The 40,657-nt window shown below is 39.8% G+C and carries 39 protein-coding genes; 32 read left to right on the top strand and 7 right to left on the bottom strand.

The annotated features are described in order from the left end of the window. From BMW38_RS18120 to BMW38_RS18050, 15 genes are all read left to right on the top strand, one after another. The coding region (locus BMW38_RS18120; protein WP_139193552.1) for an acetyl-CoA C-acyltransferase at positions 1-684 on the top strand (684 nt) is incomplete at its 5' end. Between the two features lie 2 nt (positions 685-686). After that, positions 687-2,042, top strand: a complete 1,356-nt coding sequence (locus BMW38_RS18115) for a 3-carboxy-cis,cis-muconate cycloisomerase (protein WP_092710686.1) — start codon at positions 687-689, stop codon at positions 2,040-2,042. Then, positions 2,039-2,824, top strand: coding sequence for a 3-oxoadipate enol-lactonase (pcaD, locus tag BMW38_RS18110; protein WP_092710683.1), 786 nt, complete (start codon positions 2,039-2,041; stop codon positions 2,822-2,824). Before BMW38_RS18115 ends, pcaD (BMW38_RS18110) begins: the two co-directional genes overlap by 4 nt. Before the next feature lie 42 nt (positions 2,825-2,866). After that, the gene (locus BMW38_RS18105) at positions 2,867-4,222 is read left to right on the top strand and encodes an MFS transporter (protein WP_005040146.1); all 1,356 of its coding nucleotides are present in this window, start codon (positions 2,867-2,869) and stop codon (positions 4,220-4,222) included. A 15-nt stretch (positions 4,223-4,237) separates the two neighbouring features. Continuing rightward, complete coding sequence (pcaC, locus tag BMW38_RS18100) at positions 4,238-4,651, top strand: 4-carboxymuconolactone decarboxylase (protein WP_003652028.1); 414 nt, start codon at positions 4,238-4,240, stop codon at positions 4,649-4,651. Between the two features lie 10 nt (positions 4,652-4,661). Beyond that, positions 4,662-5,387, top strand: a complete 726-nt coding sequence (gene pcaH, locus BMW38_RS18095) for a protocatechuate 3,4-dioxygenase subunit beta (RefSeq protein ID WP_003652026.1) — start codon at positions 4,662-4,664, stop codon at positions 5,385-5,387. A 14-nt stretch (positions 5,388-5,401) separates the two neighbouring features. Continuing rightward, positions 5,402-6,031: a protocatechuate 3,4-dioxygenase subunit alpha gene (pcaG, locus tag BMW38_RS18090; protein ID WP_092710680.1), complete on the top strand. Its 630-nt coding sequence runs from the start codon at positions 5,402-5,404 to the stop codon at positions 6,029-6,031. 70 nt (positions 6,032-6,101) lie between these two features. Further along, positions 6,102-6,929: a type I 3-dehydroquinate dehydratase gene (gene aroD, locus BMW38_RS18085; RefSeq protein ID WP_092710696.1), complete on the top strand. Its 828-nt coding sequence runs from the start codon at positions 6,102-6,104 to the stop codon at positions 6,927-6,929. Positions 6,930-6,948: 19 nt separating this feature from the next. Continuing rightward, positions 6,949-8,400: a right-handed parallel beta-helix repeat-containing protein gene (locus tag BMW38_RS18080; RefSeq protein ID WP_092710677.1), complete on the top strand. Its 1,452-nt coding sequence runs from the start codon at positions 6,949-6,951 to the stop codon at positions 8,398-8,400. 66 nt (positions 8,401-8,466) lie between these two features. After that, the gene (locus BMW38_RS18075; RefSeq protein WP_092710674.1) at positions 8,467-9,786 is read left to right on the top strand and encodes a carbohydrate porin; all 1,320 of its coding nucleotides are present in this window, start codon (positions 8,467-8,469) and stop codon (positions 9,784-9,786) included. 81 nt (positions 9,787-9,867) lie between these two features. Then, on the top strand, positions 9,868-12,297 hold the full coding sequence (locus tag BMW38_RS18070) for a glucose/quinate/shikimate family membrane-bound PQQ-dependent dehydrogenase (RefSeq protein WP_092710671.1): 2,430 nt from the start codon (positions 9,868-9,870) through the stop codon (positions 12,295-12,297). Positions 12,298-12,946: 649 nt separating this feature from the next. After that, the gene (locus BMW38_RS18065) at positions 12,947-13,405 is read left to right on the top strand and encodes a DUF6438 domain-containing protein (RefSeq protein ID WP_092710693.1); all 459 of its coding nucleotides are present in this window, start codon (positions 12,947-12,949) and stop codon (positions 13,403-13,405) included. Between the two features lie 135 nt (positions 13,406-13,540). Continuing rightward, positions 13,541-13,954, top strand: a complete 414-nt coding sequence (locus BMW38_RS18060; protein WP_049836834.1) for a YeeE/YedE family protein — start codon at positions 13,541-13,543, stop codon at positions 13,952-13,954. Between the two features lie 4 nt (positions 13,955-13,958). Then, positions 13,959-14,372 (top strand): DUF6691 family protein, encoded by a 414-nt coding sequence (locus BMW38_RS18055; RefSeq protein ID WP_092710667.1) that lies wholly within the window; start codon positions 13,959-13,961, stop codon positions 14,370-14,372. Positions 14,373-14,376: 4 nt separating this feature from the next. Then, complete coding sequence (locus BMW38_RS18050) at positions 14,377-15,243, top strand: MBL fold metallo-hydrolase (RefSeq protein WP_092710664.1); 867 nt, start codon at positions 14,377-14,379, stop codon at positions 15,241-15,243. Between the two features lie 95 nt (positions 15,244-15,338). On the opposite strand, the gene pcaU is transcribed toward BMW38_RS18050, so the two are convergent. Together pcaU and BMW38_RS18040 are read right to left on the bottom strand one after the other, a co-directional pair. After that, positions 15,339-16,151, bottom strand: coding sequence for an IclR family transcriptional regulator PcaU (gene pcaU, locus BMW38_RS18045; protein ID WP_003652006.1), 813 nt, complete (start codon positions 16,149-16,151; stop codon positions 15,339-15,341). Between the two features lie 43 nt (positions 16,152-16,194). Next, positions 16,195-17,115, bottom strand: a complete 921-nt coding sequence (locus tag BMW38_RS18040) for a LysR family transcriptional regulator (RefSeq protein ID WP_092710661.1) — start codon at positions 17,113-17,115, stop codon at positions 16,195-16,197. A gap of 88 nt (positions 17,116-17,203) precedes the next feature. Between BMW38_RS18040 and BMW38_RS18035 the strand changes: the two genes are divergently transcribed. From BMW38_RS18035 to BMW38_RS18020, 4 genes are read left to right on the top strand one after another with little or no spacing between them, the layout of a single operon-like run. After that, on the top strand, positions 17,204-18,445 hold the full coding sequence (locus BMW38_RS18035) for an acyl-CoA dehydrogenase family protein (RefSeq protein ID WP_092710658.1): 1,242 nt from the start codon (positions 17,204-17,206) through the stop codon (positions 18,443-18,445). A gap of 17 nt (positions 18,446-18,462) precedes the next feature. Next, a complete protein-coding gene (locus BMW38_RS18030; RefSeq protein WP_092710655.1) occupies positions 18,463-19,584 on the top strand; it encodes a phosphotransferase family protein in 1,122 nt (373 codons plus the stop codon). Beyond that, complete coding sequence (locus tag BMW38_RS18025) at positions 19,581-20,279, top strand: histidine phosphatase family protein (RefSeq protein ID WP_092710652.1); 699 nt, start codon at positions 19,581-19,583, stop codon at positions 20,277-20,279. The genes BMW38_RS18030 and BMW38_RS18025 overlap by 4 nt, the downstream gene beginning before the upstream one ends. Positions 20,280-20,295: 16 nt before the next feature. After that, complete coding sequence (locus BMW38_RS18020) at positions 20,296-21,039, top strand: SDR family oxidoreductase (protein WP_005040180.1); 744 nt, start codon at positions 20,296-20,298, stop codon at positions 21,037-21,039. Positions 21,040-21,078: 39 nt separating this feature from the next. On the opposite strand, the gene BMW38_RS18015 is transcribed toward BMW38_RS18020, so the two are convergent. The 3 genes from BMW38_RS18015 to BMW38_RS18005 all read right to left on the bottom strand — a co-directional run bounded on the left by BMW38_RS18015 (position 21,079) and on the right by BMW38_RS18005 (position 24,696). Then, a complete protein-coding gene (locus BMW38_RS18015) occupies positions 21,079-22,335 on the bottom strand; it encodes an OprD family outer membrane porin (RefSeq protein ID WP_092710649.1) in 1,257 nt (418 codons plus the stop codon). Positions 22,336-22,450: 115 nt separating this feature from the next. Next, a complete protein-coding gene (locus BMW38_RS18010; RefSeq protein WP_092710646.1) occupies positions 22,451-23,800 on the bottom strand; it encodes a spinster family MFS transporter in 1,350 nt (449 codons plus the stop codon). A 428-nt stretch (positions 23,801-24,228) separates the two neighbouring features. After that, positions 24,229-24,696, bottom strand: coding sequence for a MarR family winged helix-turn-helix transcriptional regulator (locus BMW38_RS18005; RefSeq protein ID WP_004642999.1), 468 nt, complete (start codon positions 24,694-24,696; stop codon positions 24,229-24,231). A 149-nt stretch (positions 24,697-24,845) separates the two neighbouring features. Here BMW38_RS18005 and BMW38_RS18000 point away from each other — a divergent pair, with 149 nt between their 5' ends. The 13 genes from BMW38_RS18000 (at position 24,846) to BMW38_RS17940 (ending at position 39,112) form a co-directional block, all read left to right on the top strand. Further along, positions 24,846-25,955 carry an amidase gene (locus tag BMW38_RS18000; RefSeq protein ID WP_092710643.1) on the top strand — a complete coding sequence of 370 codons (1,110 nt, stop codon included), beginning with the start codon at positions 24,846-24,848 and terminating at the stop codon, positions 25,953-25,955. A gap of 36 nt (positions 25,956-25,991) precedes the next feature. Then, entirely contained in the window at positions 25,992-27,140 is a 1,149-nt protein-coding gene (locus BMW38_RS17995; protein WP_092710689.1) for an acyl-CoA dehydrogenase family protein, read from the top strand. 27 nt (positions 27,141-27,167) lie between these two features. After that, the gene (locus BMW38_RS17990; protein WP_000387554.1) at positions 27,168-27,527 is read left to right on the top strand and encodes a hypothetical protein; all 360 of its coding nucleotides are present in this window, start codon (positions 27,168-27,170) and stop codon (positions 27,525-27,527) included. 10 nt (positions 27,528-27,537) lie between these two features. Beyond that, entirely contained in the window at positions 27,538-28,065 is a 528-nt protein-coding gene (locus BMW38_RS17985; protein ID WP_092710640.1) for a nuclear transport factor 2 family protein, read from the top strand. Positions 28,066-28,094: 29 nt separating this feature from the next. Continuing rightward, a complete protein-coding gene (locus BMW38_RS17980) occupies positions 28,095-29,372 on the top strand; it encodes an aromatic ring-hydroxylating oxygenase subunit alpha (RefSeq protein ID WP_092710637.1) in 1,278 nt (425 codons plus the stop codon). Positions 29,373-29,382: 10 nt separating this feature from the next. Next, a complete protein-coding gene (locus BMW38_RS17975) occupies positions 29,383-29,868 on the top strand; it encodes an aromatic-ring-hydroxylating dioxygenase subunit beta (RefSeq protein ID WP_092710634.1) in 486 nt (161 codons plus the stop codon). A 10-nt stretch (positions 29,869-29,878) separates the two neighbouring features. Next, positions 29,879-30,616: an SDR family NAD(P)-dependent oxidoreductase gene (locus tag BMW38_RS17970; RefSeq protein ID WP_092710631.1), complete on the top strand. Its 738-nt coding sequence runs from the start codon at positions 29,879-29,881 to the stop codon at positions 30,614-30,616. Positions 30,617-30,650: 34 nt separating this feature from the next. Next, the gene (locus tag BMW38_RS17965) at positions 30,651-31,604 is read left to right on the top strand and encodes a PDR/VanB family oxidoreductase (protein ID WP_092710628.1); all 954 of its coding nucleotides are present in this window, start codon (positions 30,651-30,653) and stop codon (positions 31,602-31,604) included. 33 nt (positions 31,605-31,637) lie between these two features. Further along, complete coding sequence (locus tag BMW38_RS17960) at positions 31,638-32,594, top strand: p-hydroxyphenylacetate 3-hydroxylase reductase component (protein WP_092710625.1); 957 nt, start codon at positions 31,638-31,640, stop codon at positions 32,592-32,594. Positions 32,595-32,791: 197 nt separating this feature from the next. Further along, the gene (gene feaR / locus BMW38_RS17955; protein WP_092710623.1) at positions 32,792-33,706 is read left to right on the top strand and encodes a transcriptional regulator FeaR; all 915 of its coding nucleotides are present in this window, start codon (positions 32,792-32,794) and stop codon (positions 33,704-33,706) included. 209 nt (positions 33,707-33,915) lie between these two features. Next, entirely contained in the window at positions 33,916-36,231 is a 2,316-nt protein-coding gene (gene tynA, locus BMW38_RS17950) for a primary-amine oxidase (protein ID WP_092710620.1), read from the top strand. 82 nt (positions 36,232-36,313) lie between these two features. Continuing rightward, positions 36,314-37,591 carry a hypothetical protein gene (locus tag BMW38_RS17945; protein ID WP_092710617.1) on the top strand — a complete coding sequence of 426 codons (1,278 nt, stop codon included), beginning with the start codon at positions 36,314-36,316 and terminating at the stop codon, positions 37,589-37,591. A 33-nt stretch (positions 37,592-37,624) separates the two neighbouring features. Continuing rightward, the gene (locus tag BMW38_RS17940) at positions 37,625-39,112 is read left to right on the top strand and encodes an NAD-dependent phenylacetaldehyde dehydrogenase (RefSeq protein ID WP_092710614.1); all 1,488 of its coding nucleotides are present in this window, start codon (positions 37,625-37,627) and stop codon (positions 39,110-39,112) included. A 62-nt stretch (positions 39,113-39,174) separates the two neighbouring features. Here the strand turns inward: BMW38_RS17940 and pcaD (BMW38_RS17935) are convergent, their stop codons facing one another. After that, entirely contained in the window at positions 39,175-39,954 is a 780-nt protein-coding gene (gene pcaD / locus BMW38_RS17935) for a 3-oxoadipate enol-lactonase (RefSeq protein WP_092710611.1), read from the bottom strand. A gap of 10 nt (positions 39,955-39,964) precedes the next feature. After that, positions 39,965-40,657 (bottom strand): acetyl-CoA C-acyltransferase (locus BMW38_RS17930; RefSeq protein ID WP_139193551.1); only part of this gene is annotated, 693 nt, incomplete at its 5' end.

Here is a 40,657-nt window from a genome sequence, read left to right as displayed (position 1 = left end):
AACGTCAATCGTGCAGATCAGGACCAGTTTGCCTTGGTGAGCCAACAACGCACCGCAAGCGCGCAAGCCAAAGGCTTTTTTTCTAAAGAAATCGTGGCAGTTGAAATCCCTCAGCGTAAAGGGGATGCTGTTGTGATTGACACCGATGAACATCCACGTGCATCAACTACACTTGAAGCTTTAAGCAAACTTAAACCCGTTGTAAAAGCAGATGGTAGTGTAACTGCGGGTAATGCTTCAGGTATTAACGATGGTGCTGCGGCTCTACTCATTGCTTCTGATGATGCAGTCCAAGCTTACAACCTAAAACCACGTGCCAAGATCATTGCTTCAACAGCGGTGGGTGTAGAACCACGCATTATGGGTTTTGCTCCGGCGCCAGCAATCAAAAAGCTTCTTAAACAAGCCAACCTGACTTTAGATCAGATGGATGTAATTGAGCTCAATGAAGCTTTTGCGGCACAGGCTTTGGCAGTGACCCGTGATTTAGGCTTGCCAGATGATAGCAACAAGGTCAATCCGAACGGTGGTGCAATTGCTTTGGGTCATCCACTTGGTGCGTCAGGTGCACGCTTAGTCACTACAGCCTTAAACCAGCTTGAACAAACAGGCGGTCGTTATGCCTTATGTTCAATGTGTATTGGTGTGGGACAAGGTATTGCACTCATTATTGAGAGAGTCTAATCATGAGCCAGTTATATGCCAGCTTGTTTTATCAAAAAGACGTCACTGACATCTTTAGTGATTCATCTTTAATCACATACATGATTCAGGTTGAAGCTGCGTTAGCTCAAGCACAGGCACAAGTTGGTGTGATTCCTCAAAATGCGGCTAATACAATTGCACAAGTGGCTGAACAAGCACTAGAAAAGTTTGACTTTCCAGCTTTAGCAGTTGCAACTGGCTTAGCAGGAAATATCGCAATTCCATTTGTAAAACAACTTACAGCAATTGTTAAAGATGTCGATGAAGATGCTTCACGCTATGTGCATTGGGGCGCAACCAGTCAGGATATTTTAGATACAGCATGTGTTTTGCAATGCCGTGATGCGTTGAACATTGTGGAAGCACAACTTCAACAGTGTTACACCACTGCATTACAACAAGCGAAACAATATCGCCATCAGGTCATGATTGGGCGTACATGGTTACAGCAAGCTTTGCCAATTACTTTAGGACATAAGCTTGCACGTTGGGCTTCTGCATTTAAACGTGATTTGGACCGTATACAAGCAATGAAACCACGTGTACTCACTGCTCAGTTAGGTGGTGCTGTGGGTTCATTAGCTTCTTTGCAAGATCAAGGTTCACTTGTGGTCAGTGCATTTGCTAAACAGCTGAATTTGAGTGTTCCAACAAGTACGTGGCATGGTGAGCGTGACCGTATTGTAGAAATCGCAAGTGTACTCGGCATGATTGTTGGGAACACAGGCAAGATGGCGCGTGACTGGTCACTCATGATGCAAACAGAAATTGCTGAATTGTTTGAGCCAACTGCAAAAGGTCGTGGTGGTTCATCAACCATGCCACACAAACGTAATCCAGTGGCAGCAGCTTCAGTATTGGCAGCAGCAAATCGTGTACCAGCACTTATGTCTAGTATCTATCAAAGCATGGTGCAGGAACACGAACGTAGCTTAGGTGCATGGCATGCAGAATGGCTGGCAATCCCTGAAATTTTTCAGCTTTGTGCTGGAGCGTTAAGTCGTACTGGTGAAGTTTTACAAGGTTTTGAAGTTAATGCTGAGCATATGCAACAGAACCTTGAATGTACCAATGGGTTGATTATGGCAGAAGCTGTGATGATGGCACTTGCTCCAAAAATTGGTCGTTTAAATGCTCATCATTTGGTTGAAGCTGCGTGTAAAACAGCAGTGGCACAAAACCAGCATTTATGCGATGTCGTTAGCGAGTTAGATGAAGTAAAAGAACATTTTAGTCAAACAGAAATTTTGGAAATATTTAAAGCAGAAAACTATTTGGGCAACATTCAGGCTCAAATTGATGCTGTTTTGCAAGAAGCACAAGGAGAGTCAAAGTGAAACAGACTATTAGCAATCGCCAAGGTAAACAGTTAGCTGTTTACACTGAAGGGTTAAAAGATGCTCCTGTGCTTGTGTTTTCTAATTCGTTAGGAACAGACCATGGGATGTGGCAGCCACAGTTAAATGAATTAAAAAGTCATTTTAATGTCATTACATATGACGCACGTGGCCATGGTGAAAGTGATGTAATTAGCGACACCACATTGCAAAACTTAGCAGAAGATATTGTTGATATTTTAGATGCCTTAAATGTTGAAAAAGCTCATTTTTGTGGCATTTCAATGGGTGGAATTACAGGGCTTTGGTTAGGTATTCATTACTCAGAGCGCTTTCACAGCATTACTGTAGCGAACTCGGCAGCTAAAATTGGTCAAGCTGATGCTTGGTTAAGCCGCGCCGAGTCTGTAGAACAAAATGGTTTAGCTGAATTGGTTAAAACCACGCATACCCGCTGGTTCAGTGAAAAATTTGACTATCAACATAATGTGGTTGCACAAACGACGATTCAAAGTCTCGCAAACACACCAGCACAAGGTTATGCCAATGCATGTCGTGCTTTAGCACATGCCGATTTAAGAGATGAAATTGCACAAATCCAGATTCCGGTACTGCTGGTTGCAGGGACATATGATCCGGTGACTACAGTAGCAGATGCTGAGTTTATGCAGCGTGCTATCAACAATAGCCAACTTGCAAAATTGGAAGCATCTCATCTTTCTAATATTGAACAACCACAAAGATTTACTCAGGAATTGACTAGGTTTATTCAGCAAATCTAATAGCTTAGTGATTTAAAAGGAATTGGCCTTAAGGAGGCAAATATGGCGTCTCAGGATTACGCTGCACCAAACAAAAGTATCGATGCTCAAGCACTGATTAATGATGCTCCACTCAGTAAGTATCAATGGATGATCGCAATCATCTGTTTCTTAATTATTTTTACTGATGGGATCGATACTGCTGCAATGGGCTTTATCGCTCCAGCTTTGGCTCAGGACTGGGGCGTTGATCGTTCTCAGTTAGGCCCAGTCATGAGTGCTGCACTTGGTGGAATGATTATTGGAGCTTTGGTTTCTGGCCCGACAGCTGACCGTTTTGGTCGCAAAATTGTTTTGGCCGTTTCAATGCTTATTTTTGGTGGTTTTACCTTGGCATCTGCCTATGCAACAAATCTGGATAGCCTTGTTGTATTGCGCTTTTTGACAGGTATTGGGCTGGGTGCAGCTATGCCAAATGCCACAACATTATTCTCTGAATATTGTCCAACACGCATTCGTTCACTATTGGTGACATGTATGTTCTGTGGCTACAACTTAGGTATGGCAACAGGTGGCTTTATTAGTAGCTGGCTCATTCCGACTTACGGTTGGCACAGTCTATTTTTGCTGGGTGGCTGGTCACCTCTGATCTTAATGATTTTAGTGATTTTCGTTTTACCAGAGTCTTATCGCTTTTTAATTGTTAAAGGTAAAGACCCAGAGAAAGTACGCAAAATTTTAAATCATATTGCGCCAACTCAAGTTAAAGACGTTAGCACTTTTTATGTTCCAGAAGAGAAAACTGAAACAGCTCAAAAGAAAAATGTTTTTGGAATTATGTTTTCTAAACCATATGCGAAAGGAACACTTTTGCTTTGGTTGACCTATTTCATGGGATTGGTTGTTGTTTACTTGCTTACAAGCTGGTTACCAACACTCATGCGTGAAACAGGTGCCTCAATGGAGCGTGCTGCATTTATTGGTGGATTGTTCCAGTTTGGTGGTGTGGTGAGTGCATTGTTTATTGGTTGGGCGATGGACAAATTCAACCCGAACCGAGTGATTGCTATTTTCTACTTCGCTGCAGGTCTATTTGCGATTGCTGTCGGTCAAAGCTTAGGAAATTCAACTTTACTTGCTGTATTGGTGCTTTGTGCAGGTATCGCAATTAATGGTGCGCAATCTTCAATGCCAGCTTTAAGTGCACGTTTCTATCCAACCCAATGCCGTGCAACGGGTGTGTCTTGGATGACAGGTATTGGACGTTTTGGTGCAGTATTTGGTGCTTGGATTGGTGCCGTATTACTCGGTAATGATTGGTCGTTTACTGCCATTCTCAGTTTATTACTGATTCCAGCGACTGCTGCGGCTGTTGCTGTATTTGTTAAATCACTTGTTGCGCATACCGATGCAACTTAATGGAGGTCTATCACAATGAATGATGAACAACGCTATAAACAAGGCATTGAAGTGCGGACTGAAGTTTTAGGTGAAAAGCATGTTGGTCGGTCTTTGCAGAACTTAAATGACTTTAACCAAGATTTTCAAAATTTTATTAGCCGTTACGCATGGGGTGAGGTGTGGTCTCGTCCAGGCTTGCCACGTCACACACGTAGTTTAGTGACTATCGCAATTTTATTGGCGCTTGGTCGCGAAGATGAACTACGCATGCATTTACGTGCTTGCTTCAACAACGGTGTAACTAAAGAAGATTTAAAAGAGTTGATCTTACATAGCTCACTCTATGCAGGTTTACCTGCTGCAAACGCTGCAATGCATATGGCTGAAGAAGTCTTTAAAGAATTGGGGATAGAAGTAAGCCCAGTTGCAGCGAAAGAACAGGATTAAGGAGATAAAGATGTCACAACATAGCTGGGGTGCTTACGCCCAACGTAATACAGATGATCATCCACCAGCGTATACGCCAGGTTATAAAACAAGTGTATTACGTTCGCCAAAAAATGCATTGATCTCTATTAACGAGACTTTAACTGAAGTCACTGCACCGCATTTTTCTTCAAATCTGTTCGGTCCAAAAGATAACGATTTGATTCTGAACTATGCCAAAGATGGTTTGCCAATTGGTGAGCGTGTCATTGTTCATGGCTATGTTCGTGATCAATTTGGTCGTCCTGTAAAAAATGCGCTTTTAGAAGTATGGCAAGCCAATGCTTCAGGTCGTTACCGTCATCCAAACGATAAATTTATTGGCGCCATGGACCCTAACTTCGGTGGTTGTGGTCGTACATTAACGGATGAAAATGGTTTTTATATTTTCCGTACCATTAAACCGGGTCCATATCCGTGGCGTAACCGTATTAATGAATGGCGTCCGGCACATATTCATTTCTCTTTAATTGCTGATGGTTGGGCTCAGCGTCTGATTTCACAGTTTTATTTTGAAGGTGATACTTTAATCGACTCTTGTCCGATTTTAAAAACCATTCCTTCTGAAGATCAACGTCGTGCACTCATTGCACTAGAAGATAAAAACAACTTTATCGAAGCTGATAGCCGTTGTTACCGCTTTGACATCACTTTACGTGGACGTCGAGCGACTTACTTCGAAAACGAATTGACTTAATCAGGAGCCTTAGCATGAATAACTGGAATTTTCAGGAATTAAAAGAAACTGCATCTCAAACGGGTGGTCCTTACGTTCACATTGGTTTGTTACCACAACAAGCAAATATCGAAGTTTTTGAAAACAACTTTAATAACCAGCTTGTACAAGACCAGACCCAGGGCCAGCGTATCCGTCTTGAAGGGCAAGTATTTGACGGGTTGGGTTTACCTCTACGCGATGTGCTTATCGAAATTTGGCAGGCCGATGCAAATGGTATTTACCCAAGTCAGGCTGATACACGTGAGCAAAAAGCTGACCCAGCTTTTCAAGGTTGGGGCCGTACTGGTGCAGACTTTGAAACGGGTATTTGGAGTTTCAATACCATTAAACCGGGTGCAACTGCGGGGCGTAAAGGTTCAACTCAGGCGCCTCATATTGCTTTAGTGATTTTTGCTCGTGGTATTAACTTAGGTCTTAATACGCGTGTTTATTTTGAAGATGAAGCTGAAGCAAATGCTAATGACCCGATTTTAAATAGCATTGAATGGGCACCACGTCGTCAAACACTTATTGCGAAACGTTCAGAGGAAAATGGTGAAGTTGTTTACCGCTTTGATATTCGTATTCAAGGCGATGACGAAACTGTATTTTTTGATATTTAAGAAACACCTAAGGCTACACATGATCGCCCATGGATGCGTGTAGCCTTTTTCAAGGATGAATGATATGAACATGAAAACATTATTAAGCTTAAGTTTGCTTGCACTTCCATGTTTTACAGCGCAGGTGAATGCTGAACCTGTCGTTTTAGCTGCTCAAACTCAGGCTGCTACTACAGCTGTTAAAACGATTGTTCCGATTACTGCAAAAACTAAAGAACAAGCTTTGGCACAAGCTCAAGTCATTGCAAATACGGCAGATGCTGATTTGGCAGAATTCCGTATCGATTTATTGAGTTTTGCTAGTGATACAAAACAAGTGATTGCGTTAGGTCACGAATTAAAAAAGATCTTAGGCAATAAGCCAATGATTGCCACAATTCGTACTAAAAACGAAGGTGGTCAACTTGAAATTAGTGATGTGGATTATGGTAAGACCTATCAGGCTTACTTAAAAAATCCTTTCATGGACTGGTTAGACGTTGAAATGTTCCGTGATCAAAAAGTAGTTTCAGAAATTGTTCAAAAAGCACATCAAAAGAAAGTATTGGTTGTGATGTCTAATCACGACTTTCAGAAAACACCAAGCCAAGATGAAATTGAAAAGCGCTTGTTAAAGCAAGATCAGATGGGGGCAGATGTTCTCAAAATTGCAGTAATGCCAAAATCTAAACAAGACGTTTTCGCTCTAATGAACGCGACTTTAAAAGTAAGTCAGCAAACCACTAAACCTTTATTGACCATGTCAATGGGGCAGTTAGGGACGATCTCTCGTGTTGCGACAGCCAATATGGGCGGAAGTTATAGCTTTGGCATGATTGGTGAAGCGTCTGCACCGGGGCAAATTGATGTGACTAAGCTCAAACATATTTTAAAAACCGTTCAACCAACAAATCCATAAATCATAAGGACATGATGAAATGAATACATTACGTTTAACTACTCTTGCATTAGGTTTGATGGTTTCAGGTGTAGCTGCTGCGCAGACTTATGTTGTTGACCGTTATCAGGACGACAGCAACAAAGGTTCTTTACGTTGGGCAATTGAGCAAGCCAATGCTAACCCAGCCGATGCGAGTGAAATCTTGATTCAGGCAGTGGGCAAAGCACCTTATGCGATCAAATTAAACAGCGCGCTTCCTGAGATTAAAGCACCGGTCAAAATCATTGGTACGCAGTGGGATAAAACTGGTGAATATATCGCGATCGATGGTTCAAACTATATTAAAGGCGAAGGTGCGAAAGCTTGCCCAGGCGCAAACCCTGAACAGTATGGGACCAATGTGCGTACGATGACTTTACCGGGCTTAGTACTACGCGATGTAAATAACGTTACGTTAAAAGGTCTAGATATTCATCGTTTCTGTATTGGTGTATTGATCAACCGTTCAAGCAATAATCTCATTCAGCACAACCGTATTAGCAATAACTACGGTGGTGCTGGTGTCATGCTTACTGGTGATGATGGTCAAGGTAATCCAACTGCGACAACCACCAATAACAACAAAGTTTTAGACAACATCTTCCAAGACAATGGCGATGGTTTAGAACTAACCCGCGGTGCTGCTTTTAACCTGATTGCAAATAACCATTTTGTTTCAACTAAAGCAAACCCAGAACCATCACAAGGTATTGAAATTTTGTGGGGTAATGACAATGCCGTAGTTGGTAATAAATTCGAAAACTATTCGGATGGCTTACAGATTAACTGGGGTAAGCGTAACTATATTGCCTACAACGAAATGACCAATAACTCGATTGGTTTTAACATGACAGGCGATGGCAACATTCTCGATAGCAACAGAGTTCATGGTAACCGTATTGGGGTCGCGATTCGTTCGGAAAAAGATGCAAATGCAAAAATTACATTGACTAAAAACCTGATTTGGGACAATGGTAAAGATATTAAACGTTGTGAAGCTGGTGGTTCATGTGTACCGAATCAGCGTTTAGGAGCAATTGTATTTGGTGTACCTGCACTTGAGCACGAAGGATTTGTAGGTTCTCGTGGTGGTGGTGTAGTTGTTGATCCATCTAAACAACAAAAAACATGTACTCAACCAAATGAACAAGGCTGTAATGCTCAACCTAATCAGGGTATTAAAGCTCCTAAATTAACTGCTAATAAAGGTTCAGTTGCGGTAGAAGTTAATGGTTTACCAAATCAACGTTACCAAGTTGAATTTTTTGGTAATCAAAATGCGGCATCAAAAGAAGCTGAGCAATATTTAGGGGCAATAACAGTTGCTACAGATGCACAAGGAATCGCAAAAGCAAATTGGAAGCCAACTGTAAAAGTTGCCTCAATTACAGCGAATATCACTGATCGTTTTGGTACGACTTCTGAGCTTGGTTTTACAAGTGTTAAATAACAATAAGGAAAGCGCTTCAAACTGAGGCGCAGCATAGAAATATAGAAATGATAAAAGGGACTTAAAATGCCGAATTTAATGAAACTGAGTGTATTAACAATCGCTGTATTGGGTAGCCAATTTGCGCTTGCGAATGAGCCGTGGTCACAAGACCGTCAATGGTTGCTTGGCGAATGGAATGGTGAGCGTCAGCAACTAGAGCAACAGGGTTATAAATTTACAGCTTCTATTATGAGCCAAGCTGCCACAAATTTAGATGGTGGTTACAACGACAGCAATACTTTTGAAAATGCTGCACAACTTTCTTTAGGTGCAAACTTCGACTTAGAAAAAATTGCTGGATGGAAAGATACAACAGCGAGCCTAGTCGTGACTAAACGTGACGGGAATGCATTAACTCTCGAGCGTATTAAAGACCCGCGTTCTAGCCAATTGGGCAATGCTCAAGAGATTTATGGTCGCGGTAAAATCTGGCGTTTATCTCAGGCATGGGTGAAAAAGGGTTTTGCTGATAATACAGTACAGGTCAAATTCGGTCGTATGGGTATGTCAGAGGATTTTAATAGTTCTCAATGTGAGTTTCAGAACTTATTGCTTTGCGGTGGACAGCTAGGAAAATCAATTGGTTCAATTTGGTATAACTCGCCAGTCGGTATTTGGGCTACAAACGTTAAATATCAGTTTGCGCCTGAGTGGACTTTGGGTGTCGGTGTTTATGAAGTCAATCCGGACAATATTAAAACCGAATCAAATAGTGATGGCTTTAATCTGGATATGAACAACGTGAAGGGTGCGACCATACCAGTTGAACTTGCTTGGAAACCAAAACTTTCTACTTTCAATGGCTTACCGGGTGAATATAAAGTAGGGGCGTTGTATTCAACCGCAGAAGCGAATGACATTAAAACTGCGGGCAAAGTTCATGACGGAAAACAAAGTTTCTGGATTAATGCTCAGCAACAACTTACCCATAAAGGTGAAGACCCTAAACGTGGTTTATACGTAAGCTTGAACGGTGTTGTAAATGATAAAGCAACCACCTTTGTTCAAAGTACACAACAAATTGCACTTTGGTATAAAGGACCGTTTGATAGCCGTCCAAACGATTCGATTGGTTTTGGTATTGCCAATTATGTGGTCAATGATCGTGCTAAAGATAAGCAGATCGCGACAAACGAAAGCCGTGGATACTATAGCTATGATGCGATTGCATCTGACTATATTCCAATTCAAGACGACGAACTAAATGTCGAGTTGAACTATACCTATCAATGGTCTCCGGCCGTTATGTTACGTCCAAACATTCAATATATCCATCAACCTGCTGGTGTAAAAGCGGTCGATGATGCTTGGGTGGCTGGTCTTAGCGTAAAAGTCAATTTTTAACAATGTTGATGGCTGGTTAGACATAGTTTAACTGGCCCAAATGCTTGAACTATTGTGTTCAGTATATGTGGAGTAGGATCTATGTCTGAGTCAGATTCTAAGTTTCATATCTTATTCAAAATATGGTGTTTTCTATTAGGCCTAGTTTTATTGGCTACTGGTGTTTTTTACATCGTAGGCGGTGGAAAGCTAGTGTCATTAGGTGGATCTTGGTATTTCCTCGTCGCAGGGCTGTTTATTACCATTTCTGCATTTAGTATTTTTCGTAAAAAGGCACTTGGTGTCTGGATATTTGCGGCTGTTTTTGTTGGCACCGTAATTTGGTCGCTGATTGATGCAGGTTGGGAATTCTGGCCGTTATTCTCACGGTTAATGTTTCCTGCTGGTCTTTTTGCTGCATTGTTATTTACCTTACCTGCAATTCGACGTTACCAATTCCAAAGCGGTTTGGCATCTTCATCTTACGCAGTTGGTGGGTTAGTTGTTGTCGGTATGTTGATTGCGCTCTATCAAATGTTCCAACCGCATCCAACAGTAGCAAGTTCAGGTGAAAAATTACCTTTAGTACCAGTTGACCCTGCTAAAAAACAGGTGAATTGGGAAAACTATGGGAATGATGCAGGTGGTAGTCGTTTCGTTGCTCTCGATCAAATTAACCGAGATAACGTTCATAAACTAAAAGAAGCTTGGCGTTTTAGAACGGGTGATTTTACAACAGGTAGTGGTAATGGTGCTGAAGACCAAATGACCCCGCTACAAGTTGGAAATAAAGTTTTTTTATGTACACCACATAACAACATTTTTGCAATCGATGCTGATTCAGGCAAACAGCTCTGGAAAGCTGAAGTGAATTCTAAAGCTGATGCTTGGGAGCGCTGCCGTGGCGTTGCATACTTTGATTCGACTAAGCCACTTGTACAACCAACGTTGGCTGGTGCAAATGCAATAACTCCAGTTGCAAACAATACCGCATGTCCTCGTCGTTTATATACCAATACACCTGATGGTCGTTTAATTGCAGTCAATGCAGATAACGGTCAGCGCTGTGCTGATTTTGGTGTAAATGGAACAGTTGACTTGTTAGAAGGTCTAGGAGCTGGAACTAAAGCTCCACGTTTTGAAGTGACTTCTGCACCGACTATTGCTGGAACAACCATTGTAGTAGGTAGCCGTATTGCCGATAACGTAGCAGCAGATATGCCAGGTGGTGTTATCCGTGGTTATGACGTGATTACCGGTAAACTTCGCTGGGCATTTGACGCACGTAATCCAGATCCTAACTATGTTCTTAAACCGGGTGAAACTTATAAACGTAGTTCGGCAAACTCTTGGGCTGCAATGTCTTATGATCCGCAAATGAATACGGTGTTTTTACCTATGGGTAGCTCATCTGTCGACATTTGGGGTGGTAACCGTAATCCCTTAGATCATAAATATAACACTTCTGTTTTAGCACTTGATGCGACAACGGGTAAAGAAAAGTGGGTATATCAAACTGTTCATAATGATTTATGGGACTTTGACTTGCCAATGCAACCGAGCCTAGTCGACTTCCCATTAAAAGATGGTACGACGAAACCAGCTGTTGTTATTGGAACCAAATCAGGTCAATTCTTTGTGCTTGACCGTGTAACTGGTAAACCATTAACTAAGGTGATTGAACAGCCAGTTAAGCCTGCAAATATTCCGGGTGAGCAATACAGCGCAACTCAACCACGTTCAGTTGAAATGCCTCAAATTGGTAATCAGACTTTAACTGAATCAGATATGTGGGGTGCAACGCCGTTTGATCAGCTCATGTGCCGTATTAACTTCAAGTCAATGCGTTACGAAGGTTTATTTACTGCACCAGGTACTGACGTTTCATTAAGCTTCCCAGGTTCTTTGGGTGGTATGAACTGGGGTAGCATTGCATTTGATCCGACACATCGCTATATGTTCGTAAACGATATGCGTCTTGGGTTATGGATTCAGTTAATAGAACAAACCCCTGAAGATATTAAGATTCAGGCGAGTGGTGGAGAGAAAGTAAATACGGGTATGGGTGCTGTGCCAATGAAAGGTACACCATATAAAGTGAATAAAAACCGCTTTATGTCAGCTCTTAGCATTCCGTGTCAAAAACCACCATTTGGTACCATGACCGCAATTGACTTAAAAACACGTCAAGTCGCATGGCAAGTACCGCTTGGTACAGTACAGGATACTGGACCTATGGGTATCAAAATGGGCTTAAAAGCACCAATTGGTATGCCAACTATTGGTGGACCAATGGCAACACAAGGTGGTCTGGTATTCTTCGCTGCAACGCAAGATTACTACTTACGTGCTTTTGATTCATCTACAGGTAAAGAACTGTGGAAATCACGCATGCCAGTGGGTAGCCAAGGAACCCCAATCAGCTATGTTTCACCAAAAACAGGTAAACAATATGTAGTTGTTACGGCAGGCGGAGCTCGTCAGTCTCCTGATCATGGTGATTATGTAGTCGCTTATAGCTTAGAACAATAATTCAATAAGGCAAAAGAGAGCATTTCTCTTTTGCCTTTAACTTTAATATATTTTTTGTATTAAAGCCTGGGAGTAAGTTGTATTGTTTTAAATAGATAGGTTTACCAAATAGTAAAAAAGTGCTTTAACTTATTGCAAAACCTAAAATATTCCAAAGATTGATAATGCTTGAACACTAGATATAGTCGAACTGTTAGATATTTTTTCACAATGTTTTACCTATAAATAAATCTCATTTGTTTATTAAGTTTTGTTTAACTTAAGATGGTGAATTTTAATTAGAAATAAACATTATTAACTTATTACACTTAAAAATCAGGTTTTTTTTGTTGAAAAAACAAGCGTAAATATATATTTATATTATATTTATATAATTTATAGCATTACGTTAGAATGGTCGTCGCAGGTTATTACTACCCAGTAATAATTTGTATTTCAGGATTTTAAGCTTTTATTGGCTTAAGGCCCATCGCAAGATGGGCCTTTTTTTATGCGATTTTGATCATAATATTTCATTATTATAAAAATAGCCTAAGCAAGAATATATCAATTAAAGAAAACTATCACAAAAAATAGTCTTTAATGACAAGAAGTGTATGATTTGATAAATTAAAGCTACTTGATAATAATAGGTGATACGATGAGATTTTTGGTTCTTGCAACTTTATCTGGTTTAGCTTTGATGGGTTGTGCATCTGTTCAGCAAGCACCGAATACACTAGAAACTATTCGTTATGCTTCTAGCCCATGCTTTGGTGCATGCCCAATCTATTCAGTAGAAGTAGCACCTACGGGTTTAATTCGCTTTGAGGGCAAACAATATACTAAAGCTATAGGCGTTAAAGAAATTCAAGGTAGTGTAAAAGACTATCAAAAACTTGCAGATGATTTAAAAACTTATCGCCCAGAAACAGGCACACAAGCGAAAACTGGCGGATGTCAGCAAACCGCTACCGATATGTCTAGCTATTACATTTCTTGGGTTCAACCAAATGGCACGGAAACAAAATTAAGCCATTACACAGGTTGCATGTCTCCTGCGAATAATAGATTGAATAAAGTCATGGAAAAGTTGCCTGAACAATTAGGCATTAAAGATCTAATTTAATAATAAAAGCCCCAAAATCTTGGGGCTTTTTCTTGTTAAGAAGAATTATATAGTTGGGAGTCTTATTTTAAGTATTTCTAAAAGAATCAGCGTATAATACAGATTATAAAAACATATATTGTTAAGGGTGGTTATATGTCAAATATTGTCTATGCCTTTTTTGGTGGTTTGTTACTCGGCATCGCGACAGTTGGATATTTATATATAAATGGTCGTATAGCTGGAATTAGTGGATTGCTTGCTCAAATCATAAATCCCACTAAGGACACCTTTAAAAGTTCTGCATTCTGGTTCATTGCAGGACTAGTGATCACACCTTTCATATATGGCTATTTTTATCAGCCTGAAATTGAAATTAAAGCCAATACATTTGCACTTATTTTAGCAGGCGTACTTGTTGGCTTTGGAACAAGGCTAGGATCTGGTTGTACAAGTGGCCATGGTATTTGTGGCATGAGCAGGTTATCAAAACGCTCGATGATAGCGACAGCAGTTTTTATGTTTGCTGGCATGTTAACTGTTTATATCATTCGTCATGTGTTGGGGTAATCCTATGAAGAATATCTTTGCTTTTATATTTGGTAGCTTGTTTTCATTGGGTTTAATGATCTCGGGCATGTCTAATCCTGAAAAAGTTTTAGGTTTTCTAGATATATTTGGACAGTGGGATATCAGCTTAATGTTTGTAATGTTAGGTGCTATTGCTGTGGCATTTATTCCATTTCAAAAAGCGATTAAAAATCCAAAAACACTTTTTAATGAACAAATTCAATTACCAATGACTACACAGATTGACCAAAGGTTAATTGTTGGTGCTTTTATTTTTGGTATAGGCTGGGGAATAGCAGGAATATGTCCGGCTCCTGCTTTAACGCTTATTGGTTTAGGACATTTTGAAGCTCTTTATTTTATTGTCGCAATGTTATTGGGAATGTTGATTTACCGAGTCTTAAATAAAGGAAATTAAAGCTATGCAACAACCTCTAGTAAAAGATTTTTTTGATGAAAATACCAATACTTTTAGCTATGTTGTTGCGGATTCGGTTACGCGTCAATGCGCTATTATTGATAGTGTACTTGACTACGATGCAGCTTCAGCGACTACGAAAACAACCAATGCTGATCTGATTATCGATTATGTTTTAACTCAAAACTTCAAAGTACAGTGGATTTTAGAAACTCATGTACATGCAGACCATATGACTGCTGCCCAATATTTAAAATCTAAATTGGGTGGCACAATTGCCATTAGTCAAAAAATCTCAGTAGTACAAGAAACTTTTTCTGCTATCTATAATTTTGATTTTAAAAAATTTAATGAAAATCAGCCTTTTGATTATTTATTGGAAGACCATGAGCATTTTAAAATAGGGGATATAGAAGCCTATAACATTCCTACACCAGGGCATACACCTGCTTGCTTAAGCTATGTGATTGGTGATGCTGTTTTTGTAGGTGATACTTTATTTATGCCTGATTATGGTTCGGCTAGATGTGATTTTCCCAAGGGGAGTGCCGCCGCGCTCTATGACTCGGTACAACAGCTTTATACACTTCCTGATAACATGCGCATGTTCTTGTGCCATGACTATAAGCCAGAAGGTCGTGATGAATATATCTGTCAAACAGACATAAAAACTCAAAAGCAAAGCAATATTCATCTAAACCGACAAGTTTCTAAAGAGTCATTCATAAAAATGCGTCAAGAAAGAGATGCAACTTTACCAATGCCAAAATTAATCTTGCCTTCAATACAAATTAATATGAATGCAGGAAATTTTCCGGAACCTGAAGCGAATGACGTCCGTTATTTAAAAATTCCATTTAATTATTTTTAGAAATAGCCTAAGCATATCCATCCAGTCATTACCACTTAAGAAAATAGCCTAAGCAAGTAATAAAATTTACCCCATAGAAATAGCCTAAGTAAGATTTAAAGAACTTGTCTCAAATCCCGCGAAGTCTCTTGCAATAAAGGCAAAATGTGTTGAATTAAATATTCTTCAGTTGTTTTCATGGTTGGAGAAACAATGTTTAAAGCAGCAACGACTTTAAAGTCTTGCCCATAAATAGGTACGGCGAGTGCGTGAACGCCTAATTCATGTTCTTCACGTGAATAACACCAATCTTGTTCTCGAATCTCTTGTAGTAACTCTAAAAATTTATCGTTTTCAATATGCGTATATTTGGTTAAACGCTGTAGTGGGTATTTTTGAAGCCAGTCCAATTGTTCTTCTTGGCTTAAATGTGCCAGTAAAATTTTACCCGCCGAGGTCGCATGAGCAGGCAAGCGGTTACCTAAGTGTAAGCCGTATGGATTTACACGGTCAGTTTGTTGGTGCGCCGCACTACGTGCAATGGTAATGGCTTCATAACCGTCAAGTACCATCACTGAATAAATCAGAGATGTTTGATTGGTTAAAAGATTTAATAAAGGCTGCGATACTTTTGGAAGTTGAGCGGCACCTAAATAAGCCCCCGAAAATTTAAGAACTTTAGGAGTTAAATAGTAATAGTGGCCATCTGACTCAAGATAACCTAGATATTCTAAAGTTAATAAATGGCGTCTTGCAGCTGCTCGGGTAAGCCCAGTTTTTTCAGCGGCCATAGAAATATTTAAACGATGTTGATTGCTGCTAAAGCTATCTAAAATCGCCATACCTTTACCGATGCCAGCAATGTAATCTTCATGACGAATAGTTTTCTTGTTGTCCTGATTCTGGATTATTCGTTCATCTTTACTCATGACAGGTCCTTGTACGATGTAGGCGTTAGTAGATCAATTTGCTTTACAGAAAAAGTTTAATAATTTCATGTCGCAAAAATTGATGCCTTAAATTATCCCTTAAATCTTCATGCCAAAACATCCCCATTTTGATATTGGTCATCTCAAATGGGAGTGAATGCAAACGAATTTCCGAACTATAGGATAAATGCTGCAAAATCATTCGAGGCATGGTCAATATTGCGTCAGCTTGAGCCTCCAAAACTTGTAATGCTGTTGAGTAGTTTTGACAGCGCATGAATACATTTCTTGAAATTCTTTGATGTTGGTTTAAATAAATATCTTCAAGTAAGGCACCTGTACGGCGTGATGAAACACCAATATGTCGACCACTAATATAGCTCGATAAATCGACTTCTTTAAGTTGACTGCAAATGACGAACTCATCTGTTACAAGGTGGTCAAATGTAATTTTTGGAGATAAGTATTGTTCTAGGTCAATCACAAAATCGAGCTGCTGTGTCGCCAAGTCCGCCGTAATATGTTTTCTATCTAACTTCATACTGACAAACTGCAAATCTAAATTAAGATTTTGAAAATGTTGAACAAGTCTTGGAAGAATAATAGGCTCAATTTCATCATGCACGGCGATTTTTAAGTTTTTTAAACTGGTTGGATCAAAAACATGTTTCTGCTGGCTAATATTTTGAATGGTTAAAAGCGCTTGCTTAACAGTCGGGTAAATCTGTTCTGCAAAAGGAGTTGCAGACATTTTATTGCCTACGCGTATGAACACATCATCTTCGAGTTGTTGGCGTAACCGTTGCAGAGCATGGCTTGCTGCCGATTGTGTAATGTTGAGGCTACTTGCAGCATTTGAAATACTTTTTTGTTCATAAATCGCGATAAAAAGAGGATATAAATTGATATCTATTCGATGGAAAAAGCTTAAATCGAGCCCATGCAGGTTATGAATATTATTCATGAGGTGTTATTTAATAAAATCATTTCATTCATATTAAGTTTCAAGTTATGTTGATGTAAAGACAAGATAGCGATGTAAGGGAAAAAGAATGTTTGAACTTTCAAAAACAGCTCAAGATTTTGTCGAGCGAACAAGAAAATTTATTCAAGAAGAAATAGAACCTGTTGAAGCAAAATTTTGGGAAGAAGTTCATGAGCTAAATCCAGATGGAAACTGGAAAAAGTGGCAGTGGCCCGAGCTTTTAGAAACTCTGAAATCTAAAGCTAAACAAGCTGGTCTTTGGAATATGTTTTTACCCGATGAAAAGTTGGGTGCTGGGTTATCAGTTCAAGAATATGCTCACATTGCCGAATTAACCGGTCGTAGTTTATTGGCACCCACCGTTTTTAACTGTAACGCACCTGACACAGGGAATATGGAATTGTTATGGCGCTATGGCAGTGAACAGCAAAAACAACAATGGTTACAGCCTTTACTGGACGGAAAAATTCGCTCGGTTTTTTGTATGACCGAACCAGATGTTGCTTCAAGCGATGCAACGAATATGCAAGCGACTGCGCTCATCGACGGTAATGAAATTGTTTTAAATGGCAAAAAGTGGTGGTCGTCTGGTTTAGGCGATCCTAATGCCAAAGTCATTATTTTTATGGCTCATACCCCAGATGAGAGCAAAGACCGTCATCATCAACACTCTATGGTTTTAGTGCCTATTGATACGGCGGGTGTTGAAATTCAGCGTATGTTACCTGTGTTTGGAGACTACGATGCACCGCATGGACATGGTGAAGTCCATTTTAATAATGTTCGAGTGCCTTTTGATAGCTTTATTGGTGGTGCAGGTCAAGGTTTTGAAATTGCTCAAGGCCGCTTAGGACCTGGGCGTATTCACCATTGCATGCGCTGTATTGGTGCTGCTGAAAAAGCACTAGAACTCATGATTGATAGAGGCATGTCTAGAACTGCGTTTGGCAAAGAAATTTTGAAACTCGGTGGGAACCTCGAACGGGTAGCTGATGCGCGAGTAGCGATAGACCAAGCTAGGCTTTTAACCTTGTATGCAGCCTATAAAATGGATACTTTAGGTAATATGGCCGCTTTAACAGAAATATCTGCAATTAAAGTGGTCGCTCCAAGTGTTTTAGAAAAAGTAGTCGACATGGCGATTCAGCTACATGGTGGTGCGGGCGTTTCAAGAGATACACCATTAACAGGTTTCTTTGCTCAAGCGCGTAGTTTACGTTTAGCAGATGGACCAGATGAAGTACATAAAGGCATGATTGCCAAATTAGAGTTAGCCAAACGTGGTTATGGTCGTCATAAGAAAGTATAAGTTTAAAGGAAATTAGAATGTCGGTAATTGATATAGGCGGTGAAGTACGTGAAGGTGAAGAACTTGATATTGGGGCAGTTGAAAGCTGGTTAAAAAACCAAGGCGTTGAGTTGGTTGGCCCAGCAATCGTGACACAATACACAGGTGGTGCTTCAAATTGGACTTATCGTTTAAAGTATGAAAATACCGATTTAATTTTACGACGTCCTCCAAAAGGAACAAAAGCGAAGTCAGCCCACGATATGGCCCGTGAATATATGGTGCAAAAAAATCTTGCGCCTTATTATCCAGTACTTCCTAAAATGGTGGCACTTTGTCAGGATGAAAAGGTTATTGGCTGTGATTTTTATGTCATGGAGCGCATTGCGGGAATTATTCCTCGTGCAAAATTGCCGCCCGAGCTTGGTTTTAATGAAGAGGATGTTCACGAACTTTGTGTAAATGTACTTGATAAGCTAATCGAGTTACATCAAGTTCCTTATGAAAACACGCCTTTAGCTGAACTAGGCAAAGGGGGAGGATATTGCCGTAGACAAGTAGAAGGTTGGGATAAGCGATATGAAAAAGTTAAAACGCTCAATGTTCCTTCATTTAAATATGTCCGGAAATGGTTGAAAGATAATGTCCCTCAAGATTCCACGACTTGCATTATTCATAATGATTGGCGATTTGATAATGTGATTTTAGATCCAGAGCATCCAACTGAAGTGATTGGTGTGCTGGATTGGGAAATGGCGACCTTGGGTGATCCATTAATGGATTTAGGCAGTGCTTTGGCCTATTGGGTTGAGCCTACGGATAATATGATTTTCAGATCGACACGCCGTCAGCCTACCCATTTAAAGGGAATGTTTTCTCGCAAAGAAGTTGTTGACTATTACCTGAAAAAAACAGGTCTGAACGCTCAAAATTGGGCTTTTTATGAAGTCTTTGGCATATTTCGTTTAGCAGTGATTGCTCAGCAAATCTATTACCGCTATTACCATAAACAAACCCGAAACCCTGCTTTTAAAGATTTCTGGATCGTCATTCATGCGCTACATATCAGAGCTTTAAAACTTATTGGCCAGCAAAAAATTCAAGAATCGAAATTTGCTCAGCAATCTCTACAGAAAATACAGGGTATTTTAAGAAAATGACCACAATTTATCTGGTAAGACACGGTCAGGCATCATTTGGTAAAAGCAACTATGATGAGCTGTCTGAAAATGGTGAAGCTCAAGCGACTTTATTAGGGCAATACTTTAAGCGAATATTGAAAGAGCAACCTTATGTTGTGGCGGGTACCATGCAGCGCCATCAACAAACCGCACAACTCGCATTAAATGAATGTTTTCCTGATGCGGTGATTAATCACAATAGTTTATGGAACGAGTTTAATCATCAGCAGGTTTTTGCACGTTATGAACCGCGTTTTGAACAACCGGAATTGTTAAAAGCTGACGTAGCACAAGATAATAATCCGCGTGCCTATCTTGCCAAAATATTTGAAGGCGCAATTGGACGCTGGACCGATGGTGATTTTCATCATGAATATGATGAGTCATGGCCGCATTTTAAAGACAGAGTTGAAACAGCACTACAACAACTTTGTGATGAATTGGCAAAAACCAAACCTCGTTATGCAGTCGTTTTTACCTCTGGTGGTGTGATTTCTGTCGCAATTGGCAAATTACTTGAACTGAGTCCAAATCGAACTTTTGCCTTGAACTGGGCAATTACCAATACAAGTCTCACCACTTTACGTTTAGTTGGAAATGAAGCTCAGGTTTTAAGTTTAAATGAACATCATTTTATAAAAGCTGAGCGTCCAGATTTACTGACATGGATTTAAAAATAAGGATAAAAGCATGGCAAAGACAATTTTAATTACAGGTGCAAGTTCTGGGTTGGGTGCGGGTATGGCTCATGAATTTGCAGCGAAAGGCTATAACTTGGCGATTTGTGCACGCCGTTTAGATCGATTAGAGACTTTAAAAACCGAACTTGAAAATGAATATGGCATTCAGGTGATTGCAAAAAGTCTAGATGTGACTCATTACGATCAGGTTTTCGAAGTTTTTCGTGCATTTAAGCAAGAGTTTGGTTATTTAGACCGAATTATTGTCAATGCTGGAGTCGGAAATGGTCGTCGTATTGGCAAAGGCAATTTTGAAATTAACAAAGCCACCGCTGAAACCAACTTTATCTCTGCCTTAGCGCAGTGTGAAGCGGCGGTTGAAATTTTTAGAGAGCAAAACGCAGGCCATTTGGTGGTGATGTCATCCATGAGTGCCATGCGTGGATTACCAAAACATTTATCGACCTATGCGGCAAGCAAAGCTGCGGTTGCTCACTTGGCTGAAGGTATTCGCGCTGAATTACTGGATACGCCAATTAAAGTTTCAACAATTTTCCCAGGTTACATTCGCACTGAAATGAATGAAGGTGCTAAACATTTGCCATTTGAAGTCGATGCTAAAACAGGGTGCAAAGCACTAGTCAAAGCTATCGAAAAACAACCCGTGAAAGCTTATGTACCGCAGTGGCCATGGTTGCCGATGAGTATTGCAATGAAGGTTTTGCCTTTAAGGTTGGTCAATAAATTAGGATAAAAAATTGCCCCCTAAATTTTAGGGGGTAATTTTTTATATTTAGAACTTCTTGGTGTAATTGACGAATAGACGGTCTTCACCAAAGTCATTACCGTGTTTGACGTTGTAATCAATACGAATATATTGCAGGGCAATGCCTTTTAAGAACGGCTGCTGAAATGCATAGTTTAAAATCACATTCGATTCAGTCTCATGGTTTTTTTCGCCATTGGCTGCCTTGAAGTCATGGCCATAAACATATTTCACCATCGCATTTAAGCCTGGTACATAGTCTTTAAAGTCGTAGCCGTACATCACATGGTAAGATTTTTCATCTTCTTTAAAGAATCCGGTTGCGTTCCAGTTAATAAAATAGGTTTCTGGTAAGAAGCCATCTGGTAGTGGATAAGCTGATTCACCAATAATTTGTTGATAACCTAAACCAAAGGTATGGTTTTTCACTTTTACAGTTTCAAGTAGGCCGATGTTTTGAGCATCAATATCAAAAGTATTGCCATCATCTTTTGCATTGAAGTATTTAAACTTAGAGGTGAGGGCAAAAGTTGGCTGCTTCCATGTATGCTCAAGTCCTACATAATGCTTGTTATACAGATCTTCTAAATTACCAAAATAGTATTCACCCTTTAAAGACGGCGTAAATTGATAACGTAAGTCCAGATAGTTTAAGCCATCCGATTCTTTGGTAATTCCATTGGCCGTAAAAGAAAACTTTTTAAAGTCTTCTTCATTTCGCGGTGACACTTTTTCAACTCGACCAATTTCGGCATAAAGCTGATCCGAAAGTTGAGACTTCAAATTGGTTCCCCAATACGAAGTGAGTAACTGACGGCTAGCATCTACGGCAGTTACAGGTAAATCTAGCCAGAGTTCACCGACACTTAAAAGTGTTTTGTCATAGCCCAGCTTTAAGGTTGCACCGTATTTTAGATAGTCTGATGCTTGAGATTGTGTTTCTTTATTAAAAGGTAAAACGGTGTCGGCGACATGTTTGTCTGAACTTAAACGTACGGCGTATTGCACAGAAGCATTGGCACCAATGGTGATTGGCTTATCTGCAATTTGCAGTGGGGTGTCATGCATTTTCGATTTATAAAATAACGATGCTGCCTGAGACCAACTTCCCGTATCTTTAAGGGCGTCATTATCAAAATTACGATTAATGTAGGCATTTTTTAAAGTGAATTTCCATTCATCTTCAGTTTGCTGATTTTGGTTTGCAGCCCATGAATTGCCACACATCAATACTAAAGTTGCTATGGCTAAAGGCTGCGGTTTAAAGCGTTGAAATAATTCCATAATCCATTTCCAAAATCTATGCGCCAGTCCTAGGCATTACGTATTGTGAAATATTTGTGTAGTACTCCCTAAGTTCTTCAAGGGAGCACTGTTAAATAGAAGGTGATTGCTGCAATTAATTTAATTTTTCAAGCTTCATACTTTCACTAAAGAATTTGCAGCCTTTGAAAAGTAAAATTAAAGCCAGTACACAAGACAACCCACCAACAATAGATAGAGATGAGCCAACCATTAAGGGGTTAGCAAAAACTTTATCTGTAATGATTGCGACCAGTGTTGTGCCAATACCAAGCCCAATTAAGTTACTGATCAAAAGGAAGAGAGCTGAAAGGCGTGCTCTAAATTGATTTGGTGCTAACATTTGTAAGGCTGTTGCCGAAATTACTAGAGGGAACGATGCAAAGAACATTGCTGGAATGAGTAGGCTCACTGAAAGCCAGAGTTGGTCTGTTTGGGTAAAAAACGAAATTGGAATAATCAGACCAACAATACCAATCACACCTGTAATCATCGGAGCATCTTGGCGTCCTTTTTTGATAAACCAATCATTTAACCAACCTGCACAAAACACCCCTAATGTATTTGCAATTAACAGAATGGTACCAAGCATGTAACCTGTTTCTGTTGGAGCGAGTTGAAACTTTCGGATATAAAATGCGGGTGTCCAACTAGTAAGACTGTAGAGCGCCATAGCATAGAAGGTAAAACCTAAATAGTGACAGGCAAAGGTTTTCGAATGCTTTTTAATAAACTGAAGACATTGTGTGAATTTAACTTGGTCAACTTGCCCGTTTGGGTTGAGCTGCTGACCTTTACGTGCTGGGTCTTTAACTGTCAGGATAAATAGCAAACCAATAATGATGCCGGGTAAACCTACTACTAAAAAAGCGATTTGCCATGCCTTAAGTGCGCCTAATAAAGGAACTTGAATTAAAGTCACGCCTTTAAGTAAATTAATGACATAACCGCCGACTAAAAAGGCAATACCGCCACCTAAAAAAGCTCCAACAGAATAGATTCCAACGGCGCGACCGAGTTTGTCCTTACTGAACATATCGCTAAACATTGAATATGCAGCAGGAGATAAGGCAGCTTCGCCTACACCAACAGCCATACGACTTAAAAATAGTTGAATGAAGTTTTTACTTAAACCACAAGTGGCTGTTGCCAAACTCCAGACAATAATACCGATTGAAATAAGCTTTGGGCGTGAAAAACGGTCGGCAATATAGGCTAAAGGTAAACCCATGACGGCGTAAAACAGTGAAAAGGCAAGGCCATGTAATAGACTAAACTGGGTATCTGAAAGTTGAAGATCGGCTTTAATCGGCTCGATCATGAGAGCGAGAATTTGGCGATCAATAAATGAAAATATATATGCCAGCATACAAAGTATGACCACATACCATGCATAGGCATTGCTTTTCTTCTGTGTCCTTTCAACAGCGATATTACTTTGGTTCATACACTTAATCCTTATGTATAAAACTCTTTTAGAGAAGTTGAATCTCGGCTATCTATGTTTCCTAAAAGATAGTTTGGTGTCCCCCCAATAACTTTTGAAAAATAAATAACCTGTTTGATTGAAGAATTGTCTTATATACAAACTGCATATACAGACAAAGATAGTTAAAGAAGAAGGTGAGAATTTCTATATGATGGAAATATTATTTTCTTTTTATATGTAAAATTCCATTACTTATTGAGTATGTTTGGATACCTAATAGGTATTTAAACAATCGGAAAATTTAGAAATTATTATGATTTGTAGGAAGGAAATGATGTTTTATGATTTTAGGTTTTTGATAAATATTGATATTTTAAAAAAGAGTGAGCAGAAAGCCATATCGGTTTTCTGCTCACTCTTTCATGTTTAAACAAGATGAATCTAAGTTAGCTTGAAGGCATAAGATCAAATAATTTCTTCAACTGGTTATTTAGATTATGGAGTTCATCTTCTGAAAAAGCATTCAAAATACCAGCCAAGGTCACAACACTAATCTGATTAATCTGTTCAACCAGCTCAACACCTTTGGCAGTTAATTTCACCATTGAGATCCGTTCATCTGAAGTAGAAGAGTAGACTTCAACGATTTCATCTTCAACTAACCGATATACAGCCTTGGTTGCAGTGGTTAATTTTAAAGTCGAAAGATTAGCAATATCGGTAATACTTGCTTCTCCAAGGGCATTGGTACTTAAAATAATTTTACGGCGTGTATTATCAATACCTAGTTTTTTTATTGATTTTTCAATAAGTTGAGAATATTTTCCATTAACTTGGGAAATCCAAAAAAAAGGGAAGTTTTGAATACTCGACGGTTCTTTATTAGGAAGAAATTGTTCTAAATGATCAAGCATAGCTAAGCAATAACTTAGTGAAAAAAGGGTAATCCTATTATAAACAAAATTTTGCATATTTCCTTGAGTACAAATTATAAAAAATACTTGACAATTCCATTAAATTTTCTCATATTTTAGTTAATGGATAAAAATACATGGAAAAGTGAATGAATATTGTTAGCCAAAGCGTGCACAAAGGAAGTGGCAAGCTCAAGGTGATGGTCAAAGATACGATTGATATTCAGGGTCTAAAAACCATTGCTGGCAGTCGAGCTTTATTAGATGTTGAACCTGCTCAAGATGATGCCGAGGTGGTTAAAAACATTTTAAAAGCAGATTGTGAAATTATTGCGAAAACAAATTTGCACGAATTGGCTTTTGGAATTACGGGCATTAACCACGCTTTTGGTACACCAGTTAATCCAAAATATCCTGAACTTATTCCTGGTGGCTCTTCAAGTGGTTCGGCCGCAGCGGTTGCTGCTAAACAAGCTGACTTTACTCTAGGCACCGACACAGGTGGTTCTATTCGTATGCCCGCTGCATGCTGTGGAGTTTTTGGTTTAAAACCGACTTTTGGTCGTGTAAGTCGAAAAGGCGTATATCCGCCGTCAAGTTCTTTAGATTGCGTTGGCCCCTTTGCAAATTCAGTCGAAATGATTGAAAAAGCCATGCAAATTATTGACCCAACTTTCAAGCCTACCCAATGTACTAGCGCACCAAAACTTGCTGTTTTAGATGTAAAAGCAGATGAAGTTATTTGGAATTGCATTCAACAAGCCCTTCAAAAAGCGAATTTACAGACGACTTTAGAAAAAGTTGAACATTTTGAAGCTGCTTATGATGCAGGCATGCAGATTATTAATTATGAAAATTGGCAAGCTTTTGGTGAGTTAACCAAAACAGGTTTAATCGGTACCGATGTAAATAATCGCCTGTTAAAAGCTGCTGAAACTACCTTTGAGCAAGTAAAACAAGCCGAAGTTGTGAAGCAGCAGCTGACTCAAGAACTTGATGCTTTATTAGAAAAATATGATGCATTGATCTTACCGACACTTCCGCAAATTCCACCGAAAGTTACTGAAGCTGAAAATACAGTCGCTTTTTTGAATCTGACAGCTTTAGTTCGTCCATTTAATTTATCAGGTCATCCAGTTATTTCAGTGCCACTTGAAACCAGTGAAGGTTTACCAGTGGGCTTACAGATCGTATCGAAGCATCAAAAAGATGAGAAATTATGCGCAATAGCTAAATTTTGTGTTGATGCAATGCAATAAATTACAAGGAGTTAGATGATGAATAAGTTATCTAAAATGGAGTTTTCTTCTCAAGACAAAGCAATTGACTTAGATGCTTTGTGTCAAGAAATTCGTGAGCGTGCCTGTACCGGTGAATTCCATAATCAGGCGTATGTGAGCCAAGACATTATCGAAAAACTTAAACAGATTGGTGTTTACCGTGCATTAGTTCCAAAACGCTTTGGTGGTGAAGAATGGTCACCACGACAGTTTTGCGAATTGATCGAAACTTTATCTAAAGCTGACGGTTCAGTGGGTTGGGTGGCAAGTTTCGGTATGAGCCCTGCATATTTGGGAAGTTTGCCAGAAGAAACGCTTAAAGAGTTGTATCAAAATGGGCCAGATGTAGTTTTTGCTGGAGGTATTTTTCCGCCGCAGCCTGCTGAAATTACCGATGAAGGTGTCGTAGTTCGTGGACGCTGGAAATTCTCAAGTGGGTGTATGGGAGCTGACATTGTTGGCGTGGGAATTTCACCGCTTAAAAACAATGAAATGCAAGGTTTACCACGCATGGCAGTGATGCCTGCAAAAAAAGCCAAAATTGAAATGACATGGGACACCGTTGGCCTAAAAGGTACGGGAAGCCATGATTTGGTAGTCGAAGATGTATTGGTCGAAAAGAAATGGACCTTTGTACGTGGTGAACCTTCAAAACTAAGTGAGCCATTTTTTAAATATCCGTCACTCTCTTTAGCGACTCAAGTGTTAACGGTGGTGGGTATTGGTGTTGCAGCTGCTGCATTAGAAGAATTTGAAAAATTGGCACCCGGTAAAGCATCCATTACAGGCGGATCAGAAATTGCCAACCGCCCAGTGACTCAATATGAGTTCGCTCAAGCAGACGCAGAGTTTCAGGCGGCAAAGTCTTGGTTTTATCAAACCATGGACATTGTTTGGAATGAAATTATTGCTGGACATGAGGCAACTGCTGAACAAATTAGCGATATGCGTCTGGCATGTACCCATGCAGCTCGAGTTTGCGCCAAAGTGACTCGAAAAATGCAAATGCTCGCGGGCATGACAGCGATCTATACCAACAATCCATTTAGCCGTTTTGTAAACGACACCAACGTGGTGACTCAGCATGCCTTTATGGGCGATGCGACTTTACAAAATGCAGGCTCAATCAGTTTCGGGTTAAAGCCAACCCCAGGTTATTTATAAGTTTTAATTTTTAAAAAGGATATCGAGATGGAAGCTAAAAAATCATTACGTGTTTTATTCTGCATGGGTATTAACCAAAACTTTTTTGATGCGGAACCTGCTGAAGCAAAAGCGGTTTGGGCAGCATTTGGTGAAATGTGGAATGGCATTCATGACTTACCAGGTGTTCATGTTTTTGGAAATCTCGATGATGACCAAAGTATGGTTGGCCCAAGTGCAGGTTGGCCATGGACAACATACTTGCTTGCAGATGTCCCAGATATTGAAACCGTACATGCAGCTTGTAATTTGTTTAGAACTACGGTGGTTGGCGAAGGTCCATACAAACTTTGGAAATATTGCAAAGTTGAAGCTCGTGTTGGGCGCGAATTGATTATCCAACGTTAAGGCGACCGCAATGACTGACAAAGTGAATGTTGCAGAAATCATAGAGCGGCTAGAACAGTTAGAAGCGCACAACGCTATTCGTAACTGTCTGAACCGTTATATGGAAATCTGTGATGAGCTCAATGCAAATACAGATCTTGATGAGTTAATGAATCTTTTTGATCAAGACTGTATTTGGGAAGGTATTGGCGAGAAATATGCCAAATCTTTTGGTCGATATAATTCTTGGCAGTCGATTTACGACATGTTTAAAAGTTACACCCAAAAAGAATCTCACTTTGTCATGAATGCTCACTTTGTAAATTCAGAGCAAATTGATGTAAATCAAAACCATGCAAATGCTTCATGGCTTATGTTGCAAACTTCAACGTTTAAAGATGGCCGTAGTCATCTGAATGCAGCAAAGCTCAACGTGAAGTTTCAAAAGCAAGTAGATGGAACATGGAAGATTAAACATTTCCAAACACAGAATATTTTCAGTCGTCCCGTATCGCATTGGCACAGTGAAGCCGAACTGCCAGTACCTTCCCAGGAATGACCTAGGACATATTTAAAAGGACTATTGATATGAACAGTATTATCCCAACGCATAACATTGGCACTGATTACGAAACTTTAGTTAAAAGTGACCGTGCCCATACTTCTCTTTATAAAGATGAACGCATTTTTGATGAAGAAATGGAAAAAATCTTTTATAGCACTTGGGTGTGGGTTGCACATGCCAGCGAAATTCCAGAAGGTGGAAGTTATAAAACCATTAACATCGGTAAACAGCCCGTTGTTGCGGTACGTGATCGTAAAAAGAAAGTCCATGTACTTTTAAACCGTTGCCGTCACCGTGCAGCAACCGTATGCGAACATAAAAAAGGCAAAACCAATAGTTTTGTATGTCCGTACCACGGTTGGAGCTATGCACTAGATGGTAGCTTACGCGGTGTACCATCTCCAGAAAGCTACGGCGATTGTTTAGATAAATCTGAGTTACCGCTAGTTAGTCTATGTGTAGAAGAATATAACGGCATGATCTTCGCTTCATTTAAGGAAGACATTCAACCGCTTGAAGAATTCCTTGGGCCGGCCAAAAAATGGATTGACCTGTTTATGAAACAGGGTGCGGGTTATCCAATTAAAGTGTTGGGTGAGCATCGTTTCCGTTTCCCGGGTAACTGGAAAATTCAGCTTGAAAATACCACGGATGCATATCACTTTCCATTGGTACACAAGTCATTCTTAAGTTCTGTAGATGAAAAAACTGAAGAACTCTTTAACTTCGAAAACCAGCCGGGTTTTGTTGAAGACTTAGGAAATGGTCACAGTGTTATGGTGATGATTCCTGAACTGGTCGATCTAGACGAAGAGCTCATGGAGCGTCCAATTCAAGAACGTTTCGAAGACTTAGCTCAAGCTTTGCGTGACGAAGGTCATGAAGAATTAGAAGTGCGCCGTATTGTGCGTGCAGTCGGTGGTTCTGGCTTTAACTTAAATTTATTCCCGAATATTGCATGTTCGATGGCGTTCTTCCGTGTGTTACAGCCAATTTCAGTTGCTGAAACAGAAATTCATCACTCGGTCATTACGATGGACGGTGGTCCGCAAATTGCCAATCAGTATCGCTTGCGTTTGCATGAACATTTCCAAGGTCCATTTGGTTTTGGTACACCAGATGACTCTGAAGCTTGGGAACGCGTACAACACGGCGCGAATGCAGGTAATGATTTATGGATCATGCTCAACCGTGGTTTGCCGGGCGAAGTGCAAACTGAAGATGGCTTAAAAAGTGATGTCAGTGCTGAAACAGGTATGCGTGCAGCCTATCAGCAGTGGAAAAAGATGATGACAGCTTAAGGAGAGAGCAATGAATATGAATCTGCAATTATTAAATGAAGTCACTGCTTTCATCTGGGCTGAAGCAGATATGTTAGACCACAGCGAATACCGTGAATGGCTCAATTTATGGAATGAAAAAGGCGTTTATATCATTCCGATTGACCCAAACCTAACTGACTACGAAAACAATCTAAATTATGCCTATGACGATAACCATATGCGTACCTTACGTGTAGAACGTCTTGAAAATGGTGAAGCAATTTCAACTGCACCTAAGGCAAATACAGTGCGCAGTGTTTCTCGTGTACGTGTTATTCAAGATCAAGATAATGAAATCGTTTTACGTTGTGCTCAAAACTTACGTGAGTTCCGTAAAGAAAACCTCAAGCATTACACCGCAGATATTACTTACCATCTAACTCGTGATGCCAATACTGGTTTTAAGATTAACCGTAAAATCATTAACTTGGTTAACTCAACCGATACCTTAGCTGGTATTAGCTACATTCTTTAGGAGCGGTAACATGAAACAGGTTGTTTTAGTGACAGGTGCTGCTTCTGGACTCGGTAATGTCATTGCTGAATATTTTGCGAGTCAAGGCCATCAAGTGATTTTGTCAGCAAGTACGCTTGAAAAAGCCGAAAACGCCAAGGCACAAAGTCAATATGCACAAAATATGTTTCCTTTGAAATTAAATATTTCGGTCGAAGCAGATTTTCATGCTGCCGTGCAATGGATTGAAGAGAAATTTTCTAAACTTGATGTGTTGATTAACAATGCTACTGTCACCAAGGCAACGCCAGTATTAGAAATTACCGCAACCGATTTTGATTGGGTGACCCAAGTCAATCAACGCGGCACCTTTCAAGCTTGCCAAATTATTGGCCAATATATGGCTAAGAAAGGCTATGGACGCATCATTAATATGGCGTCTTTAGCGGGGCAAAACGGTGGCACGGCAACGGGTGCGCATTATGCGGCAACCAAAGGTGCGATTGTGACTTTAACCAAAATTTTTGCCAAAGAATTTGCGGCAAAAGGGGTGACGGTCAATGCGGTTGCGCCGGGCCCAATGGAATCACCGATTGTTCATAGTGTGGTGTCAGACGAAAAAATTGAACAGTTCATCCAAAATATTCCTGTTAAAGCCTTGGGAAGTATGCATTTTATTGCTGAAACTTGTGGGTTGCTCGCGAGTCCAAATGCGGGGTTTGTGACTGGTGCAACATGGGATATTAACGGTGGTTTATTCATGCGCTAAGCATGTAGCTTACGCATGAAAAGGGAGTTGAATCATGACTACACTTTATGATGTTGTCGTTAAAAATCGCCATGTTGAAGGCGGAAATATTGCAGTCATGGAATTTGAATCTGCAACTTCTGCAACATTGCCAAAAGTTGAAGCTGGTGCACATATTGATGTGCACTTACCAAATGGGATGGTGCGTCAATATTCACTTTGCCAAAATCCAAATGACGAAGGTAAGTTCCGCCTTGGAATTTTGCGTGACCCTGATTCTCGTGGTGGATCAGTATCGGCTTTTGATGAAATCAAAGATGGCATGCAAATTCAGGTCAGTGAGCCAAAAAATTTGTTTCCACTTTTAAAAGCCAAACACAGTGTATTGATTGGCGGTGGAATCGGGATTACGCCGTTAATCACAATGGCCTATCAACTTGCCTCTGAAGGCGAATCAGTTGAGCTTCACTACTGTGGCGCTAGCCCTGAAAACTGTGCTTTTGTTGATGAAATTAAAAATGGTGAGTTAGCAAAATATACAACTTTCCATTTTAAGTCTGAAGGTGCAAGCCACCGCGCATTTTTTGAATCTGCCATTAAAAATATTGATCTTGAAAGCCATATTTATACCTGCGGGCCGGTCGGTTTTATGGACTGGGTGATTAACCTTGCCACGGCCCATGATTTTCCAGAGCAGCAAATCCACAAAGAATATTTCCAAGTTGAAACAGACACATCTGGAGATTCATTTGAAGTCGTTGCTGAGCGTAGTGGAAAAATCATTATGGTCGAAGTGGGCGAAACCATTTTGCAGGCTTTGGCTAAAGAAGGCATCGAGATTGAAATGTCCTGCGAGCAAGGCGTATGCGGAACTTGCATGTGCGATGTGATTGAGGGCGAACCTGATCATCGAGATGTTTATTTTACTGATGAAGAAAAAGCCAGCAATGAGCAAATATTGGTGTGCTGTTCGCGCTCTAAAACACCGAGATTAGTTTTAGATATCTAATGCTCTCGCGATTTGAGAAGGTTTAGGAGAAAGATGATGAATGTATTACAACAAATAGATGAGTTTACGGTCGATCCACTACAGTTCCGACGAGCATTAGGAAATTTTGCAACAGGTGTAACCATTATTACTGCACAAAATGCACAAGGTGAGAAAGTCGGTGTAACCGCAAATAGTTTTAACTCGGTGTCACTCGATCCACCACTTATTTTGTGGAGTATTGATAAAAAGTCTTCAAGTTTTTCGGTATTTGAAGAAGCGACTCATTTTGCCGTCAATATTTTATCGGGCACCCAAATTGAGCTGTCTAATAAGTTTTCGAGACGTAATATTGATAAATTTGCAGACACAAACTTTCAGCTTGGTGCAGGAAGTGCACCCATTTTAGAAAATTGTTCTGCGGTGTTTGAGTGTGAACGTTATCAAGTTATTGAAGGTGGTGACCACTGGATTATTGTTGGTAAAGTGGTTCGTTTCCATGACCAAGGCCGAAGCCCGTTGGTTTACCACCAAGGCGCATATTCTTGTGTCATGCCGCATCCAAGCCTTCAAGTGAAACAAACTGAAGAGAACGGCGTAGACAAAACACATTATGGGCACTTATATAATAATGTCTGCTACTTAATGAGTCGTGCTTTTAAAGCTTATCAAACCGACTATATTCCTAAGCAAATGGCTTCTGGGTTCCGTACCAGTGAATCACGACTCTTGCTGGTTTTGGCAAGTGGTACTGCTTCAAGTAAAGAAGATTTACCACGAGATATTGCCATGCCAATGCAAGAGGTAGAAAGATCGGCTGAAATTTTAAAATTTGAAGGATTGCTGGTTGATCACGATAATTTGTATGCACTGACCGAGAAAGGTAAACAAACGGCGCAGTATTTGTTTGATATTGCCGATAGCCACCAAAATGAGGTGTTTAAAAAGTATTCTGAGGAACAAAAGGATATTTTTATTACCATGCTACGAGATTTCGCAGGAGTAGCATAAGTCCCATTAAGCTGATAAATTGAATTGATTTATCAGCTTCTTTACATCTAGCTGACTATCATCAAAACAATTCCAAGGATAAGGAATTTTGGCACACAATTTGTTTATCAATAAAACAAGATTGCAAATAAGCCAAGACAGTGCACCACCACAAACGCAAAATTTTGAGCGGTGGCACATGTATAGAGAGGTAAAGGATGAACCAATATGTAAGCGATGCATTACTCACATGGACGCACCATATTAAAAGTGTGTGCGGGAATTTTGAAACCGATTTTGACGGAACCCGTAATTTATTCATTGGTGAAGTTCAGTGCTTTTTATTGGGCGATACCGAAATTGCTTTTATCAAAAACAATGCCAATAAAATTGTCCGAAAAGCCGATGAAATCGATCGAGTGAATAATCGTTTTTGTTTTTTGATTTTGCAGTATTCTGGAAAAATGCTGCTCGAGTATAAAAATGAAACCTTAAGCCTGAATGAAGGCGATATTGTGTTGGTGGACCCGGTCGAAACCATTTCGATGTATCCGCAAGGCTTAGTGAGCCAGATTTCAGTACACTTGTCGCGTGAAAAATTACTTAAAGAAAATATTAGTACCGAATATTTTGGAAAACTGATTACTCAAAATATGAGTGGTTTTTTACTCAAAAATATTTTGAAAAATATGTCTGCTGAAAACATCAAACTTTGGTATGCAACCGAAGATGGTAATGCTTTTGAAGATGCTCTAATTGCTTTAATCAAACCTACAATTAATTATAAAAATATTAATAGCTCTAATAACCTGATGGAAAAAGCTGAGCGTTATATTATAGAGAACTTAGCAAAACCGGATTTAACACCTAAATTAATTGCAGAACATATTGGGGTGTCGTTACGTCATCTCTATCGTCTGTTTCTTCAAGAAAATCTATCTATTAATAAATATATACAACTCAAACGCTTAGAAAAAGTCAAAGCAGATTTACTCGATAAAAGAAATAAACAAAGCTCGATTACCCAAATTGCTTTGAAATGGGGCTTTTGGGATGGCGCGCATTTTTCAAAAATCTTTAAAAAGACTTATGGCATTTCTCCTAAAGAATTTAGAGAGGGTGTGCCTGCTTAAACCTTTCATCTCTTGATGTCATTTTTAGACAAGTTTTGGGTCATTCCTGAACAAGCTAGCCCTATGTAACTGTGTTGAAATTAAATTCATTAGAGCAGGTTAGATGAGCTTAATAACTATAGAACTATTAAGTTGGTCTAATGAATTTCACTCACAGGAAAGTGCATTTTAACTGTCTGATTCAGATAGTTCAGGGATAGATGAAAAGGATGAAACCAATGCGTAAACAACGATTATTGAATGACATACAAAAAATATTGGCACTTAACTTATCAATAGCTGCGAGCTTTTGGGGATTAAATACTCAAGCTTATGCTCATGGTGAAAAGGCCGAACTGGTGTCACTTTATCAAAACATGAGTGAGCAGGGCGCCAAAGTTGTAAAAGATGATTTTACCAATACTTATATGATTACCAAGGGTTCTATGGTGGTTAGAGCCAAACCTAATTCAGATCAGGTTTTGGTGAATGGCAAACCTTTCAAGCTCAGTGTGCCTTTACTAATTAAAAATGGTAAACCTGTTATTGGAAAAGACTTTTTTAATGAAGTATTTCAATCTGGTTTAGATCAAACTTTCAAAATTGAAAATACGTTTCATCCTCTTAATAGCTTAAATTCTGACGAAATTAAAAAGACATTTGATGTGATTAACCGCTCGAAATATGCCTATAAAAATATGCGTTTTGCCGAGTTAAAACTTAAAGAACCAGAAAAAGCCAAAGTTTGGGATTACTTTATTAATCACAAAGAATTTAAAGATGCTCGAATTGCCTCATTTATTTTGTTAAAGGGCAATCAAGCAATTGAAGGTGAAGTTAATCTTAACACTCAACAAGTCACCAAATGGAATGTACTTAAAGACACTCATGGAATGGTGCTTCTGGATAATTTTGAGGCCGTACAGCGTGTAATTGAGACAAGTAAAGAGTATCAAGATGCTTTACGCAAACGCGGCATCACAGATGTGAAGAAAGTGATTGCTACACCGCTAACTGTTGGATATTTTGGCGGTAAAGATGGACTTGATAAACAACTCAATATATTAAAAGTTGTCGCTTATCTCGATGTAGGCGATGGTAACTATTGGGCGCATCCAATTGAAAATTTAGTTGCTGTAGTCGATTTAGATAAAGAAAAAATTATTAAGATTGAAGAAGGTGCGATCATTCCCGTGCCAATGGCAAATCGACCTTATATGTCGAATAAGCCCGTAGCAAGTAAGTTAAAACCACTTAATATTACTGAACCTGAGGGTAAGAACTTTAGTATTACAGGTCAAACCATACATTGGGGCAACTGGTGTTTACATGTCGCGTTAGATTCTCGTGTTGGTTTACAACTTTCAACAGTGACTTACAAAGATAAGGGCGTAAAGCGTAAAGTCATGTATGAAGGGAACTTGGGTGGAATGGTGGTTCCATATGGTGACCCTGATATTGGTTGGTACTTCAAATCTTATTTAGACTCTGGCGAATATGGTATGGGAACACTTACCTCATCTATTCTTCCGGGAACTGATGCACCCGACAACGCTGTTTTACTTGATGCTGTGATTGCAGATTACAAAGGCCAACCACAAGTAATTCCAAACGCAATTGCCATTTTTGAGCGATATGCCGGACCTGAATATAAACATCACGAAATTTTTGGTAATCAGGATGCCAGTGAAGCCCGCCGTGAACTTGTCGTGCGCTGGATTAGTACAGTGGGCAATTACGATTACATGTTTGACTGGGTATTTGCCCAAAATGGTGTAATTGGGATTAATGCGGGTGCAACGGGTATTGAAGCTGTTAAAGGTGTTAAATCACGCACCATGCATGACAGTACCGCAAAAGAAGACACCAAATATGGAACTTTAATTGACCATAATATTGTGGGGACAACACATCAGCACATCTATAACTTCCGCTTAGATATGGATGTAGATGGGGAAAACAACAGCTTTATGCATATGGACCCTGTGGTGAAAGCCAATGACAAAGGTGGTGTTCGTACAAGCTCAATGCAAATTGATAGTAAAGTCATTACGAATGAGCAAAATGCGGCTGAAAAATTTGATCCGTCTACCATTCGCTTACTTACTAATTTCAACAAGGAAAATAAATTAGGCAATCCGGTTTCTTACCAATTAATTCCGTTTGCAGGTGGAACACACCCTGTTGCGAAAGGTGCTAATTTTTCTAAAGACGAATGGTTATTTAAACGTTTGAACTTTATGGATAAGCAAATTTGGGTGACTCAGTACAATCCAGACGAGCGCTATCCTGAAGGTAAATATTCAAACCGTTCCACTCATGACACAGGGTTAGGACAGTTCATTGGCAACAACGAAAATATTGAAAATAAAGACATTGTGGTCTGGATGACAACTGGGACAACGCATGTGGCACGTGCTGAAGAATGGCCAATCATGCCGACAGAATGGGTGAATACGCTTATCAAACCTTGGAACTTCTTTGATAACACACCGACTTTAAACTTGGGTGAAGACGAGCAAAGCACGCAGCACGACCATCACTAAACGGGTGCATGATCTAGGGTGGGTAACGAATCGGTTACCCACACCTGAGCACGGTTAGACCGTTCGAAAAAAAGGAATTTATATGAAAAATTTATTTTCTCAGGTTGTGAGAGGGACTCTCTTTGTCTCATTTTTTTCAACTGTACATGCTGGTGAGCTTGAAATTAAACCGACTTTTGAAGCAACTTTTGGGGCTTTTAGCAGCGGTAAAAGCTATAACGGCGAAAACCTAGATGATGAAAGAATCAATTGGCAAGAAGGCCATCTTAAATATGGTGCTAAAGGTCAATATACCTTTAAAAACAATCAACTCTATGCAAGTTTGAGCGGTATTAGCTCGGCAACATTTGGTGACGGTGATGCAGGCCAAAATAGTAATGGCAAAGAGCACAAAACAGATGTAAATGAATGGATCATTGGCTTTAAAGACGGTACCAATAAAGATGAGTTGACTACTTATGATTTAAGTATTGGTCGACAAAATATCATGATTGGTGATGGTTTTTTCATTGCGGGTGATGCATTAAATCTCGGCAAACCTCCAGCAGATGGCGCCTTAGACCGAGGCGGGGCATATTATCTGGCAGCACGACGCAGCTTTGATTTTACCAGTCTGCTTCAATACAAACCGCAAGAGAATACAACGCTAAAACTGGCTTATTTAAAATCGAATAATAAAGCACAATTTTCATCTGAACTCTTTGTAACTGATCTGATGTATCAGCTTAAAGATAAGGGCGTTGGGTTTACTTACTTAAATGTATTAGACCTTGAAGATGCTGAACAGGTCTCAGGACGAGAAGACCTTAAAAATTATGCTTTGCGGTTAAATTATCAACCTTTACCAGAGCTACAAGTTAAAACTGAGTTTGTAGTTCAAGATAAAAAAGATGGCCAAGAAAATGCAGGTTACGTAGGGCTGAACTATAACTTTTTATCTTCAAAATATACACCTTCACTTGGCTACCGTTTTAGCCATTTTTCAGACCAATACGATCCAATGTTTTATGGGAATACGGTCGGTTTTGGCACATGGTTTCAGGGAGAAGTTGCTGGAAACTATGCTGGTCCATTCAATAAAAATGCAGATATTCACCAAGTTTCTTACAGTATTAATCTAAAAGAAAATTTTATGTTGGGTGCTTTGGCCTATAAGTTCAAAACAGTAAATAAGTCTTTAAGTAATGTGGATGGACATGAGCTGGATGTGTTCTCGGTTTGGTCCGTCAATAAAAAACTTAACGTTATTCCGTTGGTTGGACTCTATAAGCCTAAACAGGATATCCAGAGTGGCGGCACTCAAAACTACGATGACAAAACCAATGTGTATGCGCAGTTGATTCTGCAATACATCTATTAATAGATACTTTTAAATGAATTGAGAGAAATAAAAATGAGTGAAGTACAGATTTTAGCAAGCGTACAGCAATTTATGGCGCGTCAACATGGACATTTTATTGATGGAAAATTAGTTGCTGCTGAGCATTTAGATAAAGTAGATATTGTAAATCCATCGACTGAACAAGTGGTTGCTCAAATTAGTATTGGTAGTCAACACGATGTCGAAAGTGCCGTGAAAAGTGCTGAACATGCTTTTCAAAATGCTTGGGCCGAGACTACGCCGTATGAACGTGGCGTTAAACTAAACAAGTTAGCAGATTTAATTGAGCAATATGGTGAAGAACTTGCTCAGCTCGAGACTTTATCTACCGGAAAACTCATCAATATTTCCCGCCATCTTGAAGTGGCACAATCTGTTATTTTCTTAAGATATTTTGCTGGTTGGGCAACCAAAATTAATGGCCAAACCATGCAACCTTCTATTCCATCAATGCAAGGTGAAAAATATACAGCTTTTACTTTAAGACAACCGATTGGTGTGGTCGCAGGTATCGTGCCTTGGAATTTTTCACTCATGATCGGTGTTTGGAAAATTGGCTCAGCTTTAACAACTGGCTGTACCATTGTGCTTAAACCAAGTGAGTTTGCCAGCTTATCTTTATTACGTTTAGCCGAACTTGCCATTGAGGCAGGTATTCCGGCTGGTGTGATTAATGTCGTTACGGGTAAGGGTGATACAGGACAATATTTAATTGAATCGCCATTGGTAAAAAAAGTCTCATTTACAGGTTCAGTACCAACAGGCATCGCGATTGGTAAGCTCGCGATGAGCAGTGATTTAACTCGGGTAAGTTTAGAGTTAGGTGGTAAAAATGCCATAGCTATTTTGGCTGATGCGAATATCGATGAGATTTTACCAACTTTGTTGCAAGCAACTTTTGTGCATCAAGGTCAAGTTTGCGCATCTCCAGAGCGGTTTTTTGTACACCACACAAAATATGATGAACTGGTCGAAAAGCTATCCAAAGCACTCTCTCAATTTAAAATTGGATCGGCTATAGATGAGGGAAGTATGTTTGGTCCACTCTCTAATCAGCCACATTTTCATAAAGTGAAACATTATTTAGATATGGCAAAAGCCAACAATCAGATTATTGCAGGTGGTGAGGTTTTAGATCAGACTGGATATTTTGTACAGCCGACTTTAATTTCCTTCAAAAATACGGATGATCCTTTATTTTCTGAGGAAACCTTTGGACCGGTGGTCGGGGTAATGCCATTCGAAACTGATGAAGAGCTTATTCAGCTCATGAATCAATCTCGTTTTGGTTTAACCGCAAGTATTTGGACAAATGATCTGTTTAAAGCCTTACGTTTAATTCCTAAAATTGAAGCAGGGACCTTGTGGGTCAATATGCATACTTTCTTAGACCCATCGGTTCCATTTGGTGGTGTGAAAGCTTCAGGAATTGGCAGAGAATTTTCAGATGCATTTATCGAAGATTACACTGAATTAAAATCGGTCATGATTCGCTATTAAGTTTAAAGATTCTACGAGATATAAAAAATGGCCGTTATAGGCCATTTTTTTGAATCATTAAATTAACCTAATAAAAAATCTTTTAAGATTTTATTAAAAGCTTCTGGCTGCTCTACATTGGAAATATGAGAAGCGTTTATTTCTGCAAGCTTTGATTGGGGAATGCGTTGCTGCATAAATTCACCATCTGCAACAGTCGTTACAGGATCTTGAGTTCCAGCAACCACTAATACTGGAACTTTGATGTCCTTTAACTGCTCACGGACATCCGCTTTAGCCAAAGCCTCACAACAATTGGCATAACCCATTGCGCTGCCAGCACTTAAGTCGTTACATAGGTTGTTGACAATTGAAGGATGACTTTGGATAAAGGGATCTGTAAACCATCGCGAAGCTGCTGTGGCTGCGATCGGTTGTAAACCTTGCTCACGTACTAATTTTGCACGGTCAAGCCATGCCTGTTCTTGCCCAATTTTAGCAGCAGTATTTGCCACAACCACATGACTAAAACGGTCAGGGTAGTGAATTGCAAGCCATTGACCCGTTAAACCGCCCATAGAAATTCCACAAAAAGCAGCTTTGCTAATATTCAGATGGTCGAGTAAACGGACAACATCTTGGCCTAATTGCTCTACAGTGTATGGGCCGTCAGGCGTAGATGATGAACCGTGACCACGTGTGTCATAGCAGATCACAAAAAATTGATCTTTTAACTCATTAAACTGTTTTTGCCACATGCCATAGTTGGTGCCCAAAGAATTGGAAAACACTAAAGCAGGGGAAGAAGGTTCGCCAAAAGTTTGATAGTTAATTTGTGCATCGGCAGATTGAAAAGATGGCATTTTTTTCTCCTTAAAGTGCTTCAACACGTTCAATAATCAATGCGATGCCTTGGCCCACACCAATACACATTGAACATAAGGCATAACGACCACCTGTTTGCTCAAGCTGGTTTAAGGCTGTGGTCACTAGGCGTGCACCTGAGGCACCCAACGGATGACCTAAAGCAATTGCTCCACCGTTTGGATTGACCTTGTCAGAATCATCAGGTAAGCCTAAATCACGGGTCACTGCCAAAGCTTGTGCAGCAAAGGCTTCATTCAGCTCAATCACATCCATCTGCTCTAAAGTCAGGTTGGCTTGTTTTAGGAGCTTTTTGATTGCTGGCGCTGGAGCAAAACCCATAATGCGTGGTTCTACACCCACCGCTGTTGAAGCAATGATCTTGGCACGTGGTTTTAGATTGTAAGCTTGAACAGCCTCATCAGAAGCGATCAGTAATGCTACTGCACCATCATTAATACCTGAAGCATTACCCGCAGTCACACTACCATCTACTTTTACAACTGGTTTAAGCTTACTTAAAGCTTCAAGTGTAGTTGATGCACGTGGATGCTCATCTGTGTCAATCACAACAGCATCCCCCTTACGCTGAGGGATTTCAACTGCCACGATTTCTTTAGAAAAAAAGCCTTTGGCTTGCGCGCTTGCGGTGCGTTGTTGGCTCACCAAGGCAAACTGGTCCTGATCTGCACGATTGACGTT

Origin of the sequence: Acinetobacter sp. yr461 (assembly GCF_900110445.1) — a bacterium.
Taxonomy (GTDB): Bacteria; Pseudomonadota; Gammaproteobacteria; order Pseudomonadales; family Moraxellaceae; genus Acinetobacter; species Acinetobacter calcoaceticus.
The sequence above is the reverse complement of the archived record's forward strand: the minus strand, read 5'-3'. Positions and strand labels throughout refer to the sequence as shown.

Excerpts from the sequence above, each read along its gene's own strand:
- BMW38_RS18115 (WP_092710686.1), top strand. The coding sequence starts at position 687 with ATGAGCCAGTTATATGCCAGCTTGTTTTATCAAAAAGACGTCACTGAC.
- BMW38_RS18105 (WP_005040146.1), top strand. The coding sequence starts at position 2,867 with ATGGCGTCTCAGGATTACGCTGCACCAAACAAAAGTATCGATGCTCAA.
- pcaC (WP_003652028.1), top strand. The coding sequence starts at position 4,238 with ATGAATGATGAACAACGCTATAAACAAGGCATTGAAGTGCGGACTGAA.
- pcaH (WP_003652026.1), top strand. The coding sequence starts at position 4,662 with ATGTCACAACATAGCTGGGGTGCTTACGCCCAACGTAATACAGATGAT.
- pcaG (WP_092710680.1), top strand. The coding sequence starts at position 5,402 with ATGAATAACTGGAATTTTCAGGAATTAAAAGAAACTGCATCTCAAACG.
- aroD (WP_092710696.1), top strand. The coding sequence starts at position 6,102 with ATGAAAACATTATTAAGCTTAAGTTTGCTTGCACTTCCATGTTTTACA.
- BMW38_RS18080 (WP_092710677.1), top strand. The coding sequence starts at position 6,949 with ATGAATACATTACGTTTAACTACTCTTGCATTAGGTTTGATGGTTTCA.
- BMW38_RS18075 (WP_092710674.1), top strand. The coding sequence starts at position 8,467 with ATGCCGAATTTAATGAAACTGAGTGTATTAACAATCGCTGTATTGGGT.
- BMW38_RS18070 (WP_092710671.1), top strand. The coding sequence starts at position 9,868 with ATGTCTGAGTCAGATTCTAAGTTTCATATCTTATTCAAAATATGGTGT.
- BMW38_RS18060 (WP_049836834.1), top strand. The coding sequence starts at position 13,541 with ATGTCAAATATTGTCTATGCCTTTTTTGGTGGTTTGTTACTCGGCATC.
- BMW38_RS18055 (WP_092710667.1), top strand. The coding sequence starts at position 13,959 with ATGAAGAATATCTTTGCTTTTATATTTGGTAGCTTGTTTTCATTGGGT.
- BMW38_RS18050 (WP_092710664.1), top strand. The coding sequence starts at position 14,377 with ATGCAACAACCTCTAGTAAAAGATTTTTTTGATGAAAATACCAATACT.
- pcaU (WP_003652006.1), bottom strand. The coding sequence starts at position 16,151 with ATGAGTAAAGATGAACGAATAATCCAGAATCAGGACAACAAGAAAACT.
- BMW38_RS18040 (WP_092710661.1), bottom strand. The coding sequence starts at position 17,115 with ATGAATAATATTCATAACCTGCATGGGCTCGATTTAAGCTTTTTCCAT.
- BMW38_RS18035 (WP_092710658.1), top strand. The coding sequence starts at position 17,204 with ATGTTTGAACTTTCAAAAACAGCTCAAGATTTTGTCGAGCGAACAAGA.
- BMW38_RS18030 (WP_092710655.1), top strand. The coding sequence starts at position 18,463 with ATGTCGGTAATTGATATAGGCGGTGAAGTACGTGAAGGTGAAGAACTT.
- BMW38_RS18025 (WP_092710652.1), top strand. The coding sequence starts at position 19,581 with ATGACCACAATTTATCTGGTAAGACACGGTCAGGCATCATTTGGTAAA.
- BMW38_RS18020 (WP_005040180.1), top strand. The coding sequence starts at position 20,296 with ATGGCAAAGACAATTTTAATTACAGGTGCAAGTTCTGGGTTGGGTGCG.
- BMW38_RS18015 (WP_092710649.1), bottom strand. The coding sequence starts at position 22,335 with ATGGAATTATTTCAACGCTTTAAACCGCAGCCTTTAGCCATAGCAACT.
- BMW38_RS18010 (WP_092710646.1), bottom strand. The coding sequence starts at position 23,800 with ATGAACCAAAGTAATATCGCTGTTGAAAGGACACAGAAGAAAAGCAAT.
- BMW38_RS18005 (WP_004642999.1), bottom strand. The coding sequence starts at position 24,696 with ATGCTTGATCATTTAGAACAATTTCTTCCTAATAAAGAACCGTCGAGT.
- BMW38_RS18000 (WP_092710643.1), top strand. The coding sequence starts at position 24,846 with ATGAATATTGTTAGCCAAAGCGTGCACAAAGGAAGTGGCAAGCTCAAG.
- BMW38_RS17995 (WP_092710689.1), top strand. The coding sequence starts at position 25,992 with ATGGAGTTTTCTTCTCAAGACAAAGCAATTGACTTAGATGCTTTGTGT.
- BMW38_RS17990 (WP_000387554.1), top strand. The coding sequence starts at position 27,168 with ATGGAAGCTAAAAAATCATTACGTGTTTTATTCTGCATGGGTATTAAC.
- BMW38_RS17985 (WP_092710640.1), top strand. The coding sequence starts at position 27,538 with ATGACTGACAAAGTGAATGTTGCAGAAATCATAGAGCGGCTAGAACAG.
- BMW38_RS17980 (WP_092710637.1), top strand. The coding sequence starts at position 28,095 with ATGAACAGTATTATCCCAACGCATAACATTGGCACTGATTACGAAACT.
- BMW38_RS17975 (WP_092710634.1), top strand. The coding sequence starts at position 29,383 with ATGAATATGAATCTGCAATTATTAAATGAAGTCACTGCTTTCATCTGG.
- BMW38_RS17970 (WP_092710631.1), top strand. The coding sequence starts at position 29,879 with ATGAAACAGGTTGTTTTAGTGACAGGTGCTGCTTCTGGACTCGGTAAT.
- BMW38_RS17965 (WP_092710628.1), top strand. The coding sequence starts at position 30,651 with ATGACTACACTTTATGATGTTGTCGTTAAAAATCGCCATGTTGAAGGC.
- BMW38_RS17960 (WP_092710625.1), top strand. The coding sequence starts at position 31,638 with ATGATGAATGTATTACAACAAATAGATGAGTTTACGGTCGATCCACTA.
- feaR (WP_092710623.1), top strand. The coding sequence starts at position 32,792 with ATGAACCAATATGTAAGCGATGCATTACTCACATGGACGCACCATATT.
- tynA (WP_092710620.1), top strand. The coding sequence starts at position 33,916 with ATGAAACCAATGCGTAAACAACGATTATTGAATGACATACAAAAAATA.
- BMW38_RS17945 (WP_092710617.1), top strand. The coding sequence starts at position 36,314 with ATGAAAAATTTATTTTCTCAGGTTGTGAGAGGGACTCTCTTTGTCTCA.
- BMW38_RS17940 (WP_092710614.1), top strand. The coding sequence starts at position 37,625 with ATGAGTGAAGTACAGATTTTAGCAAGCGTACAGCAATTTATGGCGCGT.
- pcaD (WP_092710611.1), bottom strand. The coding sequence starts at position 39,954 with ATGCCATCTTTTCAATCTGCCGATGCACAAATTAACTATCAAACTTTT.